Annotated in this window: 41 protein-coding genes, 2 pseudogenes and 1 riboswitch; of the genes and pseudogenes, 28 read left to right on the top strand and 15 right to left on the bottom strand. The window is 72.6% G+C overall.

Annotated elements, in window-relative coordinates; genetic code table 11:
• On the bottom strand, positions 1-818 hold an 818-nt coding region (locus E1298_RS09780; protein ID WP_131891410.1), incomplete at its 3' end, for a LysR family transcriptional regulator.
• 123 nt (positions 819-941) lie between these two features.
• On the opposite strand from E1298_RS09780, the gene E1298_RS09775 reads away from it, so the two are divergent.
• Together E1298_RS09775 and E1298_RS09770 are read left to right on the top strand one after the other, a co-directional pair.
• Positions 942-1,517, top strand: coding sequence for an ATP-dependent Clp protease proteolytic subunit (locus E1298_RS09775; protein WP_207944530.1), 576 nt, complete (start codon positions 942-944; stop codon positions 1,515-1,517).
• 46 nt (positions 1,518-1,563) lie between these two features.
• Complete coding sequence (locus E1298_RS09770) at positions 1,564-2,343, top strand: endonuclease/exonuclease/phosphatase family protein (RefSeq protein WP_131891405.1); 780 nt, start codon at positions 1,564-1,566, stop codon at positions 2,341-2,343.
• Between the two features lie 13 nt (positions 2,344-2,356).
• Here the strand turns inward: E1298_RS09770 and E1298_RS09765 are convergent, their stop codons facing one another.
• From E1298_RS09765 to E1298_RS09755, 3 genes are all read right to left on the bottom strand, one after another.
• Entirely contained in the window at positions 2,357-3,196 is an 840-nt protein-coding gene (locus E1298_RS09765) for an NAD(P)H-binding protein (protein WP_131891402.1), read from the bottom strand.
• A 101-nt stretch (positions 3,197-3,297) separates the two neighbouring features.
• Positions 3,298-4,050, bottom strand: coding sequence for a hypothetical protein (locus tag E1298_RS09760; protein ID WP_131891399.1), 753 nt, complete (start codon positions 4,048-4,050; stop codon positions 3,298-3,300).
• On the bottom strand, positions 4,047-4,748 hold the full coding sequence (locus E1298_RS09755; protein WP_131891395.1) for an RNA polymerase sigma factor: 702 nt from the start codon (positions 4,746-4,748) through the stop codon (positions 4,047-4,049). Before E1298_RS09755 ends, E1298_RS09760 begins: the two co-directional genes overlap by 4 nt.
• 106 nt (positions 4,749-4,854) lie before the next feature.
• Here E1298_RS09755 and E1298_RS49370 point away from each other — a divergent pair, with 106 nt between their 5' ends.
• From E1298_RS49370 to E1298_RS09740, 3 genes are all read left to right on the top strand, one after another.
• Positions 4,855-5,547, top strand: coding sequence for a hypothetical protein (locus E1298_RS49370; RefSeq protein ID WP_131891392.1), 693 nt, complete (start codon positions 4,855-4,857; stop codon positions 5,545-5,547).
• Positions 5,548-5,549: 2 nt separating this feature from the next.
• Positions 5,550-7,790 (top strand): bifunctional polysaccharide deacetylase/glycosyltransferase family 2 protein, encoded by a 2,241-nt coding sequence (locus E1298_RS09745; protein ID WP_243725488.1) that lies wholly within the window; start codon positions 5,550-5,552, stop codon positions 7,788-7,790.
• A 239-nt stretch (positions 7,791-8,029) separates the two neighbouring features.
• Positions 8,030-8,638 carry a TenA family protein gene (locus E1298_RS09740; RefSeq protein WP_131891389.1) on the top strand — a complete coding sequence of 203 codons (609 nt, stop codon included), beginning with the start codon at positions 8,030-8,032 and terminating at the stop codon, positions 8,636-8,638.
• Positions 8,639-8,725: 87 nt separating this feature from the next.
• Here E1298_RS09740 and E1298_RS09735 read toward each other — a convergent pair whose 3' ends face one another.
• Positions 8,726-9,811 (bottom strand): alkene reductase, encoded by a 1,086-nt coding sequence (locus E1298_RS09735; RefSeq protein WP_207944528.1) that lies wholly within the window; start codon positions 9,809-9,811, stop codon positions 8,726-8,728.
• A 99-nt stretch (positions 9,812-9,910) separates the two neighbouring features.
• On the opposite strand from E1298_RS09735, the gene E1298_RS09730 reads away from it, so the two are divergent.
• Entirely contained in the window at positions 9,911-10,348 is a 438-nt protein-coding gene (locus E1298_RS09730) for a MarR family winged helix-turn-helix transcriptional regulator (RefSeq protein ID WP_243725487.1), read from the top strand.
• A 13-nt stretch (positions 10,349-10,361) separates the two neighbouring features.
• Here E1298_RS09730 and E1298_RS09725 read toward each other — a convergent pair whose 3' ends face one another.
• Both E1298_RS09725 and E1298_RS09720 read right to left on the bottom strand, forming a co-directional pair.
• Positions 10,362-10,994, bottom strand: a complete 633-nt coding sequence (locus E1298_RS09725; protein ID WP_165975386.1) for a GOLPH3/VPS74 family protein — start codon at positions 10,992-10,994, stop codon at positions 10,362-10,364.
• Between the two features lie 141 nt (positions 10,995-11,135).
• The gene (locus E1298_RS09720; protein WP_131891383.1) at positions 11,136-11,999 is read right to left on the bottom strand and encodes an Fpg/Nei family DNA glycosylase; all 864 of its coding nucleotides are present in this window, start codon (positions 11,997-11,999) and stop codon (positions 11,136-11,138) included.
• Positions 12,000-12,341: 342 nt separating this feature from the next.
• Here E1298_RS09720 and E1298_RS09715 point away from each other — a divergent pair, with 342 nt between their 5' ends.
• Genes E1298_RS09715 through E1298_RS09705 form a run of 3 tightly spaced genes read left to right on the top strand, consistent with a single transcriptional unit; the run spans position 12,342 to position 15,883 of the window.
• Entirely contained in the window at positions 12,342-12,551 is a 210-nt protein-coding gene (locus tag E1298_RS09715; RefSeq protein ID WP_131891380.1) for a heavy-metal-associated domain-containing protein, read from the top strand.
• Positions 12,552-12,588: 37 nt separating this feature from the next.
• Positions 12,589-13,518 carry a hypothetical protein gene (locus E1298_RS09710; protein ID WP_131891376.1) on the top strand — a complete coding sequence of 310 codons (930 nt, stop codon included), beginning with the start codon at positions 12,589-12,591 and terminating at the stop codon, positions 13,516-13,518.
• A 31-nt stretch (positions 13,519-13,549) separates the two neighbouring features.
• Complete coding sequence (locus E1298_RS09705; RefSeq protein WP_131891373.1) at positions 13,550-15,883, top strand: heavy metal translocating P-type ATPase; 2,334 nt, start codon at positions 13,550-13,552, stop codon at positions 15,881-15,883.
• A 73-nt stretch (positions 15,884-15,956) separates the two neighbouring features.
• Here E1298_RS09705 and E1298_RS09700 read toward each other — a convergent pair whose 3' ends face one another.
• Entirely contained in the window at positions 15,957-16,376 is a 420-nt protein-coding gene (locus tag E1298_RS09700; protein WP_243725486.1) for an SSI family serine proteinase inhibitor, read from the bottom strand.
• Positions 16,377-16,467: 91 nt separating this feature from the next.
• Between E1298_RS09700 and E1298_RS09695 the strand changes: the two genes are divergently transcribed.
• From E1298_RS09695 to E1298_RS09680, 4 genes are all read left to right on the top strand, one after another.
• Positions 16,468-16,800, top strand: a complete 333-nt coding sequence (locus E1298_RS09695; protein WP_131891427.1) for a rhodanese-like domain-containing protein — start codon at positions 16,468-16,470, stop codon at positions 16,798-16,800.
• A 26-nt stretch (positions 16,801-16,826) separates the two neighbouring features.
• Positions 16,827-16,941, top strand: a riboswitch (TPP riboswitch).
• Positions 16,934-18,304 (top strand): purine-cytosine permease family protein, encoded by a 1,371-nt coding sequence (locus tag E1298_RS09690; RefSeq protein ID WP_131891368.1) that lies wholly within the window; start codon positions 16,934-16,936, stop codon positions 18,302-18,304. It overlaps the preceding riboswitch by 8 nt.
• A 153-nt stretch (positions 18,305-18,457) precedes the next feature.
• Positions 18,458-20,428 carry a sensor histidine kinase gene (locus E1298_RS09685; protein WP_131891365.1) on the top strand — a complete coding sequence of 657 codons (1,971 nt, stop codon included), beginning with the start codon at positions 18,458-18,460 and terminating at the stop codon, positions 20,426-20,428.
• Between the two features lie 411 nt (positions 20,429-20,839).
• Positions 20,840-21,286 carry an ATP-binding protein gene (locus tag E1298_RS09680; protein WP_243725485.1) on the top strand — a complete coding sequence of 149 codons (447 nt, stop codon included), beginning with the start codon at positions 20,840-20,842 and terminating at the stop codon, positions 21,284-21,286.
• A gap of 271 nt (positions 21,287-21,557) precedes the next feature.
• Here E1298_RS09680 and E1298_RS09675 read toward each other — a convergent pair whose 3' ends face one another.
• Entirely contained in the window at positions 21,558-22,757 is a 1,200-nt protein-coding gene (locus E1298_RS09675) for an arginine deiminase (RefSeq protein WP_131891362.1), read from the bottom strand.
• A gap of 59 nt (positions 22,758-22,816) precedes the next feature.
• On the opposite strand from E1298_RS09675, the gene E1298_RS09670 reads away from it, so the two are divergent.
• The 3 genes from E1298_RS09670 to E1298_RS09660 all read left to right on the top strand — a co-directional run bounded on the left by E1298_RS09670 (position 22,817) and on the right by E1298_RS09660 (position 26,569).
• Positions 22,817-24,031: an MFS transporter gene (locus tag E1298_RS09670; RefSeq protein ID WP_131891359.1), complete on the top strand. Its 1,215-nt coding sequence runs from the start codon at positions 22,817-22,819 to the stop codon at positions 24,029-24,031.
• Between the two features lie 258 nt (positions 24,032-24,289).
• On the top strand, positions 24,290-25,474 hold the full coding sequence (gene tuf / locus E1298_RS09665) for an elongation factor Tu (protein WP_131891356.1): 1,185 nt from the start codon (positions 24,290-24,292) through the stop codon (positions 25,472-25,474).
• A 189-nt stretch (positions 25,475-25,663) separates the two neighbouring features.
• A complete protein-coding gene (locus tag E1298_RS09660; RefSeq protein ID WP_243725484.1) occupies positions 25,664-26,569 on the top strand; it encodes an endonuclease/exonuclease/phosphatase family protein in 906 nt (301 codons plus the stop codon).
• Positions 26,570-26,627: 58 nt separating this feature from the next.
• Here the strand turns inward: E1298_RS09660 and E1298_RS09655 are convergent, their stop codons facing one another.
• Together E1298_RS09655 and E1298_RS47960 are read right to left on the bottom strand one after the other, a co-directional pair.
• A complete protein-coding gene (locus tag E1298_RS09655; RefSeq protein WP_131891353.1) occupies positions 26,628-28,190 on the bottom strand; it encodes a long-chain-fatty-acid--CoA ligase in 1,563 nt (520 codons plus the stop codon).
• Between the two features lie 84 nt (positions 28,191-28,274).
• Positions 28,275-28,448 (bottom strand): hypothetical protein, encoded by a 174-nt coding sequence (locus tag E1298_RS47960; protein WP_165975385.1) that lies wholly within the window; start codon positions 28,446-28,448, stop codon positions 28,275-28,277.
• Between the two features lie 266 nt (positions 28,449-28,714).
• Here E1298_RS47960 and E1298_RS09650 point away from each other — a divergent pair, with 266 nt between their 5' ends.
• Positions 28,715-29,434 (top strand): response regulator transcription factor, encoded by a 720-nt coding sequence (locus tag E1298_RS09650; RefSeq protein ID WP_165975384.1) that lies wholly within the window; start codon positions 28,715-28,717, stop codon positions 29,432-29,434.
• Positions 29,431-30,549 carry a sensor histidine kinase gene (locus tag E1298_RS09645; protein ID WP_243725483.1) on the top strand — a complete coding sequence of 373 codons (1,119 nt, stop codon included), beginning with the start codon at positions 29,431-29,433 and terminating at the stop codon, positions 30,547-30,549. The genes E1298_RS09650 and E1298_RS09645 overlap by 4 nt, the downstream gene beginning before the upstream one ends.
• A gap of 3 nt (positions 30,550-30,552) precedes the next feature.
• Here E1298_RS09645 and E1298_RS09640 read toward each other — a convergent pair whose 3' ends face one another.
• Positions 30,553-30,924, bottom strand: coding sequence for a hypothetical protein (locus E1298_RS09640; protein ID WP_131891351.1), 372 nt, complete (start codon positions 30,922-30,924; stop codon positions 30,553-30,555).
• 310 nt (positions 30,925-31,234) lie between these two features.
• On the opposite strand from E1298_RS09640, the gene E1298_RS09635 reads away from it, so the two are divergent.
• From E1298_RS09635 to mptB, 3 genes and pseudogenes are all read left to right on the top strand, one after another.
• The gene (locus E1298_RS09635) at positions 31,235-31,570 is read left to right on the top strand and encodes an STAS domain-containing protein (protein WP_131891348.1); all 336 of its coding nucleotides are present in this window, start codon (positions 31,235-31,237) and stop codon (positions 31,568-31,570) included.
• A 155-nt stretch (positions 31,571-31,725) separates the two neighbouring features.
• Entirely contained in the window at positions 31,726-32,457 is a 732-nt protein-coding gene (locus tag E1298_RS09630) for a glycosyltransferase family 2 protein (protein ID WP_131891345.1), read from the top strand.
• A pseudogene (gene mptB, locus E1298_RS51535) lies at positions 32,454-33,401 on the top strand (polyprenol phosphomannose-dependent alpha 1,6 mannosyltransferase MptB); the annotation flags it as partial. The gene E1298_RS09630 and the pseudogene mptB, both read left to right, overlap by 4 nt.
• 511 nt (positions 33,402-33,912) lie before the next feature.
• On the opposite strand, the gene E1298_RS50250 reads toward mptB, so the two are convergent.
• The gene (locus E1298_RS50250; RefSeq protein WP_243725482.1) at positions 33,913-36,273 is read right to left on the bottom strand and encodes a hypothetical protein; all 2,361 of its coding nucleotides are present in this window, start codon (positions 36,271-36,273) and stop codon (positions 33,913-33,915) included.
• A gap of 149 nt (positions 36,274-36,422) precedes the next feature.
• On the opposite strand from E1298_RS50250, the gene E1298_RS09620 reads away from it, so the two are divergent.
• The 6 genes from E1298_RS09620 to E1298_RS09595 all read left to right on the top strand — a co-directional run bounded on the left by E1298_RS09620 (position 36,423) and on the right by E1298_RS09595 (position 42,422).
• Positions 36,423-37,820 carry a glycosyltransferase 87 family protein gene (locus tag E1298_RS09620; protein WP_131891340.1) on the top strand — a complete coding sequence of 466 codons (1,398 nt, stop codon included), beginning with the start codon at positions 36,423-36,425 and terminating at the stop codon, positions 37,818-37,820.
• Positions 37,820-38,278, top strand: a complete 459-nt coding sequence (locus tag E1298_RS09615) for a DUF4446 family protein (RefSeq protein WP_131891413.1) — start codon at positions 37,820-37,822, stop codon at positions 38,276-38,278. Before E1298_RS09620 ends, E1298_RS09615 begins: the two co-directional genes overlap by 1 nt.
• A 92-nt stretch (positions 38,279-38,370) precedes the next feature.
• Positions 38,371-39,309, top strand: a complete 939-nt coding sequence (pheA, locus tag E1298_RS09610; RefSeq protein WP_131891337.1) for a prephenate dehydratase — start codon at positions 38,371-38,373, stop codon at positions 39,307-39,309.
• 22 nt (positions 39,310-39,331) lie between these two features.
• Positions 39,332-40,141: a class I SAM-dependent methyltransferase gene (locus tag E1298_RS09605; RefSeq protein ID WP_131891334.1), complete on the top strand. Its 810-nt coding sequence runs from the start codon at positions 39,332-39,334 to the stop codon at positions 40,139-40,141.
• Between the two features lie 139 nt (positions 40,142-40,280).
• Positions 40,281-41,540, top strand: coding sequence for a serine--tRNA ligase (gene serS / locus E1298_RS09600; RefSeq protein ID WP_131891331.1), 1,260 nt, complete (start codon positions 40,281-40,283; stop codon positions 41,538-41,540).
• A gap of 78 nt (positions 41,541-41,618) precedes the next feature.
• Positions 41,619-42,422: an HAD family hydrolase gene (locus tag E1298_RS09595; RefSeq protein WP_131891328.1), complete on the top strand. Its 804-nt coding sequence runs from the start codon at positions 41,619-41,621 to the stop codon at positions 42,420-42,422.
• 65 nt (positions 42,423-42,487) lie between these two features.
• Here the strand turns inward: E1298_RS09595 and E1298_RS09590 are convergent, their stop codons facing one another.
• Both E1298_RS09590 and E1298_RS09585 read right to left on the bottom strand, forming a co-directional pair.
• Positions 42,488-43,030, bottom strand: coding sequence for a bacterial proteasome activator family protein (locus tag E1298_RS09590; RefSeq protein WP_131891325.1), 543 nt, complete (start codon positions 43,028-43,030; stop codon positions 42,488-42,490).
• A 13-nt stretch (positions 43,031-43,043) separates the two neighbouring features.
• On the bottom strand, positions 43,044-44,000 hold the full coding sequence (locus E1298_RS09585) for an NAD(P)H-quinone oxidoreductase (protein WP_131891322.1): 957 nt from the start codon (positions 43,998-44,000) through the stop codon (positions 43,044-43,046).
• A gap of 213 nt (positions 44,001-44,213) precedes the next feature.
• Here E1298_RS09585 and E1298_RS09580 point away from each other — a divergent pair.
• A pseudogene (locus tag E1298_RS09580) lies at positions 44,214-44,554 on the top strand (hypothetical protein); the annotation flags it as partial.

Genomic DNA, 44,554 nt, shown 5'->3' with positions numbered 1-44,554 from the left:
ACGACCGACCAGGGGAAGAGGGGGACGGGGTCGGTGATGGGGATGCGGACCATGCCCTCTTCCGTGGGGAGGACCATGTCCCGCTCGCCGACGGCGACGGCCTTGTTGTCGCGTTCCATCATCTCCCTGTAGCCGAGGAGGCCGAAGGCCGGTTCGGAGAAGCGGAGCGGGATGCCGAACTCGGTCGCGAGGCGGGTCAGGTAGCCGCGCCATTCGGTGGAGCCGCCCGGGTCGGGCATCACGATGCCGGCGGCGGCGAGGTCGCGGACAGGGAGGGCCGTCCGGGACGCCAGCGGGTGCCCTTCCAGGACGAACGCGTACAGCGGGGCCAGGGAGAACCGGCGGCGGGCCAGTTCGTCCGGCCAAGGGCGGCCGAGGTCGTGCGCGCGGCCGAACGCGGCGTCGATCTCGCCGCGCAGGAGGGCGGGGAGCGCGACGGCGAGGCCCTGCCGCATGGTGGCCTCGACCCGGATCGCGGGTTCGGCGGCGATGACGCGTCGGATCGTCTCCATCGGGCTGAACCGCTCGTGGTAGACGTCGATGCGCAGCGGGACGGGGACGCCGCGGACCGCGTTCACGGCCGTCTCGAAGGCCGTGATCGCCTCGCGGGCGAGCGGCAGGAGGCGCCGTCCGGCCGGGGTGAGCTCGACCGAGCGGGTGGTGCGGTCGAAGAGCGGGACGGCGAGGGCGGCTTCGAGGCGGCGGATGCGCTTGGAGAGGGCCTGCTGGGTGAGGAAGAGCCGGGCGGCCGCCCGTCCGAAGTGAAGGTCCTCGGCGGCGGCGACGAAGGCGCGCATGCCCTGGAGGTCCGCGTCCATGGTCCCAGATTAACAACCGGGGGTTGTGAATGTGCCGGGAAGTGTTGTTGGACGCGGGGCCTGACCTGCGGTTCTCCTTGAGGCATGGCCCATCTTCTCCACCCGACCGCCAAGACCGACGAGATGACCGCCCAGCTCGGGAGCGAGCACGTCTACCAGCGGCTGCTGCGCCGGCGCATCATCGTCCTCGGCCAGCAGGTCGACGACGCCATCGCGAACCGGATCTGCGGGGAGATGCTGCTGCTCTCCGCCGAGGACGGCGAACGCGACATCCACCTCTACATCAACTCGCCCGGCGGCTCGGTGACGGCCGGGATGGCGATCTACGACATCATGCAGTTCATCCCGAACGACGTGGCGACGCTGTCGCTGGGGTTCACCGCGTCGATGGGGCAGTTCCTGCTGTGCGCGGGCACCCCCGGCAAGCGGTACGCCCTGCCGCACGCGCGGATCCTGATGCACCAGCCGTCCGGCGGGATCGGCGGCACCGCGTCCGACATCAAGATCCAGGCCGAGAGCATGGTGTTCACCAAGCGGATCTTCCAGGAACGCGTCGCGTTCCACACCGGGCAGCCGGTCGAGCGGATCTCCGCCGACTCCGACCGCGACCGGTGGTTCACGGCCGAGGAGGCGCGGGAGTACGGCTTCGTCGACCATGTCGTGAGCCACGCCGGGCAGGTCGCCGCCCAACCGGCCTAACCGTCTGACCCGCTTAGCGGGCCGTCTGGCCGGGTAGCGGGCGGGCATGCGCGTCTTGACGTTGAACCTGTGGGGGCGGAGGGGCGACTGGGCCGGACGGCGGAAGATGATCGCCGACGGTGTCCGGGAGCTGCGGCCCGATCTCGTCGCGTTCCAGGAGTCGGTCAGGACGGCGTCCTACGACCAGGCCGCCGACCTGCTCGGGCCGGACTACGTCGTGGCGCATCAGGCGAAGCGGGAACCGGACGGGCAGGGCATCTCGATCGGGAGCCGGTGGCCGATCACGGCGGCGACGGAGGTCGACCTGAAGGTCACGCCGCGGACCGTCGCGTTCGCCTGCACGAGCCTCGTCGCCGAGGTCCGGGCACCCGATCCGATCGGGCCGCTGCTGTTCGTCAACCACTTCCCCAACTGGCAACTCGCGTACGAGCACGAGCGGGAGTTGCAGGCCGTGGCGGCGGCGCGGGCCATCGAGGGGCGCCTGCACGACGGCCCGATGCACGTGGTCGTGGCCGGTGACTTCGATGCCGCGCCGGACGCGGCCAGCATGCGCTTCTGGACGGGACGGCAGTCGCTGCACGGCATGAGCGTCTGCTACCGGGACGCCTGGGAGCGCATCCACCCCGATGAGCCCGGCCACACGTACACGCCGGAGAACCCGCTGATGGAGGACGGTGACTGGCCGTTCCGCCGGATCGACCACATCCTGGTGCGCTGCGGCCTGCACGGCGGCCCCACGCTGGCGATCCGCGACTGCACCCGCGTGTTCGTCGAGCCCGCAGCGAGTGATCACTACGGGCTCGTCGCCGATCTGGCGATGAACTGACGGGTCGCTTCGATCAGGCGAAGTCGGCGGTGTGGTCGGCGGCCCACTGGGCGAAGGAGCGCGCCGGGCGTCCCGTGATCTCCTCGACGGTGGAGTTCACCACGGCGGGCTTGCCGACGGTCGCCGCCATGAGGTCGAACAGGGCGTTGACGAAGTCGGCGTCCATGAACCGGCCCATCTGCTCGCGGACGGGCTGGTCGTCCAGCTCCTCGAAGGTCAGCGGGCGGCCGAGCGCCTGCCCGAGGACGGCCGCCTGGTCGGCCTGCGTCAGGGACTCCGGGCCGGTGAGGTCGTAGATCCGTCCGGCGTGGCCGTCGCTCGTGAGGACGCGCGCCGCGACCTCCGCGACGTCCCGCTCGTGGACGGGCGCGCTCGTCGCGGCGGCGTACGGGGCGCGGATGACGTCGCCGCCCGTGAGCTGCATGCCGAACGAGAGGGCGTTGATGGCCGGGAAGAACAGGCGCAGGAACGTCCAGTCCGCTCCGGTCGCGGCGATCGCCTTCTCGACGCCGTGGTGGTATTGGGCGATCACGTCGGGCTGCCGGTCGGCGCCGTCGACCACGGCGCCGGAGGAGAGGAAGACGATCCTCCGCACCCCGGCCTCGCGGGCGGCGTCCAGGAACGCCGCCGGGTCCAGGCCATAGGGCAGGACGAGGAAAACGGAGGTCACGCCGTCGAGCGCGGGGGCCAGCGTCTCGGGGGCGGCCAGGTCCCCGCGCACCACCTGGGCACCTGGAGGGAGGTTCGCGGCGTTCGGGTCGCGGGTGAGCGCGCGGACCGGCTCGCCGGCCTCCAGCAGCGTCTCGACGGTCTGGCGGCCGAAGTGGGCGGTGGCGCCGATGGTCAGGATCATGGTGGTTCCTCTCTCTGTCCGTGCCTGCACTCTATCAGAACGGAATGCTTTGTTCCAAACGGAGATGATGCACGTAGAGAGAGAAAGGTGCAGGTGACAGCCTACTTGAGGGGGGCCTTCGGGTTCGGGGTCTTCCCGGGCGCCAGGCCGGGGTGGGTGGAGCCGTTCGAGCCGGGGTTCTTGCCGTTGGGGCCCCGGTGGTCGTGGTCGCGGCGGGGGTGCGACCGCCGCGGCTTCTTCGGCTTCTTCCCCTTCTTCTCCTTCTTCGGCTTCTTGGACTCCTCGGAACCGGCTCCCGGCTTGCCCGCCTGCTTGCCGTGCCCCTCCTGCCGTCCGGCCTTCGGGGACTTGGAGGGCGAGGGCGTCGGCGAGGGCGTCGGCGTCGGCGACGGCGCGCCCGGCGCGGTGGGCGAGCCGGGTCCGGACGGGGTGCCAGGGCCGGACGGGGTGCCGTAGTGATCGCGCGTGATCTTGGGGACGCGATGCGGAGGCTCCGGCTTCGTGTCGCGTCCGGGGAGGTGCCCGGTCCCCGCCGCGATGGCGACCCCGCCGAACGCGGCCAGGACGCCGGTCGCCACCACGAGCTTGACCGTCACGGCCCGGGGAACGACGGCCAGCCGGCGGCGCGTCCTGGACGCCGCCGGTGCGCCGGCCGAGCGGGTCTCGGCGGTGCGGGCGGCGGTGAACGCGGCGGCGGCGGCGTCCTCGCCCGCGAGCTCTTCGGGACGCCCGGGCGCCGAGGCGGCCGCGAGCAGTCCGCGGAGCCCGGCGTGGTCGTCCACACCGGGATCGGCGCCGTCGAGCAGGCGCTCGGCGTCGCGCGGGTCGAGCCGATCGGTCCCGTGGTCGCTCATCTCACCCCTTCAGCGCCGGGCTCGCCGGTTCTGTCACCACAGGTGCCAGGGAGTGACCCGGCGGCGGTCCCTCCCGGCGAGGCGGCGGCCGTTCCCGGTGACGCGGCGGGCGCGGCCGTCGGCGCGAGGCGGTCGGCGAGGCGCTTGAGGCCGCGGTAGGACGCGGTGCGCACCGCGCCCGCGCGCTTGCCGAGCACCTTGCCCGCCGACTTGGCGTCCAGGCCCATGACCACGCGCAGCAGCACCGCCTCGGCCTGGTCGCGCGGCAGCTCGGCGATGAGGCGCAGCGCGTCCCCGGTGGCGAGGCCCTCCAGGGCGATCATCTCGGTGTCGCCCTCGGCGGCGATCGTGGTGAGCTCCTCGACGGGGAGGTCGGCGGCGGGCCGCCGGGACCTGCGGCGCAGATGGTCCAGCGCGCGGTGCCGGGTGATCGTCGCGGTCCAGCCGCGGAAGCCGTCGAGGTCGCCGCGGAAGGTGGGCAGGTCCCGGGAGATCTGGAGCCACGCCTCGGACGTGACGTCCTCGGCGTCCGCGCCGACGAGCGCGCCGGCGAAGCGGATCAGCCGAGGCTGGGTGTCGCGGTAGAGCAGGCGGAAGGACGTCTCGTCGCCCTTCTGCGCCTCCCGCAGGGCACGGCGGAGCTCTTCTTCCCTCCCCGCGTCGCCCGCCCTGTCCTCCGCTCTCGTCACCCGCGACATTGTGCAGGGATTCTCACCGATGTGTGACACGAAAGCCGGGCAGGGCGCTGAAGCATCGAACGCCCACGACGCCATTGCGAGCGGGCCGTTCCCCCCACTGCGCGAAGTGACGGAAAAGATGATCAGCGACGCACCCGCACAAGCTCCCCCTCCGGACGAACCGCCAGGCAAGGGCGGTCGTCCGGACACCGGTGCCCCCGCCGGAACCAGGGCCCCGGGCCGCCGGGACGAGCTGCTCGTCACCGGTATCCCGGCGGCCACCAGTGGCCACGCGCCGACGGAGATGCTCGAAACCGCCCCGTTCGCCGACACATTCGCCGAGACGAACACCGGCGCGGCCGCGCCGGTGTTCGTCGACCCGAGCGGGCGGCGGCGACGGTTCGGGCGGCGGCTGGGGCTCGCGGCCGGCGCGTCGCTCGTCCTGTTCCTCGGCGCGCTGGGCGTCGGCGTGGCGACGGGCGCGGACGTGCCGCTGACGACCTGGGACCAGCCGCCCGGCCACCGCCGCGCGAGCGAGAGCCCCCCGAACGGGCGCGAGCCGCGCCGGGCCGGGCCCGATGAGGGGACGCGGCGCGGCGAGGGCAGGCCGGGGACCAGCGGCGGCCGCGACGGCAGCCGTGGCGGCGGTCCGGTGGTGAGTCCGTCCGGCGCGGGCGACGGATCATGGACGACGCCGTCCGCGCCGCCCACCCCCTCGGCGCCGGGGACAACGCCGGCCGTCACGCCCACGCCCACGCCGCGTCCGGGCAGCTCCCACACCGGCCCGCCCGCGTGGGGCCGCAAGAAGAAGCCGCGCTGACCGTGCGACGCGAACCGCGGGGCCACTGGGTGCTGCTCCTGCTCGGCGGCCTGGCGCTCGCCGTCCTCCTGCTGCTGGACGGCTTCGCCCACGGCGCCGTCGGCGAGGCGCCGCGCGTGGAGCCCGCGCATCCCGCGCCCGCCCCGTCCGAGGTCACCTCGGGCGGACCGGTCCTCAACATGGCGGGCGGCACGCTGCACAGCCTCCGCATGCCGGCCAAGACGATCGCGCTGACCTTCGACGACGGCCCCGATCCCGAGTGGACGCCGCGGCTGCTCGACCTGCTGCGGCGGCGCGGCGCCCGCGCCACCTTCTTCACCATCGGCGCGCACATCGCCGAGAACCCCGGGCTGACGCGCCGGATCCTCCGCGAGGGCAACGAGATCGGCTCGCACACCTACACGCACATCGACATGGCCACCGCGCCGGCCTGGCGGAACCGCCTGGAACTGGACCTCACGCAGCGCGCCCTCGCGGGCGCGGCGGGCGTGCACACCCGGCTGATGCGGATGCCGTACTCGTCCGGCCCGGACGGCCTGACCGACGCGGAGTGGCGCGCGGCCCGCCTGGCGGGCGGGGACGGGTACGTCGTCGTCCTGACCGACCGCGACACCGAGGACTGGGCCATGCCCGGCACCGCGAAGATCGTCCAGAGCGCGCTGGCGGCGGAGCGGCGCGGCGAGGGCGCCGTCGTCATGCTGCACGACTCGGGCGGCGACAGGACGCAGACCCTCGCGGCCGTCGAGCAGATCATCGAGCGGCTCCAGCCGCAGGGGTACCGCTTCACCACGCTGACGGAGGCGCTGCGGATGCCCGCCGCCGAGGTCCCGGTCCCGGCGCGGGAGAAGGCCGTCGGCTGGACGCTGGTCACCGCGCAGCGCGCCGCGTCCACCCTCACCGGGGCCCTGGGCGCGCTGTTCGGGCTGGCCGGCGTCCTGTACGCGGCGCGCCTGGTGGTGCTGCTGCCGTTCGCGCACGTGCATATGCGCCGCGTCCGCGGGCGGCGGCGCGGCCGGCGGATCCGCGGACGGCCCGGCGGCGCCGATCGGTCCGGTGAGGCGCCGGGACGGCAGGGGGACGGGCCTGTCTGCGGGAGCCCGATCCTGCCCGGTATCCCCGGGTACGACGAGCTGCCCCCGGACCCGTTCCCGCCCCTCTCGGTGATCGTCCCGGCGTACAACGAGGAGGCGGGGATCGCGGCGACGGTCATGTCGCTGCTCGACACCGACTATCCGGGCGCCGTCGAGGTGATCGTGGTGGACGACGGGTCCACCGACCGCACCGCCGAGATCGTCCAGGCGCTCGGGCTGCCCCGCGTCCGGCTCGTCCGGAAGGGGAACGGCGGCAAGCCGAGCGCGCTCAACGCGGGCGTCGCCCTGGCCGGCACGGAGGTCCTGGTGCTGGTCGACGGGGACACCGTGTTCCAGCGCGACACCCTCCGCCACCTCGTCGCGCCGCTGGCCGACCCGCGGGTCGGTGCGGTGAGCGGCAACACCAAGGTCGCCAACCGCGGCGGGATCCTGGGCCGCTGGCAGCACATCGAGTACGTGATCGGCTTCAACCTCGACCGCCGGATGTTCGACGTCCTGCAGTGCATGCCCACCGTCCCGGGCGCCATCGGCGCGTTCCGGCGGGCGGCGCTCGCGCGGGTGGGCGGCGTCCCGGGCGACACCCTCGCCGAGGACACCGACCTCACCATGGCGATCTGCCGCACCGGCCTGCGCGTCGTCTACGAGGAGAAGGCCCTCGCCTGGACGGAGGCGCCGTCGTCGCTGCGGCAGCTGTGGAGGCAGCGCTACCGCTGGTGCTACGGCACCATGCAGGCGATGTGGAAGCACCGCCGCTCGGTCTTCGAGCGCGGCGGCTCGGGCCGGTTCGGCCGCCGCTGCCTGACCTACCTGGCGGTGTTCCAAGTGCTGCTCCCGCTGTTCGCGCCCGCCGTCGACCTGTTCGCCCTGTACGGGCTGGTGTTCCTGGACCCGATGACCCCGATCCTGATGTGGACGGTCTTCGCCGCCGCCCAGACCGCCGCCGGTGCCTACGCGCTCTGGCTGGACGGCGAGCCGATCCGTCCGCTGTGGACCCTGCCGCTCCAGCAGGTCGTCTACCGGCAGCTGATGTACCTGGTGGTCGTGCAGTCCGTGGTGACCGCACTGCTGGGCGCGGGCCTGCGCTGGCACACGATCCGCCGGACGGGCACGTTCGCGGACGCTCCGGGCGTCCAGCCGACGACGCCGCGCTGACCGTCCGGCCAAGGCCGTCCGGGGCCGGGGAACAATCCCGGCGGGCCGCCGGTTACATATGTCAGCCGGTGTGCCTGGTGTCCCCGGGCCTCACCTATCGCCTTCACGGAATACCGTTCGGCTGGAGCCGTGTTGTGCCTTTCGCCGAGAGGCGACCCCACACACCGGCGCAGGACCAGGACCCCGCCAGGTCACGACCTGGCGGGGTCTGGTCTTTCCCAGATGGAAGACTTGCGGGCATGAGCCTCGTTTCGCACCTGGAGGAACTCGGCCGTCCGCTGGTCGAGGAGCAGCTCGGGCATCCGACCGTCGCGGGCATCGCCCGCGGGGACCTCGGCGAGGCGGTGTTCCGCTCCTGGCTGGAACAGGACTACCTCTTCCTGCTCGACTACGTCCGGGTCTTCTCCCGGCTCGCCTGGCAGGCTCCCGACACCCACCTCGGCGACCTCGTCGACCTGGCCCACGCGACGTTCCACGACGAGCTGGAACTGCACCGGTCGCTGTCGTCGGAGTTCGGCGCCGACCTGGAGGGCGCGAAGAAGGGCCCCGCCTGCGCCGCCTACACGTCCTTCCTCCTGGAGAGCGCCGCCTCGTACGCCGAAGGGCTCGCCGCGCTCTACCCCTGCATGTGGGGCTACTCCGCGCTCGGCGTCCGGCTCGCCGAGAACCCTCCGGCGGAGCCGCGCTATCGCCGCTGGATCGACACCTACGCCGACCCCGGCTTCGCCGCCCTGACCCGCCGCTGCGCCCAGATGATCGACGAGTCGGGCGCCGACCCGTCCCGCGCCGAGCATCTGTTCCTCCAGGGCATGCGCCACGAGATCGCCTTCTGGGACGTCCCGCTCTAGGGCGCTTCATATGGGTCTTGTTCGTCGTGAGCGCCGCGCAGCAGAACGTAGATCCATAAGAAGCGCCCTGGCTGGAATAGGAGCGGGTCAGCGCGCGTGGGCCAGGGCGGGGTAGTCGGTGTAGCCCTCGTCCCCGCCGCCGTAGACCAGCTCGGGACGGTACGGGGCGAGGGGCGCGCCGGTCGCGAACCGCGCGGGGAGGTCGGGGTTGGAGATGAACAGCCGCCCGAACGAGAAGAGGTCGGCCAGGCCCGCCGCGAGCACCTCCTCGCCCGTGCGCCGCCCGTTGGCCTCCGGCCCGTTGAAGTTGCCGATGAGCGTCCCCGACCAGCGGGGCCGCAGGTCGGCCAGCGCGCCGTACGCCCCGCGCTCGATGATGTGCAGGTACGCGAGGCCGAGCGGGTCGATGGCGTCGACGAGCGCCCGGTAGGTGCCCTGCGCGTCCTGCTCGGCGATCTCGTTCTCGGGGTTGCCGGGGGAGATCCGCAGGCCCACCCGTCCGGGCCCCACCTCGGCGGCGACCGCCTCCACCACGTCCACCGCGAAGCGGAGCCGCCCGTTCCGCGAGCCGCCGAACCGGTCGGTGCGGCGGTTGGTGTTCTCGGCGAGGAACTGCTGGATGAGGTAGCCGTTCGCCCCGTGCACCTCCACCCCGTCGAACCCGGCCCGGATCGCGTTGCGCGCCTCGGCGGCGAAGTCGGCGATTGCCGCCTCGGTTTCGGCCGTCGTCAGGGCGCGCGGGGTGACGTGGTCGACGTCGCCCAGGTTCGTGTAGATCTGCTCCGACTCGATCCGGACGGGGGAGGGCGCGACGGGCGTCGCGCCGTCCGGGAGGATGAGCGGGTGCGTCATCCGGCCCACGTGCCAGAGCTGGGCGAAGATCCTGCCGCCCGCCGCGTGGACGGCGCCGGTGACGTCCCGCCACCCCTCGACCTGCGCGTCCGTCACCAGTCCCGGGATCCCCGGGCCGCCCTTGCCGGTCGCGTTCGACCAGATGCCCTCGCTGACCAGCAGCCCGGCGGACGCGCGCTGCGCGTAGTACGCCGCGGTCAGCGGGTGCGGGACGCCGGTCTCGTCGTCCGCCCTCCCCCGCGTCATCGGCGCCATGACGATCCGGTTGGGAAGCTCCAGGTGCGGGCCTTCGTAGGGGAGCAGGAGCGGACTGTCCATCATCGCCTCCACGGAATGTGCATGTACCTGCATGAGTTGTATGCGCATGCAGATATTGGCACTGCATGTAGGCTGCTGTCAACGGAGAGCCGAGGTGGCGTGATGAGTGCTGGCGCGACGAGCGCGATACCGGTGGATGCCAAGACCTGGGACGGCGTGGTGACCCTGCACGGCCGGGTCGAGCATCTGCTGGCCAGGGCGCTGCAGCGGCGGCACGGCATCGGGCTGTCGGAGTTCCGCGCCCTGTGCCGCCTCTCGAACGCAGGCGACGGCGAGCTGCGGATGCAGGAGCTCGCCGACCTCATCGGCCTCAACCAGAGCTCGGTCAGCCGGCTCGTCGCCCGCCTGGAGGACGCCGGCCTCACCAGGCGCGACATGTGTCCCAAGGACCGCCGGGGCGTCTACACCGTGATCACCGAGGAGGGGCGCGCATTGCAGGAGAAGGCCGCCCCCACCTACCAGGCGACCCTCACCGAGGCCCTCGACGCGGCATCATCGGACCCGGGCCTCGGCCCCCTGGTCGCCCTCCTTCGCAGCTGACCCCTTGCTTGTGTCAGGAGCGGGGGGTGGCTCGGGCCGGGGTGGCGGCGGGCGCGGCGGCGCGCATCTCGGCGACGGCGGCGGCCACGGCCGGGGCCGCCCAGCCCACCGGGATGTGCTTCTCCAGGCCGGGGACCTTGGGGAACAGCTCCCGGGCGAGGTCGCAGGCGTGCGCGATGGCGAGCAGGGTCGCCGTCCGCTCGTCGGAGACGGCGCCGCCGAGCGCCGCGTCGAGACGGGCCAGGATCTCCCGCCGGGGCGCCGGGTTCAGCTCGGGATGGCTGCTGGAGGTCAGCACGCCGAGGACCCACTGCTCCTCCTCGGCCAGGACGCCCCGTCCGATCAGGCCGTTGCGCAGCCGGAGCCGGAGGGTCTCGCCGCTCAGCGCGGTGATCACGCGGGCCGCGCGGGCGCCGGGAGCCCGGACGATCTGGGCGAACGCGCCGTCCAGCTCAGGGTCGCCTGCCGGGGGGCGGGTGACGGCGGCGGGACGGACGCCGCCCGCGGTGAGCTCCACGCGGCCGGACAGCACCAGGTCGGCGAGGATCGCGCCCGCCAGCCCGAGATCGAGCTCCGCGTCGCCGATGACCGGGCGTCCGCCGGTCGGGTGGATGGCCAGCAGGAGAAGCTCGTCGGCGATCCTCATCGTGGTCGTGCTCCCTTCGCACTCACCGTCTGAGACGGCGCGGTTCCGTCCCGGGTTGGCAGGACGACCCGAAAACATCCGCGCGCGTCGGACGGGACGTCTCCATGGTGGAGGCTCCGGGGACGACCGTCCACGGTGGACCTACTTCAGGAGGCGGGACATCCGCCGATCGGCGAGGGGCTTGCCGCCGGTCTGGCACGTCGGACAGTACTGCAGGGACGAGTCGGCGAACGACACCTCCCGGATGGTGTCGCCGCACACCGGGCACTTCTGGCCGGTGCGGCCGTGCACGCGGAGGCCGGTCTTCTTCTCCCCCTTGAGGTCCTGGGCCTCCAGGCCGCGCGAGCGCTCCACGGCGTCCCGCAGCGTGGTGACGATCGCCTCGTGCAGCGTCGCGACGTCGTCCTCGGTCAGGGACGAGGCCATCTTGAACGGGGACATCCGGGCGACGTGCAGCACCTCGTCGGAGTAGGCGTTGCCGATCCCGGCGATGATCTTCTGGTCGCGGAGCAGGCCCTTGATCTGCGCGCGCTTGCCGCCGACGATCCCGGCCAGGACGGCGGTGGTGAACGACCCGTCCAGCGGGTCGGGCCCGAGCGAGGCCACGCCCGGCACCTCCGCCGGGTCGCGGACGACGTACACCGCGAGGCCCTTCTTGGTGCCGGCCTCGGTGAGGTCGAACCCGGACCCGTCGTCCAGGTGGACGCGCAGCGCGAGCGGGTTCTTGCCCCCGGGGCGGACGGGCCTGGACGGGATCTCGTCGCGCCAGCGCAGCCACCCGGCGCGCGCCAGGTGGATGACGAGGTGCAGCCCGTCGACGTCCAGATCGAGGAACTTGCCGTGCCGGGCGGCACCGGTGACGGTGAGCCCGCCCAGCGCCGTCACCGGCGGGTCGTACGTCTTCAGCGCGGAGATGGCGAGAACATCGGTCCGGGCGATGGCGTGGCCGACCACGCGCTCCCGCAGGAAGTCCGTCAGCGCCTCCACCTCAGGTAGCTCAGGCATGTCAACAAGTATCGGCGATGACGGCGACGAAGCCGTCCACAGGGCTGTGGATACCTGTGGACAACTCTGTGTGTAACCCGGAATCCACCTGGCCCCACGGGCTTTTCGAGGTCCATACCTCCGTAAATGTCGACAAGGTGGCGGGCAGATGACAGGAGGCGCGGCCCCCAGGGTGTGGATAACTCCCTGCCGCGGGCGAGGTCCGGCCGGGCCGGAACTGTGACCGGGATCTCGAAACAACCCCTAGGGGGTAGGGGTTGTTAAGGGTGAAGCGTTATGGCACGATGAGGTCCACGAGATACCCCCCCAGGGTACAAACCAGGCAACCGAGGAGGACACGACATGAGCACCGCCACCGCCTACACCGTCGCCGGGATGACCTGCGGGCACTGCGTCAGCGCGGTCACCGAGGAGGTCGAGCGGGTCGCGGGCGTCACGAGCGTGGACGTGGACCTGAAGACCGGCACGGTGACCGTCACCAGCGACGGCCCCGTCGACGCCGCCCTCATCCAGGGCGCCGTCGAGGAGGCCGGTTACGAACTGAAGCAGTGAACGGCAGCAGCCACGACGCGAGACGAGGCGAAGGACGATGAACACCGCGACCAAGCTGGGGGTCTACGCCCTGGGACTGGCGGTCGTCTTCGGGGGCGCCGCGGGAGCCGGCAAGATCGTCGGCCCTGTGGGCGCCACCGCGGACACGGGCGGGCACGAGGGCCACGGCGCCCACGCCGCCCCGGCCAAGGCGGGCGGCCCGATACCCGGCGGCCTCCAGGTGTCCCAGGACGGCTACACCCTGAGCCCGCAGCGGACGACGTTCACCCCCGGTGAGCTGACCGACTTCCGGTTCACCGTGAACGGCCCGGACGGCAAGCCCGTCACCCGCTTCACGCCCCTGCACGGCAAGCGGCTCCACCTGATCATCGCCCGCCGCGACCTGTCGGGATTCCAGCACCTGCACCCCCAGGAGGTCGGCGGGGGCGTCTGGGCGGTGGCCCTGGTGCTGCCGAAGGCCGGGACGTACCGGTTCTTCACCGACGTCCACCCGGAGGGCGCGAAGCAGCAGCTCACGCTGGGGACGGACATCGCCGCCCCCGGCGACTTCACGCCCGCGCCGCTGCCGAAGGCCGAGCCGTTCGCGAGGGTGGACGGCTACGAGGTCGAGCTCGTCGGAAGCCTGGTGCCCGGGCGCACCAGCAAGCTCACGCTGTGGGTGAGCCGGAACGGTGAGTCGGTCACGAACATCCAGCCGTACCTGGAGGCGTACGGGCACCTGGTCGCGCTCCGGGAGGGTGACATGGCCTACCTCCACGTCCACCCGGACGGCGAGCCCGGCGACGGCAAGACGAGGCCGGGTCCCGGCATCACGTTCTACGCCGAGGTGCCGAGCGCGGGCGCTTACCGTCTCTACCTGGACTTCCAGCACGAGGGCAAGGTCCGCACGGCCGAGTTCACCGTGAACGCCGGAACGGCGGGCACACCGGCGAAGGAGCCCGAAGAGGGCCACACCCACACGCACTGACATCCCGGACGAGCGAGGAGAAGGAGGAGCGATGACGACCGGCGCCGTACCAGACGCGGAACCCGGACGGATCGAGCTGGCGATCGGCGGGATGACGTGCGCGTCGTGCGCCGCCCGGATCGAGAAGCGCCTCAACAAGATCGAGGGCGTGACCGCGACGGTCAACTACGCCACCGAGAAGGCCAGGGTCGAGTTCCCCGAGGGGGTATCCCCGGACGAGCTGATCGCCTCGGTCGAGAAGGCCGGCTACACCGCCGAGCTGCCCGTCCCGCCCAAGGACGAGGGCGGGGCCGAGGACGAGCCGCCGGACGGCCTGCTGGCTCTGCGCCAGCGGCTGGTCGCCTCCGTGGTGCTCTCGGTCCCGGTCATCGCGATGGCGATGATCCCCGCCCTGCAGTTCGAGAGCTGGCAGTGGCTGTCGCTGACGCTGGCCGCGCCCGTCGTGGTGTACGCGGGCTGGCCGTTCCACCGGGCCGCGCTCACCAACCTGCGGCACGGCGCCGCGACGATGGACACGCTGGTCTCGGTCGGCACCCTCGCCGCGTTCGGCTGGTCGCTGTGGGCGCTGTTCTTCGGGACGGCCGGCGAACCGGGCATGAAGCACGGCTTCGAGTTCTCCATGACCCGCTCGGACGGGTCGATGAACATCTACCTGGAGGCCGCGTCCGGCGTCATCGCGTTCATCCTCGCCGGACGCTACTTCGAGGCGCGGTCCAAGCGCCGCGCCGGAGCCGCGCTGAAGGCCCTGCTGGAGCTCGGCGCCAAGGAGGTCTCGGTCGTCCGGGACGGTCCCGCCGGTGAGAGCAGGGAGGAGCGGATCCCGGTCGACCGGCTCGCGGTGGGGGACGTGTTCGTCGTCCGTCCCGGCGAGAAGATCGCCACGGACGGGACGGTCGAGGAGGGCTCGTCCGCCGTGGACGCGTCCCTGCTGACCGGCGAGTCCGTCCCGGTGGAGGTCGGGCCCGGCGACGCCGTGGCCGGCGCGACCGTGAACGCGGGCGGGCGGCTGCTGGTGCGGGCCACCCGAGTCGGCTCGGACACCCAGCTCGCCCAGATGGCCCGGCTGGTCGAGGACGCGCAGACCGGCAAGGCGCAGGTCCAGCGGCTCGCCGACCGGATCTCGGGGATCTTCGTCCCGGTCGTCATCGCGCTGGCCGTCGCCACCCTCGGCTTCTGGGCCGGGACCGGCACCGGGATCGCCGGCGCGTTCACCGCGGGCGTCGCCGTGCTGATCATCGCCTGCCCGTGCGCGCTGGGCCTCGCCACCCCGACGGCCCTGATGGTCGGGACGGGGCGCGGCGCGCAGCTCGGCATCCTGATCAAGGGCCCGGAGGTGCTGGAGTCCACCCGCGCCGTCGACACCGTCGTCCTGGACAAGACCGGCACCGTCACCACCGGACGGATGGCCCTGGTCGGCGTCCACACCGCCGACGGGGTGGACACGGGCGAGGTTCTCCGCCTGGCGGGCGCCCTGGAAGACGCGTCCGAACACCCCATCGCGCAGGCCATCGCCAAGGGCGCCGCCGAGCGGGCCGGGTCGCTCGGCACCGTCGAGGACTTCGCCAACGTCGAGGGCCTGGGCGTCCAGGGCATGGTGGACGGCCACGGCGTCCTGGTCGGCCGCCCGCAACTGCTGGCCGAGTGGTCGCAGCACCTCACCCCCGAGCTCGACGAGGCGATGCGGACCGCGCAGGCCAAGGGCCACACCGCCGTCGCGGTGGGATGGGACGGCGCCGCCCGCGCGGTGATCACCGTCGCGGACCAGGTCAAGCCCACCTCGGCCGAGGCGATCCGGCAGCTGAGGGCGCTCGGCCTGCGGCCCGTGCTGCTGACCGGCGACAACGAGACCGTCGCCCGGACGGTCGCGGACGCCGTCGGGATCGATGAGGTCATCGCCGAGGTCCTCCCGCAGGACAAGGTGGACGTCGTCAAGCGCCTCCAGGGCGAGGGGCGCACGGTCGCGATGGTCGGCGACGGCGTCAACGACGCGGCGGCGCTCGCCCAGGCCGATCTCGGCCTGGCGATGGGCACCGGCACGGACGTGGCGATCGAGGCGTCCGACCTGACCCTGGTCCGCGGCGACCTGCGGGCCGCGGCCGACGCGATCCGGCTGTCGCGGCGGACGCTCGCCACGATCAAGGGCAACCTGTTCTGGGCGTTCGCCTACAACGTGGCCGCACTGCCGCTGGCCGCGACGGGCCTGCTCAGCCCGATGATCGCCGGTGGCGCGATGGCGTTCTCCTCGGTCTTCGTGGTCAGCAACAGCCTGCGGCTGCGGCGGTTCAAGCCGCTGACCGGCGGTACCGTCCCCGCCGGGACGGCCGCCCCCGCGGAGAAGCGCGCGGAGGTGACGGCAGCGCGCTGAACGGACGGCAGAGGGCCCCGGCCAGGTCTGGCCGGGGCCCTCTCGCGTACGAGCCGGAACGGGGATGGCTCGTTCAACGGACCTTGGGAACGTTGCCGAACAGCGGGCCGACGGCGCTCCACCGGTAGAGCTGGCAGCCGTCCTTCCGGGTGAACTTGGTGTCGATGGGCTTGCCCTGCCAGGTGCCCTTGACCGTCGCGATCTCCGGGCCGCCGTAGATCTGCGTGCACATCTGGTCCTTGGGCACCGGCTTGAAGGGTTCCTTGGCCTTCGCCAGTGCCGTGCACGCGTCGGCGGCCTTGGGGTGGTCGCCGCCGGGCGGGGCGCAGTTGAGCGTCCAGGTCTTGGCGGGAGCCTCGGCCGAGGCTCTCACCTGGACGGTCAGGGTGTCCGCCGGAGTAGCGGAGGGCTTGACCGAGGTCGTGCCCGAGGGCTGGTCGGCGGACTTGCTCGTGGACTGTTCGTCGCCGCAGGCCGCCAGTGAGAGGATCATGGCGAGGCCGGGCGTCGTGAAAAGGAGCGTCCGATACCGCATGAGTGATTCGACGCGGCGGGCCCTCGCGCGGTTCCATGGGGGTGTGATGATTTTCGGGGACGATGTGCCGGCGGTGATCGCCGCCGACGTTCCGCAGGACGCGTACCTGCTGGACGTGCGGGAACAGGACGAGTGGGACGCGGGTCACGCGCCGGAAGCCGTCCACATCCCCATGGGCCAGCTGAGCGACCGCGCCGGAGAGGTCCCGCGCGACCAGGAGATCTTCGTCATCTGCCGGTCGGGGGCGCGGTCCGCGCAGGTGACGGTGGCGCTCAACCAGGCGGGCTGGCTGGCGAGGAACGTCGACGGCGGGATGAAGGGCTGGGCCGAGGCGGGCCGTCCGATGGAGAACGGCGGCGAGGGTCCGCCGTACGTCGCCTGAATTTCGGGCGCTGTACGATCATTTCGACCGATATCCGCGGGAGCTCGGGCCGACCGGGCTGAGAGGGCGACCTCCAAGGCGTCGCCGACCGCATGAACCTGTCCGGGTAATGCCGGCGTAGGGAGCGTGTCGCATGACGTCCGCCGTCGAAGAGCGCCCTCGGGACGAGGCGCCGTACACCCTCGACGAACCGGCGCCGAAGGTCCTCGGGTTCTGGGACCAGAGCGCCTTCTGGGCCAACCTCGGGGTCAGCCTCTTCGCCTTCTCCGGCGCGTACACCGTGCTGGCGCCGGACGCGGACGGCAAGCCCACGCTGTCGATCGTCGCCGGCATCGTCGCGATGACCGCCGGGACGATCCTGGGCGGGCTGATGCTCGGCCTGGCGGCGGCGCCCGGCGCCCGGACGGGCAAGCCCGCGATGGTGCTGCTGCGCGGGTTGTTCGGCGCGAAGCTGTCCTATCTGCCGACCGTGCTCAACATCGCGCAGCTCGTCGGCTGGGGCACGTTCGAGCTGATCGTCATCGCGGACGCGGCGCGCGCGCTCTGGGACGGCGTCCCGCGCTGGACGTACGTCGTCGCCGCCGGGGTCATCACCACGGTGCTGACCATCTGGCCCCTGGGCTCGGTGCGGCTGCTGCGCCGGTACGTGACGGTCGCGGTGATGGTCGCGCTGGTCTACTTCTACGTCCAGCTCGTGCGCGAGCCGCTGCCCGACCTCACGCAGGGGTCCTGGGGCGGCTTCTGGATCGGTGCGGACGCGGCGCTGGCCGTGTCCATCTCCTGGGTCCCGGTCGCCGCCGACTACACCAGGCACGCCCGAAGCGCGCGCGGGGCCTTCGGTGCGGCCTCGATCGGCTACTCGGTCACGCAGATCATCGCCTACATCCTCGGGCTGCTGGCCCTGGCGCTGGTCGCGGGCGACTCCACGAAGGTCTTCGACCCGTTCCTGAACGTCTCGCTCGGCGTGCTGTTCTTCGCGGTGTTCGTGCTCCGCGAGGCCGACCAGTCGTTCGCCAACGTCTACTCGACGGCGGTCTCGATCCAGAACCTCGTCCCGCGCGCCGACCGCCGCGTCCTGACGATCGCGCTGGGCACCGGCATCACCGTCCTCGCCCTGGCGCTGGACATCGGCGACTACGCGGGCTTCCTGTCGCTGATCGGCTCGGTGTTCGTGCCCATGCTCGGCGTCCTCGCGGCGGACTTCTTCTTCGGACGGGGCCGCGACCTCGCCAGGTCCCGCGGCGTCTCCGGCGGCGGACCCGGCTGGGACACCTCGCGGACGGCGCCGTCCCGCTGGGGCATGGTCGTCGCCTGGGCGGCCGGCTTCGTCGCCTACCAGCTGATCAACCCCGGCACGGTCAGCCGGTGGGCGGGCTACTGGGAGGACGTGCGGGACGCGCTGCACTTCACCCCGCAGAGCTGGATGAGCGCCTCCCTGTCGTCGTTCCTGGTGGCCGCGGCCGCCGCCCTACTCATCGGTAGGATCCGGCGGGCCGCGCGCTGACCGGCGCGCCGCGGCGCGCCCGGGAGGTCCGCGCCTGACGGCGGTTTCGATGTCCTTGGGCCCTTGAAGTGGCGTTCTTCCGCTGGTCGCCCGCCTCTGGTGGGAACTTTTCAGCGCTGGTTGCCACGCGCCGCGCCCGGGTCCGGTGGCACGATGACAGGCGTGTACCACCACGTCCACGATCCGATCGCGCGCGCCGTCATCGAGAGCGCCGCTGATGCGATCGTGGCCTTCGACCAGAAGCACCGCGTCACGGTGTGGAATCCGGCGGCCGAGCGGATGTTCGGCTGGACGGCCGAGGAGATGGTCGGACGGGTGCCGCCGATCGTCCCGGACGAGCTGAAGGCCGAGCAGAACGCGGTGCAGGAGCGGCTGCTCACGCGCCGCGTGGGCCCCGAGGCGGCCAAGGATGGGGCCGCGGGCGACGGCGGGCAGATCTCGATCGCGACCCGCCGCTTCCACCGGGACGGCCGCCTCATCGACGTGCGCATCGACACCAGCCTGCTGAAAGACCCGGCCGGAACGCCGCTCGGCTGGGTCGGCGTGTACCACCCGGCCGAGGACGACGAGATCGTCCAGCACTACATGACCGAGCGGGCGCGGCTCGTCCGGCGGCTGAACGACATCGTCGCCGACCTCAACGCCGAGCTCGATCTGGCCGTCGTCCTCGACCGGATCACGACCGCGCTGATCGAGCTGACCGGCGCCGACGCGGGCGGCTTCGTGCGGATCGAGGGCGAGCGGCTGCGCCTGGTGAGCATGTCCGGGCTGCCCGAGCACATGCGCGGCACGTCCGCCGACCTGCGGTCGAGCCTGGTCGGCGAGCTGCTGCGCTCCGGCAAGACGGTGAAGCTCGCGACGGGCGAGCAGCGTCTCGGCGACCTGATCTGGTCGGAGCTGGACGGTCTGCACACCATCGCGCTCGGCCTGTCCTACCTGCAGAACCGTCCGTACGGGGCGCTGTACGCGCTGTTCTCCGGACGCAACGCCGGGCACACCGAGCTGGAGCTGCTGGAACTGCTCGCCGGGCACGCGGGCGTCGCGGTCGGCAACGCCGTCGCCTACGCCGAGGTCGTCCGGCAGCGCGCGCACGAGCGGGCCGTCATCGACTCCAGCGCCGACGGCATCGCCGTGCTCGACCACGACCTGGTCGTCCGGCAGTGGAACCCGGCCGCGCACACCCTCACCGGCATCCCGCCGGACGACGCGATCGGCCGCCCGCTGCCGTTCACCATGCCCGCGCTCGGCGAGATGCTCACCTTCCCGCTGGAGTCGGGCATCTGGCTGAACGTGCTGGCCGCCGAGATCGAGGAGACCGGCGAGCTGGTGGTCGACTTCCGCGACGTCTCGGAGGCCAAGGCCCTGGAGGAGGCCAAGGACCTGTTCCTCGCCACGACCAGCCACGAGCTGCGCACTCCGATCACGGTCGTCCAGGGGTTCGCGTCCACGCTGGTCAACCGGTGGGACGAGCTGGCCGGCACCGACCGCCGAGCCGCCGTGGCCACCATCGCCGAGCGCGCCCAGTCACTCGGCCGCCTCGTCGAGCACCTGCTGCTCGGATCCCGCGCGGGCGCCGACGAGCTGGCCGTGACGATCGAGTCGTTCGACCTGCGGCGCGTCCTAGAGGGCGTGGTCGCGGGCTTCCGGTCCCTTTCGCCGCTGCACCGCGTCGAACTGGCCGTCGCACCGGACCTGCCGTCCGCGCGGGGGGACGCGATGGCGACCGACATCGTCCTCGGGCAACTGCTGGAGAACGCCTTCAAGTACTCGCCCGACGGCGGGACGGTCCGCGTCGGCGCCCACACCGAAGGCGGCGACATCGTCGTGACGGTCGCGGACGAGGGCATCGGCATCGCGCCCGGCGACCATGAGCGGATCTTCGAGCGCTTCGTCCAGGGACAGGCCGGGGACCGCCGCCGCTTCGGCGGCATCGGCCTGGGCCTCTACATCGTCAAACGCCTGACCGAGGCGCAGGGCGGGACGATCTCCGCACATCCGGTGAACTTCAATCGTGACGCATCTCACGTTGGCGCCCCGGGGGTCGAGAACGGGTCCCGCCCCCCGGATGGCGAGGGCTCCGGGGAGGGCACTTGCATGCGCCTCTCGCTACGTCGAGCAGGGTGAACGCGGCGTTCCGGCGGACCGGTCATTAGTCACACAAAGTAAGGGATAGTGGCCGGATCCGGACAGGTGACAGTGTGGTGGCCCGATCTTGCCGGGAACTTGACAGGTGGAAAGGTGGCCGTCTGCGGGAAAGTACGGTGTCGACAGGGTGTGACGGACGAAACGTGCGCGCGAGGAGTAATCCGCCGTTGGCTGGATAGATCCATCGTTGGTCGCCGTTGGTGACGACATTCCGTTCCACCGCGTTCCGACACCGCAACCGGGGGTGATCACCGTGACCGGACGGCCGGTGACTCGTTGTGCAGGTGGCACACTGGGGCGTTCAGGTTTCCGGATCGGACCTTCAGGGCATTTCGGTCGTACCGGAAGAGGGACGGCGGGTCCCGTCCGAGCCAGCGAAACCACGGGGAGGTGAGAGCGTCGAGCGTCGTACTGCTCCCACACGCACCGTCCAGCGTCGCGGTCGCCCGCAAGCGCCTCAGCTCTGAGTTGGTCGCCTCAGGGGTCTACGAATCCATCGTGGACGACGCCAGCGTGATCGTCAGCGAACTCATCAGCAACGCCCTCCGCCACGCGCGCCCCCTGCCGTCCGGCCAGGTCCGCGTCTGCTGGCTCCGCCGCGGCGACCTCCTGGAACTCGAGGTCAGCGACGGCGGCGCCATGACCGAACCCCGCCGAGGCCCCGGCACACTCTCCTCCCTAGGCGGCCGCGGCCTAGGCATCGTCGAGTCGCTCTCCGAAGGCTGGGGAGTCCGCCACGAAGACGGCTCCACCACCGTATGGGCCGTCCTAAGAGCTCCCCGCGCCCCAAACTCCAACGACGCAGTCGCCCCCGTCGGCGCCCAAGCACTGCGCTAGTTGCGGTGCTCTTAGGTCTTGAGATGGCCTACGGCTCCAGCGAAACAACAGCCGAAGACACGGCGGACCTCAGCGGAGCCAGCGGACCTCAACAGAAGGCTTGAGCCGGAAGTGTCAACGGCCGAAACGTTGCGATCGCGTGCGAAGCCAGGTTCGAGCTTGCGAGAACCTGATCGCGCAGCGAGCCGCCAGGCGAGACGGAGCGATGCCAGCGATCGCCGCAGTGCCCGCCGAAGGAGGGCGTCCAACGCCCGACGCCAAGGGCACTGAATTAGACACGCAGGATTGGGCAGGACATGCAGCGGGGGCCACCTCGGCCGGTGCCTAGTTCGCTGCCGGTGATGCGGATGACCTCTATGCCTGCGGCTTCTAGTTGCGCGTTGGTCTCTATGTTGCGTTCGTAGGCGACGGCCAGACGCGGGCCTACGGCGAGGGTGTTGTTGCCGTCGTCCCATTGCTCGCGCTCGGCGGTGACGGGGTCCAGGCCGGTGTCGATCACCTTGAGGCGGTCCAGGCCCATGGCGTCCGCGGCGGCTTCCAGGAAGGGGCGGGGCTCGGTGACCTGGAGGTCGCCATTGACCAGGGTGACCGTGTAGGCGGTCAGGGAGTGGGCCACGGGCGGGTACATGACGACGGTGTCGACGTCGACCATGGTGCAGACGGTGTCCAGGTGCATGGTGGCCCGCTCCTGCGCGATCGGGACCGCGAGGACGGTGTGGGCCAGGCCCGGCGGGATGACCTGGCGTGCCAGCCGCTCGACGCCCGCGGGGGTCGTCCGCTCGCCCGTGCCGACGGCGATCACGCCGGGGCACAGCAGGAGGACGTCGCCGCCCTCCAGGTGTTCCAGCGCGGGCGAGTACACCGGCTCCACCCCGGCGAACCGGGGGTGGTGCGCGTAGATCAGGCCGGTCAGGGCGGCCTCGCGGCGGCGGGCCTCCATGGCGAGGCTCGTCACCGCCACCCGGTCGCCGATCCAGGTGCTGTTGTCGCGGGTGAACAGCAGGCCGGGCAGGGGGTCGATGATGAAGTCGAGCCGGTCCATCAGCCGGTAGACCAGGCCGTGCCCGGACTTCAGCTCCTCGTGCGCCAGCCCTGCGATCAGCGTGTGGGACAGGACCTCGGGGTCGAGGTCGCGCAGGTACCCCTCGACGACGCGGCGGAGCTGGTCGCCGAGCCGCAAGTCGGCGGTGGCGTCGATGATCGCCTGATCGCGCGCGGCCTCGTACTCCAGCGCGTCCTGGAGCAGTTCGGTGACGTACAGGACCTCGACGCCGCGTGACCGCAGCGCCTCGGCGAACGCGTCGTGCTCCTCCTGGGCCCGGCCGACCCAGGGGATGGCGTCGAACAGCAGCTTGTCGCTGTTGCGCGGGGTGAGCCGCTTCAGCTCCGCGCCCGGACGGTGCAGCAGGACGGTCCGCAGCCGCCCGACCTCGCTGGTCACCCTGTGCTCGTGCGCCGTCGAATCCGTCACCTTCCCGAGTCTAGGCGGCCCTTGATCGGCCCGTGCCGGGGGTGTGGCACGATTCGGGAGTGATCGGCCGTCCCGCGGCGCTCCCCCTGCATCTCACCGCCGCCACCCTCCTCCGGGTGTCCGCCGAGGGCATGGCGACGGCGCTCGTCCTGAGCGTCCAGGCCCGGACGGGGCACGCCGCCACCGCCGGGTACCTGCAGACCGCGATGACGCTCCCGTACGTGCTGAGCGGGCCGGTGCTCGGGAACGCGATCGACCGGGTGGCCCGGCCCCGCCGGATGGTGGTCGCGCTGGCCGCCGGCTACGCCGCCGCGACCGCCCTGCTGCTCCTGACGGCGGGCCGCTCGCCCATGGCGCTCGCGCTGTGCCTCGCCGCCGTGATCGGGTGCACCGAGCCGATGGTCGTGGCGCTCACCAGCCTGCTGCCGCGGTTCGTCCCCGCCGAACGGCTCTCCCGCGCGTACGGGCTGGAGGCGTCCAGCTACAACCTCGCGGCGATCGCGGGCCCCGGCATGGCCGCCGCGCTGGCCGCGTCGATGGGCGGGCAATACGCGGGGATCGCGATCGTGGCCAGTGCCGTCGTGGGGCTCCTGGTGCTTCCCCTGCTCCCGTTCCCCGGCCCACAGAAGGACGAGACGCCGCCCGGACGGTGGACCGGGGTCGTGACGGGCGGGCTCGTCGTCCTGGTCGAGGGGCGGGTGCTGCGGGCGCTGACGGTGGCGACGACCCTGGCGTGGCTGGGGTTCGGCGGGGTGGCGGTGACGGCCGTCCTGTTCGCGCAGCACATCGGCGCCGAGCCGAGCGCGGGCGGGCGGCTGCTGGTGGCGATGGCGGTCGGGTCGCTGCTCGGGTCGCTGGTGTGCAGCCGGTGGCTCACGCCCCGGCACGCCGAGCCGGTGATGCTCGGCGGGCTCGTCGCGTTCGGGGCGTCGCTGGCCGCCCTCGCCGTGACGCCGTCCGTGCCGTGGGCGATGGCCGCGTTCGCCGCCGCGGGCGTGTGCGAAGGGCCGGTGTTCGCGGCGACGCTGATGCTCCGGCAGCGCGAGTCACCGCCGGGGCGGCTCGGCCAGGTCAACACCACGGCGGGCAGCCTCAAGATCGGGGCCTCGGCGGTCGGGGCGGCGTTGACCGCCGCGTTCGCCGACGCGGTGGGGCCCGTCGGGCTCGTCCTGGCGATCGCCGCGTTCCAGTTCGCCGGCGCCGCGCTGGGCCTGCTCCTCCTGCGGGTGGCGCCGAAGGGAAAATCGATCGACTTCCGCCGCCGCTCCTCGTAGCCTGCGGAACATGTTCCTCGCAGCCGGCACCCGGACGCTCGCAGGCCACTGCCTGCTGAGCGCGGTGCCGGCTGCCTCCTCGGCAGCGGCAGCCGTCGACGACGGCGCGCGAAGCTGACCCCTCTCCGTCCCACCTCCGGAGAACCAGCGGAGGGGGGTGGTCCAGAACCGCGGGCCCGCCCCGGCCGTCCCAACGGCCGGTGATGCCCGCGCGGGTTCTCACGTGTCCGTTCCGGATTCCAGTGAGGACGAAAGACCATGGCCAAGCAGCTGTACGAGCGCGACAAGCCCCACCTGAACATCGGCACGATGGGGCACGTCGACCATGGCAAGACCACCCTGACGGCCGCGATCACCAAGGTGCTCGCCGACCGCGGGCTGGCGTCCGCCGTGCCGTTCGAGGGCATCGACCGCGCCCCCGAGGAGCGCGACCGCAGCATCACCATCAACGTCGCGCACGTCGAGTACGCGACGGCGAACCGCCACTACGCCCACGTCGACATGCCAGGGCACGCCGACTTCGTAAAGAACATGATCACTGGTGCGGCGCAGGTGGACGGGGCCGTGCTGGTCGTCTCGGCGCAGGACGGCGCGATGCCGCAGACCCGCGAGCACATCGTCCTCGCGCATCAGGTGGGCGTCCGCCACATCGTGGTGGCGCTCAACAAGGCCGACATGGTCGAGGACACCGAGCTGCTCGACCTCGTGGAGCTGGAGGTGCGGGAGCTGCTGTCGGAGTACGGGTTCCCCGGCGAGGAGATCCCGGTCGTGCGGGTGTCCGGCCTGCGGGCGCTGGAGGGCGACCCGTACTGGACGGCCCGGATCGGCGACCTGCTCGACGCGATCGACGCGTACGTGCCCGTCCCCGAGCGGGTTCTCGACCGGCCGTTCCTCTTGCCGGTGGAGAACGTGCTCACGATCACCGGGCGCGGCACCGTCGTGACCGGCGTCGTGGCGCAGGGCTCGATCCGCCTCGGCGACGCCGTCGAGGTCGTCGGGCTCGGCGACTCGTTCGGCACGGTCGCGACGGGGCTGGAGACGTTCGGCCGGTCGATGGACCACGCGGAGGCGGGCGACAACACCGCCATGCTGCTGCGGGGCGTCCGCCGCGACCAGGTACGGCGCGGCCAGGTGATCAGTACGCCGGGCGCGATCCGGCCGCACACGCGGTTCCGGGCGCGGGTCCGCGTGCTGACCGGCGCGGAGGGCGGCCGGAGCAGGCCGTTCTTCCACGGCTACCGGCCGCAGTTCCACTTCCGCACCACGGACGTGGCCGGCGGTGTGGACCTCGGTGGCGAGGGCGGCATGGCGCTGCCCGGCGACGCGGTCGAGATGGCCGTCGAGCTCGGCAAGCCGGTCGCGATGACCGAGGGGCTCGGCTTCGCCATCCGCGAGGGCGGCCGGACGGTCGGCGCCGGCACCGTGATCGAGGTGCTCGGTTAGCGGTGCCCCGGCGCGGGGTCCGGCGGGTGCGCGCACCCGCCGGACCCCGTTCCCAGGCCCGCGCGCCGCGATCGTCGCCTGAAATCGTCATTCGCCGAGTGACTCGGTCGCGAACCGCTGGCGGACGCGATCTTGATGTGGTGGGATTCCGGCATCGACCCCGCTGATCCACCCCCTCCTGGAGAACGTGTGCGATCTCCCCGCGCCCTGCTTCCCCTGCTCTCGGTATGCGGTGCCGCGGCGGTGGTCACCGCCGCCGGTGCCGGCGCCGCCATCGACGGCCTGTCCGGCGGCGGCCCGGCCCACGCAGACGGCGAGCGCGGGACCCCCGCGGTGACGATCCAGGCCGTGACGTGGAACGTGTGCGGCGAGGCGGCCCCCGGCTGCCCGCTCGGCGCGCGGCCCGCGGAGCTGGCGAGGCGGATCGTCCAGCAGGCGGCCTCCACCGAGGTCGGAGGACGGAGGGTCAGGCCGAACGCGGTGTTCCTCCAGGAGGTCTGCGCCGGGCAGGTCCAGACCCTCAAGAAGGCCGGACGGCTGGCCAAGTGGAGCTGGGCGTTCGCGCCGTTCACCCGCGGACCGGCGTGCGCGGACGGCCAGGGGCGGCCCGGCGTCGCCGTCGGCACCGATGCGGCGCTCACGGGCGTCCGGCAGGTGCGCCTTCCCTCGCCCGTGCGCCTCGGCCGGGTGGCGTTGTGCGGGGACGTCGCGGCCTGGGGAACCCGGATCTGCACCACCCAGCTGAGCTCGCCCGCCTGGGACGAGGACCCGCGCGGCGAGTGGCGCCGCAAGCAGGCCCGCGCGCTGGCCTCCCTGGCGGGCACCGGCGGCCGCGTCGTCGTCGGCGGGGACCTCGCCGCCGGGCCCGAGAGCCCCGCGTTCGACGTCCTCTACCGCGACTACTCCGAGTGCGACCAGGGCCCCGGCCCGGCCCGCACCGGCGCTAAGACCGTCCAGGACTGGCGGGGCGCCGCCGTGGAGAAGAACGACTACCTGTTCCTGTCCAAGTCGGCCGGCGTCTCGTGCGGCGTGCCCGCCGCCCCCGTCCGCGCGTCGGACCACCGCCCGCTCTCAGCAGTGATCAACTTCCGCTAGGGCCCCAGGGCATGTCCGGTGGATCTTCAGTCGGCGACCAAGATCCGCCGGACACGCCCTAATGGACGGCGCGGTCCTCGCCCTCCCAGTACGGGGCGCGCAGCTCGCGCTTGAGGATCTTGCCGGTGGGGTTGCGGGGGATGGTGTCGCGGCGCTCCACCGACGTGGGGCACTTGAAGTGCGCGAGGCGGGCTCGGCAGTAGGCGATGAGGTCGGCGGGGGGCACGTCCTCGGTCAGCACGACGATCGCCTTCGGCGTCTCGCCCCACTGCTGGTCCGGGACGCCGATGACCGCGCAGTCGCCGACCGCCGGGTGCCCCATCAGGACGTTCTCGACCTCCGCCGGGTAGACGTTCTCGCCGCCCGAGATGATCATGTCCTTGACGCGGTCGTGGATGTAGAGGTAGCCGTCCTCGTCGAGGTAGCCGGCGTCGCCCGTCCGGAACCAGCCGCCCGGCAGCAGCGCGGACGCCGTCGCCTCCGGCATCCCCCAGTAGCCCTTCATGTTCTGCGGCGTCCGGCAGAGGATCTCGCCGACCTGCCCCGGCGGCATCTCCTCCTGCGTCGCCGGGTCGGCGATCTTCAAGGCGCAGGTCGGGTTGGGCAGGCCCGCGCTGCGCAGCCGGTGGGAGTTCGGGCCGTCCGGGTCGTGGTCCTCTACGGGCAGCATGGTGATCGCGCCGGTGGTCTCCGTCAGCCCGTAGACCTGCATGAACCCGGTCGTGGGCAGCATCCGCATGGCCCCGCGCAGGACGTCCTCGCTGATCGGCGACGCCCCGTACAGCAGCAGCCGCAGGCTCGACATGTCGCATTCGGCCACCTCCGGGATCAGCTGCATGAACTGCATCAGCACCGGGACGAGGAAGATGTGCGTGACGCGGTGCCGCTCGATCCCCCGCGCGATCGCGGTCGGGTCGGGCTCGCGCGCGATGACGCCCGTGAGCCCGTCGAAGACCACGCAGACGGTGAGCGCGTTGCCCGCCACGTGGTACATCGGCATCGCGATCATCATGACCGTGGAGTCGTCGATGTTCCACAGGTCGCTGGACAGCGGCAGCACCGCGTTGAAGTTGTCGTGCGTCAGCATCACGCCCTTGGGGAGGCCCGTGGTGCCCGACGAGTAGAGCTGGACGAAGACGTCCGCGGTGTCGATCTCCCGCTCCAGGTGCGGCGCGGCGTCTCCGGCCGCGCCGATCCACTCCGCGTAGTCGTGGTGGGGGTGGCCGGAGCCGCCGATGACCACCAGGTGAGTCGTGTGCTTCAGCTCGTCGCCGATCGCGTCCAGGACCGGGACGAAATCCGCCCCGACGATGAACACCTTCGCCTGCGCGTCGTTGACGATGTAGGCGACCTCGTTCGGCGCCAGCCGGTAGTTGACCGGGACCTGGACGGCCCCGATCCGCGCCGCCCCGAAGAGCTGCTCGACGTACTCCAGCGAGTTCTTGTCGAGGACCGCGATCCGGTCGCCGCGCCCCACGCCGGAGGCCGCCAGCGCCGCCGCGGCCTGGTCCGCTCGCCGGTCGAAGTCCCGGTAGGTGATCTCGGTGTCGCCCGCGATGAACGCGATCCGATCGGGGTGCAGCTCCGCGCGTTCGCGCAGCACCTCAGTCAGGCCCGGCACGGTAGGTCCTTTCGCCGATGACCGCCTTGTTGTCTCGGCATCATGCGGTCACCGGCGAAGCGCGGGCAAGAGGGGCGGGCCGCCCTATCGACCGGCTTTCGACATCTTCGAGACGAGGGTGACGGCCAGCACGACCAGCACCGCCACGAAACCGATGAAGAAGAAGACCTTCAGCATGGAGAGGATGGCGCCGATCACGCTCATCACGAGCCAGATGGCGAGCACAACACCGATAATGGTGAGGATTGTCTTTCCCATGACCCCACCGTATTCGCTGGCCCCTGGACCGTCATCACCCTCCGGGACGACCCTGGATCTCATACCACCCGCCGTGCGGCCGAGGCCCACCCTGAGGCCCCTGGGGTCCCGGCCCTGAGGCCCGTCAGGGACCGGCCGCCGGCACGTCCGCCCCGTGATCACTTCCTTACGGAGTGGTGACGCGTGGGGTGGAAGACGTCCGCGGGGCCGTAGCGTGAAGGGGTGATCTCTCTGCTCGCGTCCGCGTACGGCCTGGTGAGGGCCCGGTGGTGACCCACGCCGGCCGTGTCCTCGTAGTGGACGACGACCCGACGGTGGCCGAGGTCGTCGCCCGCTACCTGGCCCGCGACGGGTACGACGTCGAATGCGTGGCCGACGGGCGCACGGCGCTGCGCAAGGCCCAGGACCGCCCGCCCGACCTGGTCGTCCTCGACCTCATGCTCCCCGGGATGGACGGCCTGGAGGTGTGCCGGCGGCTCCGCGAGACCTCGACCGTCCCGATCGTGATGCTGACGGCGCTCGGCGCGGAGACCGATCGTCTCGTCGGGCTGGAGACGGGCGCCGACGACTACGTGACCAAGCCGTTCAGCCCGCGCGAGCTGGCCCTTCGCGTCCGGTCGGTGCTGCGGCGGGCGCGGGGCGCGCTCGTCCCCACCGGGGCGGGCGGCCCGCTGAGCGACGGGGACCTGGTGGTCGACGTGAGCGCGCACGAGGCGACGCTGCGCGGCGGGCGGCTCGCGCTCACCGCCCGCGAGTTCGACCTGCTGGCGTTCCTGCTGCGCAACCCGAGGCAGGCGTTCACTCGCGACGAGCTGCTCGAACGCGTCTGGGACTGGTCGTTCGGCGACTCGTCCACGGTCACCGTCCACGTGCGGCGGCTCCGGGAGAAGATCGAGGACGACCCCACGGCGCCGCGCCGCATCGTCACGGTCTGGGGCGTCGGGTACCGCTACGAACCGCGCGCGTCACAGGGAGGGGGCGGATGATGATCCCGTTCGAGGACCTTCTGTGGGTCGTGTTCTACGCGGCGCTGGCGGCGCTCGTCGTCGCGGCCGTGGCGCTCGGGCTCCTGTACGGGCTGCGGGGGCGGTCGGTGGCCACCCAGCTGATCGTCGTCGGCGCGGCGACGGTGCTGGCGACCATCTCGGGCATCCTGGTGATCTCGTTCATGATGCTGCTGAACGACCACGACCGCGCCGTCGTCCTCGCGGTGGTCACCTCCGCCGGGCTGGTCGCGATGGCGGTGTCGGTGCTGCTGGGGCGGCGCCTGGTGGCCGCGAACCGGATGCTCGTCGAGGCAGTGCGCGCGGACCGCTTCCGTCCGCCCGCCGCCCGCCTGCCCGCCGAGCTGGCCGAGCTGTCACGCGAGCTGGAGGCCGCCTACGACCGGCTGGCCGCCGCGCACGAGCGCGAGCAGGCGCTGGAGGCGAGCCGCCGCGAGCTGGTCGCGTGGGTGAGCCACGACCTGCGCACCCCCCTCGCCGGCCTCCGCGCGATGGCCGAGGCGCTGGAGGACGAGGTGGTCGCCGACGAGGGCACCGTCCACCGCTACCACGGGCGGATCCGCGTGGAGGTGGAGCGGCTCACCGAGATGGTGGACGACCTGTTCGAGCTGTCCCGGATCCACGCGGGCGCCCTCCGGCTGTCCCGGCGGCGCGTGGGCCTGGCGGACCTGGTCGCCGAGGCGGTCGCGGGCGCGGAGGCGCTCGCCCGCGCCAAGGGCGTCCGGATCCGCGGCGACGTCCGCGAGGGGCTGCCCGTCCGGGTGGACGCGGGGGAGTTCGGCCGGGCGCTCCGCAACCTCGTCGTCAACGCGATCCGGCACACGCCCAGCGACGGCGCGGTCGAGATCATCGGCGAGGTGCGCGACGGCGAGGCCCGCGTGACGGTGGTGGACGCCTGCGGCGGCATCCCCGAGGCCGACCTGCCCCGCGTGTTCGACGTCGCGTTCCGGGGCGAGGCGGCCCGCACGCCCGGCGGCGGCGCGGGCCTCGGCCTCGCGATCGCCCGTGGCATCGTGGAGGCCCACGCCGGCAGGATCGGAGTGGCGAACGCCGGCCCCGGCTGCCGCTTCGAGGTCCGCCTCCCCCTGACCGTCTGACCGTCAGCGGTTCAGGGCTTCGTCGATGGCGCGGACGGTGGGGCAGGGCCAGCGCCACATGCAGGCGCGGCAGCGCCGGATGGGGTTGTCGGGGTCGCTGGAGATGCCCCCCGACTCCTGCGGCCGGTGCAGGTCGAGCAGGCGCACGGACAACTCGGCGAACGTGATGACCTCGTCCCGGGCCCCGGAGAGGAAGGCGAGGTCCTCGCGGGAGAGACGCGTCCGGATCGGGACGAAGCCGTCCTTGTTCATCAGACGGGACAGGTACTGCGTGGACGTCCGCCAGGAGGTGGACTTCTCGGAACGCGCCCGGATCGTCTCCAGCCGTTCGCGCAGCCGTGCCTCTCGCGGGTCGGTCGTCCGGTCGGCCTTCATCTGCGGCGCACCCCCCACTGCATGATCGCGGATGGCGCGCCACGGGCCGCGCACCCGGCGCCGCCCACCTGCCCATGCCGCTGTTGCACCTGCTCAGCCTCCCGTACTCCGCGGCCCGAGGAGAGCCGAACCCGGCAGTTCACCGGGCCGGGCGCGGCCGCCGGACGGAACGGAGGCATGACATTACCGTACGTAGTTCACAAAGCGTAAGGGCAGGCTCCGTGGGCGCCGCGCCCCGGACACGCCCGCGCCACACGGGACTTGGTGAACTGTCTGGCCCGCGGCCCTTGGGCGAGATAGTGTGCCGAACGTGGAGTTGAATGTCTCGACCGCGTCTCAGGGCAGTCACGCCGTCGTCACGGCGACCGGCGAGCTCGACCTGTACACCGCGCCCAGGCTGCAGGCGGCCCTCGCGGGCCTGCTGCGCGACGAGGCCGACCACATCGTGGTCGACCTGAGCGGTGTCGAGTTCTGCGACTCGACCGGCATGAACGTGCTCCTCGCCGCCATGAAGCGGCTCAAGGAGCAGGGCGGCGCCCTTGAGCTCGCCGCGCCGCGCCCGGCCGTGAAGCGGATCCTCCAGGTCACCGGGCTCGACACGGTCTTCACCGTGTCCGACGCCGCGCCCGCTCTGGACGCCGGCTGACCCGTCCGTAACCGACCGGCGGCCCGCGGGGGAGCACCCCCGCGGGCCGTCGCGCTTTGTCCTGGGACGGGCCGCCTCCCGGTGGGCGGCGGCTCCCGGGGGCCGGCAGGGGGACTTTCCGGCGGTTGGTCCCGGCGCGCACTACGATCACGGTTATGCAGGACGTAGCGGTGATCATCCCGGCCAAGGACGAAGCCGACCGCATCGCGGCCACGGTGAAGGCCGCGCAGGAGCTGCCCGGCGCCGACCTGGTCGTGGTGGTCGACGACGGCTCGTCCGACGGCACCGGGCGAGTTGCGGGGCAGGCCGGGGCGCGGGTCGTCCGGCACGGCCGGAACCGGGGCAAGGGCGCGGCGATGGAGAGCGGCGCGGAGGCCGTCCGGCTGCTGGACGAGGGCCGCGACGCCCCGCGCCACCTGCTGTTCCTGGACGCCGACCTCGCCGGCACCGCCCGCGACGCGGCGCCCCTGGTCGAGCCGGTGCTGGCGGGCGACGCCGACATGACGATCGCGGTGTTCTCCACGACCGTGAAGCTCGGCGGGCACGGTTTCGTCGTGCGGCTGTCGCGCGACGGGATCCGGCGCTCCACGGGCTGGGAGGCCACGCAGCCGCTCAACGGGCAGCGCTGCCTGACGCGGGCCGCGTTCGAGGCCGCGCTCCCCCTGGCGGCCGGGTTCGGCGTGGAGACGGCGCTCACCATCGACCTGCTGCGCAAGGGCTTCCGGGTGGCGGAGGTGGAGGTGCCGCTCGCGCACCGCGCCACCGGCACCGACTGGCACGCGCAGGTGCACCGCGCCCGGCAGTTCCGGGACGTGGCCAGGGCGCTCGCCGTCCGCGAGCCCGCTGTGACCGGACGGCTGCCCTGGCTGCGCGGCCGCCGCCGATGACACGTCCCGGGCCGGGCGCGTCCCGCTCGGACCCCGAAAGCCCCCCGGACGAGGAACCCCCCGCCCAGCCAGGCCCGGCTCCGGCGACAGGCGGGCGGCAGGGGACCGCCGGGCGGCAGGGAACCGCAGGGCTATGCGCCATCGGTACCGGCTTGGCGTGCTTCCTCGCCATGGCCCTGCTGGGGCCGTCGGTCTTCGAGCCCGCGCTGGCGGGCGGACGCGGCGAGCCGCCGTACGCGCTGGACGTCCGCCCCTCGCCCTACCTGGTGATCGGGCTCGTCGTGGCGGGTGTGGCGGCGAGCGCGGCAGGGCTCGGGCTGTGCTTCGCCGCGGTGCGCCGCGGCTGGCGGGTCAGGCCGCTGCCGCTGGTGGTCACCGGGCTGCTGGTGGCGGCCGCGTTCACGTTCATGCCGCCGGTCGGGTCCGCCGACCATCTGAACTACGCCTCGTACGGGCGGATGGCGGCGACGGGACACGACCCGTACACGACGCGGGCCGTCGACCTGCCGGGCGACCCGGTGGTCGGCGCGCCCGAGGAATGGCGCTCCACGCCGTCGGTGTACGGGCCGATCGCGACGGGCGGGCAGGCGCTCGCCTCCTGGGTCGGCGGCGGATCGGTGCGGCTGACGGTGTTCGCGCTGTCGGTCCTCAACACGCTCGCGTTCGCGCTCACCGCGCTGATCCTCTACCGGACGGCGCGGAGCGACGAACGGCGCCTGCGGACGGCCCTGCTGTGGACGTGCAACCCGCTGCTGCTGTTCCACCTGATCGCGGGGGCGCACAACGACGTCCTGGCCATCGCGCCGATGGTGGCCGCGCTCGCCGTGTCGACCTCGGCCCTGTCCGCCTCGTCGGTGTGGCGACGGGCGCTCGCCACCGGTGCCCTCGTCGGCGCGGGCACGGCGATCAAGCTGCCCGCCGTCCTGGTGGGCGGCGGGCCCGCATGGGCGCTGCTGCGCGACGCGTGGAAGGGCACGCGGCGAGGGCGGGCGCTCGGGGGACTGGGCGCGCTGCTGCTGGGCGCCGTGGTCGTCGCGGTCGTGTCGTACGCGCTGGCCGGACCGCACGCGCTGGACCGCGTCAGGGAGGCGAGCAACATGGTCTCGCTCGGTACCCCCTGGCATCTGCTGGACGCGGCGATGGGACGCGGCCACCGCGAAGTCATCAAGGCCGGTTCCATGGCGCTCGGCCTGGTGCTGTTCGTCCTGCTGGCGCGCGCGCTGCCGCGAGAGGACGAACAGCGCCGGATCGCGGCCGCACTGGTGCTCGCCTGGCTCCTCGCCGCGCCCTACGAGTTGCCCTGGTACGACGGGTTCGGCTGGGCGCTGCTGGCCCTGCTCCCCTGGACGCGGTTCGACTGGATCCTGCTCGCCCACACCACGGCCCTCAGCCTGGCCTATCTGCCCGCGCGCGCGCCCGACCGCATCGGGATGCCGGACGACCTGTCCTGGCTGATCAAGGACGTTCGGCCGACGGTGATTCCGTGGACCCTTCTCGCTGTTCTGGCCGCGCTGGCCGTCCTGTGCCTGCGTCGTCGATCAGATCGAGCTCCAGCGACCGGACGCCCGCCGCGAGCATCAGCGGGGTCGACAGGCTGAACGCGACCGACAGGATCACCACGCCCGAGTCGTTCACCAGCGTGCCGATGACGCCCACCGCCAGCGCGCAGATCAGCGCCGGGCGCATCGTGATGCTGTGCTCGTAGGCGCGGTGCAGCAGCGAGACCCCCCGCCACCGGTTGGGACGGGCCAGCACCAGGAACAGGAACCCGAGGGCGGCGGCGAGCGGAAGGGTGAACGGCCAGTAGCCGAGGCTGCCGACCATGGCGGTGAACTTGCGCTTGATGACGCCCCACGCCTCGCCGTCCATGAGGTCCTGCCAGAAGCGGCCCAGGTGGGTGGGGTTGGAGCTGCGCGCGTTCAGGTAGGAGATGAACAGCACCAGCGCGAGCCCCGCCAGGCAGAACAGGCCGAGCTTGAGCGGCGACACGCGCTTGCCCGCGACCATCATGGCGAGCATGGCGAACGCGGGGACGATCGCGAGGACGCCGCCGAAGTCGCTGCCCCACGCGGGAAGCCCGTCCACGGCGACGGCGATCACCCCGACGACGGCGACGACCCCGACGGCCGCCGCCCGTCCGCTCCGCGGAAACGCCCACCGCGAGGCGGACGCGTCCGGCGCCCGGTCGCCGTCTCGGTCGCGGTCGGCGCGCAGCGGGAACTCGGCCAGCCACGCCGCCGTCAGGATCGCGGCGACGGCGAACAGCGCGAACGCCTGGTTGCCGAAGCCGTAGAAGCGTCCGGCGACGAGCGCGGTGAAGCCCATGAGCGTGTTGAGCTGGAGGGTCGAGCCGGTCATCACGTCCAGCGCGAGGACGAGCGCGGTCACCCCGGTGATCACCAGTCCGGGGGCGAACGAGGACCGGCGCCACGGCCCGGCGAGCGCGAGGCCCGTCAGCAGGCCGCTGAAGCCGAGCACCGCGCAGATCAGCATGAGGGTCGGGCGGGGGGCCTGCCACCAGGGGAGCAGCCCGGCGAGGAAGGACGCGCCCGGCGCCGCCCCGCCGAGCAGCGCGATCACCCGCGTGCCGCCGAGGATCCGCGCCCGCCTGCGGGGCTCGCCGCCGAGCCGCCGCAGCGCGAGCGCCGCGATCCCGTACAGGATGAGCTGGACGGCGAACAGGATCCAGTAGAACTGCGCCTGGACGTTGCGAATCGCCTGGCTGGCCACGTCCTCGTCCACCAGCGCGTCGATCCGGGCCCGGGTCGACGCCTTCGACCGGTCGGACCGCCAGGCCGATCCGACTGCCTGCTTGGGCTGGGGCAGGCCGAGGACCTTCAGCGTCGTCGCGGTGAGGTCGGTCAGGGTGACCAGCCCGTCCTGCCGGGTGGCGGCGGAGGACAGAAAGCCGGGGCCCGCCCCGACCGCTCCCCCGCCCGCCGTCTTGGCGAGGGCGACGCGCAGATGCGGGCGGACGCCGGTGTCGGAGAGCCCCGCGACCAGGACGGCCGTCCCGGACGGGATCCCGGACAGCACCTGCGCGACCCGGCGGTCCGCGGCGGCCGCGGCGGCGGCGCGCTTGCGGTCCTCGACCGGGACCTGGTCGCCGTGCGGGTCCACCCCGGCGGCGAGGTAGGCGCGGAACATGTCGTCGATGTCGACGGCGGCGACCGCGCAGCGCGTCCAGTCGGCGGTGGTCGCCTTGTCGGGGGCCGCGACGTAGCGGTCGACGCGGCCTGTCCCGTCGCCAAGACCGAACACCGCGCCGGGCCCGACCGCCGTCGTGCAGCCGCCCGCCGAGTGGACGGCGTCGCCGAGCAGCCCGACCTGGGCGTGGTAGGACGTGCCCGCGTTGTCGCCCTTGATCGCCGGCCAGCCCGCGGCGATGGCGCCGCCCTCGGGAGGCATGCCGGTGGGGGAGGACTCGCCGGGCAGGACGGGCGCGGACGGGAGCGCGCAGTCGCCGTGCGCGAGCCGCGCGCGCTGGCCCGCCGACAGCGTCAGCCAGCCATCGGTCGGGCAGGTGTAGTTCCGCGTCGCGCGGACACTGAGGCCCCCGCCCGAGCCCTGCGCCATCAGCCCCCACAGCGCGGGCGTGCGCCTCTTGTCGACGTCCCTCCACAGCAGCCCGGGAATGCCGATGATCACGGCCCGCCCCGTGATCGTGGGCGGGAGGGACCGGGTGCGGGCGGCGGCGGGTCCCTCGACGGGCCTCTCGGCGGCCTCGGCGCTAACCGGGGACGGGATCCCGAGGCCCGCCACAGCGGCCACGACGGCGGCGAGGAACATGGTGATCTTGCGCCCCCGCTGCGTCATGGCGTTCAGGTTACAAGAGCCTCACCCTCCGCGCGGGCCGTCGCGAAGGGTCCGGAAGCGCGGTCCGGACGGGGTTCCGCGGTGCGTATCCTGCATGCTCGGGACGGCCTAGAGCGGCCTATGGGTCCCGCTTAGGCCAGGATGAGGGCATGCGTGGAGTCAGTGGGGGGCGCGGAGGGGACGAACCCACCCGGTCCGGGCGGCGATGGGGTTCCCCGGCGGACCTGCTGATCCTGGTCGCCGGGATCGCCGTCGTGGTGGTGGCCGCGAGGCCGACCGTCACGCACTGGCTGGGCAGCCCGCCCGACCAGAGGCTGGTCGACCTGGAGGTCTACCGGGAGGGCGGCCGGGCGATCCTGCGCGGCGCGCCCCTGTACGACGTCCTCACGCAGCCGCCGCAACTCCTGCCGTTCACCTACCCGCCGTTCGCCGCCGTGCTGGCCCTCCCGTTCACCCTCCTCCCCTGGCGCGCGGCGCAGTGGGTGTGGACGGTGCTGCTGTACGGGGCGCTGGCGATCTGCGTCTGCTACGCCTTCCGCGACCTCATCCGCCGCACCGGCCGCTGGGCGCCGTTCACCGCCGGGGCGCTGACCGCCGCGATGGCCTTGCTCACCCCCGTCCGCGACCAGGTCCGCTTCGGGCAGGTCGGGCTGTTCCTGCTGGCGCTTTGCCTCGCCGACTGCTGCACGCGCTCGGCGCGCTGGCCGCGCGGGATGCTCGTCGGCCTCGCGCTCGCGATCAAGCTGGTGCCCGGCGTCTTCCTCATCTACTTCCTGATCACCGGACGGCGGGACGCGGCGGCCAACGCGCTGCTGACGGCCGCCGCCGCGACGCTCGGCGCGTTCGCGCTGCTGCCGTCCGACTCGTCCGACTACTGGTTCGGCGCGCTGCTCCAGGGCGGCGACCGCACCGGCGCGGTGGACGGCACCACCAACCAGGCGATCAACGGGATCGTCGCGCGGGTCGTGTCCGAGGGCCCGGTGCGGTCGCTGGTGTGGCTCGGCCTCGTGCTGGTGATGGCGTACTACGGGTTCATGCTGGCCCGTCGGGCGACGTACTCGGCAGATCTTTTGGCCGGGGGAGGGCGGTCGTTCGTGACGGGGCGCGTCGGCGGCACCGACCACTACGCCGCCGCCGACCGGCTGGCCGGCGCGGACGCCTACAGCCTGCTGATGGCGGGGGTCGCGATCGCCGGGCTGCTGTCGGTTCTGCTGTCCCCCGTGGGCTGGATCCACCATCTCGTATGGATGATCCCGGTGATCGGCGCCTTGGCCGGAGATGGCCGGGACACGCGAAGATGTCTGGTGGCCGTCGTCGTCTGGGTCTCCTTCCTGTACCCGGTCCCCTGGTGGGGGACGAAGCTGATCGGCCCGGATCACACGCGTACAGAGGCTTTCGCGGGTCGCGTCGTCCAGGATCTGTTCGGCGGGGCGGCCACGGCGATGGTCTTCGTCCTCGGGATTTGGCTGGTGAACCGACTTTTCCGCGACACCCCACACGAGGATCCTTCGCAACGGGAGGTCGAGGTCGGTACGCTCGCCCCGTGATGCTTGTCGCGGTGGCCGTCGCCGGCCTGGTCGCCGGGGTGGCCGGACTGTCCATCGCGGTGGTGGCCCATAACCGGGTGAACCAGGTCGTCGACGAGTGTGCAGATATGCTGAGGCGCCAGCTCCAGGTAGCGAGCGGCACGGTCGACGAACGCGCCCTGCGCGACCTCGCCATCGTGCACTACGACGCGCTCAAGGAGATGTCCGGGCACCGGTCGTTCTCGCTTGCGCTGATCAACGCCGTGGGCGACGGCGTGGTGATCAGCTCGATCAACGGGCGCACCGAGACCCGGACCTACGCCAAGGCCGTCCAGGAGGGGCACCCCGTCGAGATGCTGTCCCCCGAGGAGAACCAGGCCCTGCGTGCGGCCCGCCTCGGTAAGGGTCCGGTCGTCTCGATGGACGATCCGCTGCCCGACTTCGGCAACGGCGACCGCACGTCCACGGCCCGCGCCTGACGGCCGACGCCTACGGCTCACGGCTGAATGATCGTGCCGGGCAGTAGACTCGGCACGACTCAGCCACGGCAGGACGAGCCTCGGGGGATCTCGTGACCGCAGACAGCAGGCCCAAGCGCTACGCCTATCTGGGGCCGCGCGGCACGTTCACCGAGGCGGCGCTCCTGCGGGTCCCGGACGCCGCCGGAGCCGAGCACATCCCCTACGCGACCGTGCCCGCCGTCCTGGACGCCCTGCGCCGCGAGGAGGTCGACTCCGCCGTCGTGGCGCTGGAGAACTCCGTCGAGGGCTCGGTCCCGACCACGCTGGACGAGCTGGCCACCGGCGAGCCCCTCCAGATCGTCGGCGAGGTGCACCTGCCGGTCTCGTTCGCGCTCCTCGCCCGGCCGGGCACGAAGCTGGCCGACATCAAGACCGTCGCCTCGCACCCGATCGCGCAGCCGCAGTGCCGCCGCTGGCTCGCCGACAGCGTCCCGGACGCCGAGTGGCGCGCCGCGACGTCCAACGCCGAGGCCGCCCAGCACGTCGCCGACGGCCACTACGACGCCGCCCTCGCCGGGTCCTTCGCCGCGGCCCGCTACGGCCTGTCCGTCCTGGCCGAGGACATCCACGACGTCGCCGACGCCGTCACCCGCTTCATCACCCTCCGCCGCCCGTGCCCGCCGCCCGCGCCCACGGGCATGGACCGGACGACCGTCGTCGCGTTCATCGGCGAGGACCACCCGGGCGCCCTGCTGGAGATCCTCAACGAGTTCTCCGTCCGGGGGATCAACCTGACGCTGATCCAGTCCCGTCCCACCGGCGCCGGCCTCGGCTCCTACCTGTTCTGGATGGACTTCGAGGGCCATGTCGCCGACGCCCGCGTCGGCGAGGCGCTGATGGGCCTGCGCCGCGTCTGCTCCGACGTCCGCTTCGTCGGCTCCTACGCCCGCGCCGACCAGGTCCGTCCCGAGATCCGCCGCGGGACGCACGACAACGACTTCACCGAGGCCGCCGCCTGGCTCCAGTCGGTCCGCGGCGGCGACCACTGACGCCGCGGGCTACGCTGCGGGAGTGCCACAAGACTTTGATCTTTATGAGCGGGAGCTGTGGGCCGGGCGGGCCCCCTCGTACGAGCGGGGGTTCGCCCGGCTGACCCAGTACATGGTCGGGCCCCTGCTGGACGCCGCCGGGGTGGGCGGCGGGACGCGCCTGCTGGACGTCGGGACGGGGCCGGGCATCGTGTCGGCCGCCGCGATCCGGCGCGGGGCCGAGGTGTCGGCGCTCGACGCCGATCCGGAGATGGCCGAGACGGCGCGCAAGAACGTCCCGGGACTGGACGTGCGGGTCGCGGTGCTGCCGGACGTGCCGTTCGAGGACGCGGCGTTCGGGGCGGTCGCGGGCAACTTCGTGATCAACCATGTGGGGGCGCCCGACCTGGCCCTCGCCGCGCTGCGCCGGGTGCTGCGGCCCGCCGGCTGGCTGGCGTTGAGCTGCTGGGCCATGCCGGCGGCCGCCGGCGTCCTCACGGCGGTGCGGGAGGCGATCGACGAGGCCGGGGTGCCGGTGCCGGACGACATCCCCGAGTCTCCGTTCATGGAGTACGGGGAGCCCGCGGCGTTCCGGCGGCTGGTGATGGAGGCGGGCTTCACCGACGTGTCCGTCGAGGAGATGACCTGGGAGCACGTCGTCGACCCCGAGTACTGGTGGGAGACCGGCGCGCTGTCCAAGGTCGGCACGAACGGCGTCATCATCGGACGCCAGGACGCGGCGACCGTCGCCCGCATCAAGGTGGCCTACGACGGGGTCATCACCAGGTACGCGACGCCGGACGGGAAGATCGCCCTCCCCGCGCACGCCCTGCTGGCGAGCGCCGCACGGTGATCCGGAAAGCCGCACGGTGATCTGGAAGGCCGCACGGTGATCCGGAAGGCCGCGCGGTGACCTGGAAGGCCGCGCGGCCACAGGGGGAACGGCGTTACTCGCGCGCGCCGGAGGGGGTCTGCCCGGTAGCCTCAGGTCTGTGATTGACCTGCGAGCTCTTCGAGAGGATCCCGAGCGGCTGCGCGCCTCGCAGCGCGCCCGCGGTGAGGATGACGCCGTCGTCGACCGGCTGCTCGACCTGGACGGGAGGCGCCGCTCGGCGCTGACCTCGTTCGAGCGGCTGCGAGCCGAGCAGAAGAGTTTCGGCAAGTCGGTGTCCCGGGCGCAGGGCGACGAGCGGCAGGCGCTGCTGACCCGCGCCAAGGAGCTGGCGCAGCAGGTCAAAGACGCCGAGGCCGAGGCCGACCGGCTCGGCGAGGAGCTCGACGCCCTGCTCAGGATCGTGCCCAACCTCATCGAGGAGGGCGCCCCGCCCGGCGGCGAGCAGGACTTCGTCGTCCTGGAGAACGTCGGGGAGCCCGCGGCGTTCGACTTCGAGCCCAAGGACCACCTGGAGCTCGGTGAGAGCCTCGGCGCCATCGACATGGAGCGCGGCGCGAAGGTGTCGGGCGCGCGCTTCTACTACCTGACCGGCGTCGGGGCGCGGCTCCAGTACGCGCTGCTGAACCTCGCCATGGAGCAGGCCGTCGCGTCGGGCTTCGTCCCGATGTACCCGCCGGTGCTGGTCAAGCCCGAGGCGATGGAGGGCACCGGGTTCCTCGGCGCGCACGCCGCCGAGGTGTACCAGCTGCGCAACGAGGACCTGTACCTGGTCGGCACCTCCGAGGTGCCGCTCGCCGCGTACCACATGAACGAGATCATCGACGAGCTGCCCCGGCGGTACGTGGCCTGGTCGTCCTGCTTCCGCCGCGAGGCCGGCTCGTACGGCAAGGACACGCGCGGCATCATCCGCGTCCACCAGTTCGACAAGGTGGAGATGTTCTCCTACTGCGACCCGGCCGACGCCCACGCCGAGCACCTGCGGCTGCTGGAGTGGGAGAAGGAGATGCTCGCCAAGGTCGAGATCCCGTACCGGGTGATCGACGTGGCGGCGGGCGACCTCGGAACCAGCGCGGCGCGCAAGTACGACTGCGAGGCGTGGGTGCCGACCCAGAACACCTACCGTGAGGTCACCTCCACGTCCAACTGCACCGAGTTCCAGGCGCGGCGCCTGGCGGTGCGGCACCGTGACGCCGACGGCAAGAACCAGCCGGTCGCGACGCTGAACGGGACGCTCGCCACCACGCGCTGGATGGTCGCGATCCTGGAGAACCACCAGCGGGCCGACGGTTCGGTGCGGGTGCCCGAGGCACTGCAGAAGTTCCTGGGGCTGGAAGTGCTGGAGCCGGTCAAGCGCTGAGCGCGGCCGGTGGGGGCCGTATGGACGGCCGTGGTGAGACGTCGCCTAAGGTATGTCCCATATGCCCTGGAAGGTGACATGACCGAGTCCTCGCCGCGCGTGATCGCCACCGACCTCGACGGCACGATCGTGCGCTCCGATGGGACGATCTCCGCCCGCACGGTCGGCGCCCTGGCCCGCGTCGAGCGGGCCGGGGCGATGCTCGTCATGGTCACCGGCCGGCCGCCGCGCTGGATGACCGAGATCGCCGCCGCCGTCGAGCACCACGGCGTCGCCATCTGCGCCAACGGAGCCGTCGTCTACGACCTGCACACCGAGACCGTCCTGCGGGCCCAGGAGATCGCGCCCGAGGTGATCGCGGAGGCGGTCGAGCGGCTCCGCGCCATCGCGCCCGAGCTGCGCTTCGCCGTCGAGTACCCGCACGGCTTCGTCTTCGAGGCCCGCTACGACCTCGGCCGCTGGGACGCCGAGGCCCTCGGCGGTCGTCCCGTGGACGGCGAGGAGCTCGTCAGCCGCGGCGGCACCAAGCTGCTCGCGTTCCATCCCAGCGCCGCTCCCGATCCGCTCGCCGAGAAGGCCGAGAAGGCCGTCGGCGACCTCGTCACCGTGACCCACTCGTCCGGGCGCGGCCTGCTGGAGATGAGCGCGCAGGGCGTCACCAAGGCCAGCGCCCTGGCGGCGCTGTGCGCCGAGCACCGCATCCTGGCGTCCGACGTCGTCGCCTTCGGGGACATGCCCAACGACCTGCCGATGCTCACCTGGGCCGGAACGTCCTACGGCGTCGCCAACGCCCACCCACTCGTGCTGGCGGCCGTGACCCACACCACGTCCCGCAACGACGACGACGGCGTGGCCGAGGTCCTCGAACGCCTCTTCCCGTAGACGCCGAACGGCCGCACCCCGATCGTCCGGGGTACGGCCGCCCTCGTACGAGCAGGGTTCAGGGATTACAGGTAGGGACCGGACGACTGGCGTGGGCCGGGCTGCTCGTCGTCCGCGCCGGGCGGGACCATGCCCGCGGGCAGTGCGCGGCGCATCTGCTCAAGCTGCGCGCGCGCCGCCATCTGCTGGGCGAACAGCGTCGTCTGTATGCCGTGGAAAAGGCCCTCCAGCCAGCCGACCAGCTGGGCCTGGGCGATCCGCAGCTCCGCCTCGCTCGGGACGGTGCCCTCGGTGAACGGCAGCGACAGCCGCTCCAGCTCCTCGACGAGCTCGGGGGCCAGGCCGTCCTCCAGCTCCTTGATGGACGACTTGTGGATCTCCCGCAGCCGCGCCCGGCTCGCCTCGTCCAGCGGGGCGGCCTTCACCTCTTCCAGGAGCTGCCGGATCATCCCGCCGATCCGCATCACCTTCGCGGGCTGCTCGACCATCTCGGTCACCGACTTCTCACCCTTGTCGGTGTCACCGCCGCCTTCGAGGGCGATGCCGTTCGGGCCGACCACGAGAACCTGCGGTTCCTGTTCAGACTGGTTCTTCGAAGCCTCGTTCATAGTTCCCTCATCCTCACACGGTCAACAGAATCTTGCCGACATGACCGCTTTTTTCGAGCAGCTCGTGCGCGCGCGCCGCCTCGGCCATGGGGATCCTCTGGTCGATGACCGGCTTGACGTCCCCCGACTCCAGCAGCGGCCACACGTGCTCGCGCGTCGCGGCCACGATCCGCGCCTTCTCGTCCAACGGACGGGCCCGGAGCCCGGTTGCGTGCACCGACGCCCGCTTCGCCAGCAGCCCGCCGAGGTCCAGCTCCGCCTTGGCGCCGCCCTGCAACCCGATCACCACCAGCCGCCCGCCGGTGGCGAGGGCCTCCACGTTGCGGGCCAGGTACTTGGCGCCCATCACGTCCAGGATCACGTCGTACGGGCCGTGCTCGACGAAGTCCTCCTCGCGGTAGTTCACCGCCCGCTCCGCGCCCAGCTCCACGCAGCGGGCCGCCTTCTCCGGGCTCCCCACCGTGCACACCACACGCGCGCCGCGCGCCCGCGCGACCTGGATCGCCATCGTGCCGATGCCGCTCCCGCCGCCGTGCGCCAGGAGCGTCTCCCCGGCGTCCAGCCCGGCGAGCATGAAAACGTTCGACCACACCGTGCACGCGACCTCCGGCAGCCCTGCGGCCTCGACCACGTCCACGCCGCGCGGCACCGGGAGCACCTGCGACGCGGGCGCGGCGACCCGTTCGGCATAGCCTCCCCCAGCGAGCAGCGCGCACACCTCGTCCCCGACCCGCAGGCCGGTCACGTCCCCGCCGACCTCGGCGATGCGCCCGGACACCTCCAGGCCCGGGTACGGGGGAGCGCCGTCCGGCGGCGGGTAGAACCCCCTCCGCTGCATGACGTCCGCGCGGTTCACCGCGCTCGCCGCCACCTCGATCAGCACCTCGTCCGGCCGCGGAGCCGGGTCGGGCACCTCGGTCCACTCCAGGACCTCGGCGTCCCCGGGCTCGCGAATAACGATCGCACGCATACCGATCACGCTACCGGCCCCGGGCACCCGCACCCGCACTCTGAGCGGGACCGGTACGGGACCCGCGCGGGAGCGGGCATCCTGAGGATGGTGGCTCTACGTAGAAAGTGCCTCTACGAAATGATGCGTGGTATTAGCACACAGGTATCCTGCCGTGGGGCCATTGCCTACTTGCTCCGTGAATGATCATCTGAGGTGCCGAGGGGAGAAACGGTGGCAAGGAACGAGCACGACGGGCGTTCCCTGGAGGAGCGGCTGGCCTCTCTGGACGCGATGAGCGACGACCCGGCGGTACCGCCCGCCGCCGTCCCGCCCAGCGCGCCCAAGGCGGAGCCCTCACCGTCCGCCGGGCAGGCCCCCGAACAGCCCGGCGAGCAGCAGGCCGCCCAGCCTCCCGCGCCGGAGGACAACCCGTGGCTGTCCGCGCCGCCCGCGTTCCAGGGCCCGCCGGAGAACTTCGGCCCCGAGGGGTTCGGCCCGCCGCAGCCCGTCCAGGGGCCGCCGCATGACCAGGGCCCGCCGCCGCTGGACGGACCGTCCCACCAAGGCCCCAT

The sequence above is a fragment of the Actinomadura rubrisoli genome (genome assembly GCF_004349215.1).
Lineage (GTDB): Bacteria > Actinomycetota > Actinomycetes > Streptosporangiales > Streptosporangiaceae > Spirillospora > Spirillospora rubrisoli.
This window is presented reverse-complemented; position numbering and strand designations above follow the sequence as displayed.

Bases quoted from the DNA above. Each gene is read 5' to 3' on its own strand.
- E1298_RS09770 (WP_131891405.1), top strand. From the start codon at position 1,564: ATGCGCGTCTTGACGTTGAACCTGTGGGGGCGGAGGGGCGACTGGGCC.
- E1298_RS47960 (WP_165975385.1), bottom strand. From the start codon at position 28,448: ATGGGAAAGACAATCCTCACCATTATCGGTGTTGTGCTCGCCATCTGG.
- E1298_RS09585 (WP_131891322.1), bottom strand. From the start codon at position 44,000: ATGCGTGCGATCGTTATTCGCGAGCCCGGGGACGCCGAGGTCCTGGAG.
- E1298_RS09690 (WP_131891368.1), top strand. From the start codon at position 16,934: ATGACGTCCGCCGTCGAAGAGCGCCCTCGGGACGAGGCGCCGTACACC.
- E1298_RS09760 (WP_131891399.1), bottom strand. From the start codon at position 4,050: ATGAGCGACCACGGGACCGATCGGCTCGACCCGCGCGACGCCGAGCGC.
- E1298_RS09685 (WP_131891365.1), top strand. From the start codon at position 18,458: ATGACAGGCGTGTACCACCACGTCCACGATCCGATCGCGCGCGCCGTC.
- E1298_RS50250 (WP_243725482.1), bottom strand. From the start codon at position 36,273: ATGACGCAGCGGGGGCGCAAGATCACCATGTTCCTCGCCGCCGTCGTG.
- E1298_RS09740 (WP_131891389.1), top strand. From the start codon at position 8,030: ATGAGCCTCGTTTCGCACCTGGAGGAACTCGGCCGTCCGCTGGTCGAG.
- E1298_RS09765 (WP_131891402.1), bottom strand. From the start codon at position 3,196: ATGATCCTGACCATCGGCGCCACCGCCCACTTCGGCCGCCAGACCGTC.
- E1298_RS09735 (WP_207944528.1), bottom strand. From the start codon at position 9,811: ATGATGGACAGTCCGCTCCTGCTCCCCTACGAAGGCCCGCACCTGGAG.
- E1298_RS09620 (WP_131891340.1), top strand. From the start codon at position 36,423: ATGCGTGGAGTCAGTGGGGGGCGCGGAGGGGACGAACCCACCCGGTCC.
- E1298_RS09710 (WP_131891376.1), top strand. From the start codon at position 12,589: ATGAACACCGCGACCAAGCTGGGGGTCTACGCCCTGGGACTGGCGGTC.
- E1298_RS09705 (WP_131891373.1), top strand. From the start codon at position 13,550: ATGACGACCGGCGCCGTACCAGACGCGGAACCCGGACGGATCGAGCTG.
- E1298_RS09720 (WP_131891383.1), bottom strand. From the start codon at position 11,999: ATGCCTGAGCTACCTGAGGTGGAGGCGCTGACGGACTTCCTGCGGGAG.
- E1298_RS09700 (WP_243725486.1), bottom strand. From the start codon at position 16,376: ATGATCCTCTCACTGGCGGCCTGCGGCGACGAACAGTCCACGAGCAAG.
- E1298_RS09595 (WP_131891328.1), top strand. From the start codon at position 41,619: ATGACCGAGTCCTCGCCGCGCGTGATCGCCACCGACCTCGACGGCACG.
- E1298_RS09755 (WP_131891395.1), bottom strand. From the start codon at position 4,748: ATGTCGCGGGTGACGAGAGCGGAGGACAGGGCGGGCGACGCGGGGAGG.
- E1298_RS09640 (WP_131891351.1), bottom strand. From the start codon at position 30,924: ATGAAGGCCGACCGGACGACCGACCCGCGAGAGGCACGGCTGCGCGAA.
- E1298_RS09645 (WP_243725483.1), top strand. From the start codon at position 29,431: ATGATGATCCCGTTCGAGGACCTTCTGTGGGTCGTGTTCTACGCGGCG.
- E1298_RS09725 (WP_165975386.1), bottom strand. From the start codon at position 10,994: ATGAGGATCGCCGACGAGCTTCTCCTGCTGGCCATCCACCCGACCGGC.
- tuf (WP_131891356.1), top strand. From the start codon at position 24,290: ATGGCCAAGCAGCTGTACGAGCGCGACAAGCCCCACCTGAACATCGGC.
- E1298_RS09775 (WP_207944530.1), top strand. From the start codon at position 942: ATGACCGCCCAGCTCGGGAGCGAGCACGTCTACCAGCGGCTGCTGCGC.
- E1298_RS09630 (WP_131891345.1), top strand. From the start codon at position 31,726: ATGCAGGACGTAGCGGTGATCATCCCGGCCAAGGACGAAGCCGACCGC.
- E1298_RS09590 (WP_131891325.1), bottom strand. From the start codon at position 43,030: ATGAACGAGGCTTCGAAGAACCAGTCTGAACAGGAACCGCAGGTTCTC.
- E1298_RS09730 (WP_243725487.1), top strand. From the start codon at position 9,911: ATGAGTGCTGGCGCGACGAGCGCGATACCGGTGGATGCCAAGACCTGG.
- E1298_RS09715 (WP_131891380.1), top strand. From the start codon at position 12,342: ATGAGCACCGCCACCGCCTACACCGTCGCCGGGATGACCTGCGGGCAC.
- E1298_RS09615 (WP_131891413.1), top strand. From the start codon at position 37,820: ATGCTTGTCGCGGTGGCCGTCGCCGGCCTGGTCGCCGGGGTGGCCGGA.